This window comes from Microbispora siamensis, from assembly GCF_016863095.1.
GTDB lineage: Bacteria > Actinomycetota > Actinomycetes > Streptosporangiales > Streptosporangiaceae > Microbispora > Microbispora siamensis.
This window is the reverse complement of sequence record NZ_BOOF01000056.1, coordinates 1-55,428: the sequence shown is the minus strand read 5'-3', so window position 1 is coordinate 55,428 and position 55,428 is coordinate 1. Positions and strand designations below refer to the sequence as shown.

General features: G+C 70.5%; 58 protein-coding genes and 1 pseudogene (1 of these 59 only partly in view). 23 read left to right on the top strand and 36 right to left on the bottom strand.

The window, feature by feature from the left end:
- On the bottom strand, positions 1-720 hold the 5' portion of the coding sequence (locus Msi02_RS36905) for a helix-turn-helix domain-containing protein (protein WP_239109095.1). Its footprint begins 69 nt before the window's first position; the window shows 720 of its 789 coding nt (coding positions 1-720); it begins with the start codon at positions 718-720; its stop codon lies off the left edge, out of view.
- 98 nt (positions 721-818) lie between these two features.
- On the opposite strand from Msi02_RS36905, the gene Msi02_RS36900 reads away from it, so the two are divergent.
- Both Msi02_RS36900 and Msi02_RS36895 read left to right on the top strand, forming a co-directional pair.
- Positions 819-1,166, top strand: a complete 348-nt coding sequence (locus Msi02_RS36900) for a helix-turn-helix domain-containing protein (protein ID WP_204052433.1) — start codon at positions 819-821, stop codon at positions 1,164-1,166.
- Positions 1,167-1,362: 196 nt separating this feature from the next.
- The gene (locus tag Msi02_RS36895) at positions 1,363-1,749 is read left to right on the top strand and encodes a site-specific integrase (protein WP_204052432.1); all 387 of its coding nucleotides are present in this window, start codon (positions 1,363-1,365) and stop codon (positions 1,747-1,749) included.
- 36 nt (positions 1,750-1,785) lie between these two features.
- Here the strand turns inward: Msi02_RS36895 and Msi02_RS36890 are convergent, their stop codons facing one another.
- Positions 1,786-2,874, bottom strand: a complete 1,089-nt coding sequence (locus Msi02_RS36890) for an SMI1/KNR4 family protein (RefSeq protein WP_204052431.1) — start codon at positions 2,872-2,874, stop codon at positions 1,786-1,788.
- A 543-nt stretch (positions 2,875-3,417) separates the two neighbouring features.
- Between Msi02_RS36890 and Msi02_RS36885 the strand changes: the two genes are divergently transcribed.
- Both Msi02_RS36885 and Msi02_RS36880 read left to right on the top strand, forming a co-directional pair.
- Positions 3,418-4,569, top strand: a complete 1,152-nt coding sequence (locus Msi02_RS36885) for an ISAs1 family transposase (RefSeq protein ID WP_204052430.1) — start codon at positions 3,418-3,420, stop codon at positions 4,567-4,569.
- A 45-nt stretch (positions 4,570-4,614) separates the two neighbouring features.
- Positions 4,615-5,475 (top strand): alpha/beta fold hydrolase, encoded by an 861-nt coding sequence (locus Msi02_RS36880; RefSeq protein ID WP_204052429.1) that lies wholly within the window; start codon positions 4,615-4,617, stop codon positions 5,473-5,475.
- Positions 5,476-5,510: 35 nt separating this feature from the next.
- Here Msi02_RS36880 and Msi02_RS43640 read toward each other — a convergent pair whose 3' ends face one another.
- From Msi02_RS43640 to Msi02_RS36870, 3 genes and pseudogenes are all read right to left on the bottom strand, one after another.
- The gene (locus Msi02_RS43640; RefSeq protein ID WP_373308338.1) at positions 5,511-5,789 is read right to left on the bottom strand and encodes a hypothetical protein; all 279 of its coding nucleotides are present in this window, start codon (positions 5,787-5,789) and stop codon (positions 5,511-5,513) included.
- Positions 5,790-5,832: 43 nt separating this feature from the next.
- Positions 5,833-6,240 (bottom strand): annotated as a pseudogene (locus tag Msi02_RS44660) (MFS transporter); the annotation flags it as partial.
- 219 nt (positions 6,241-6,459) lie between these two features.
- Positions 6,460-7,377 carry an NADP-dependent oxidoreductase gene (locus Msi02_RS36870; RefSeq protein WP_204052427.1) on the bottom strand — a complete coding sequence of 306 codons (918 nt, stop codon included), beginning with the start codon at positions 7,375-7,377 and terminating at the stop codon, positions 6,460-6,462.
- Between the two features lie 148 nt (positions 7,378-7,525).
- Between Msi02_RS36870 and Msi02_RS36865 the strand changes: the two genes are divergently transcribed.
- Positions 7,526-8,395: a helix-turn-helix transcriptional regulator gene (locus Msi02_RS36865; RefSeq protein ID WP_239109093.1), complete on the top strand. Its 870-nt coding sequence runs from the start codon at positions 7,526-7,528 to the stop codon at positions 8,393-8,395.
- A gap of 45 nt (positions 8,396-8,440) precedes the next feature.
- On the opposite strand, the gene Msi02_RS36860 is transcribed toward Msi02_RS36865, so the two are convergent.
- Positions 8,441-9,655, bottom strand: a complete 1,215-nt coding sequence (locus Msi02_RS36860; protein ID WP_204052426.1) for an MFS transporter — start codon at positions 9,653-9,655, stop codon at positions 8,441-8,443.
- 72 nt (positions 9,656-9,727) lie between these two features.
- Here Msi02_RS36860 and Msi02_RS36855 point away from each other — a divergent pair, with 72 nt between their 5' ends.
- Entirely contained in the window at positions 9,728-10,699 is a 972-nt protein-coding gene (locus tag Msi02_RS36855) for a GlxA family transcriptional regulator (protein WP_204052425.1), read from the top strand.
- A gap of 17 nt (positions 10,700-10,716) precedes the next feature.
- On the opposite strand, the gene Msi02_RS36850 is transcribed toward Msi02_RS36855, so the two are convergent.
- The 8 genes from Msi02_RS36850 to Msi02_RS36815 form a co-directional block, all read right to left on the bottom strand.
- Positions 10,717-11,571: a hypothetical protein gene (locus tag Msi02_RS36850; protein ID WP_204052424.1), complete on the bottom strand. Its 855-nt coding sequence runs from the start codon at positions 11,569-11,571 to the stop codon at positions 10,717-10,719.
- Between the two features lie 96 nt (positions 11,572-11,667).
- On the bottom strand, positions 11,668-12,249 hold the full coding sequence (gene ybiA / locus Msi02_RS36845) for a riboflavin biosynthesis intermediates N-glycosidase (RefSeq protein WP_204052423.1): 582 nt from the start codon (positions 12,247-12,249) through the stop codon (positions 11,668-11,670).
- Positions 12,250-12,631: 382 nt separating this feature from the next.
- The gene (locus Msi02_RS36840; RefSeq protein WP_204052422.1) at positions 12,632-14,857 is read right to left on the bottom strand and encodes a rhamnogalacturonan lyase family protein; all 2,226 of its coding nucleotides are present in this window, start codon (positions 14,855-14,857) and stop codon (positions 12,632-12,634) included.
- Positions 14,858-15,071: 214 nt separating this feature from the next.
- On the bottom strand, positions 15,072-16,115 hold the full coding sequence (locus Msi02_RS36835) for a LacI family DNA-binding transcriptional regulator (protein ID WP_204052421.1): 1,044 nt from the start codon (positions 16,113-16,115) through the stop codon (positions 15,072-15,074).
- A 198-nt stretch (positions 16,116-16,313) separates the two neighbouring features.
- Positions 16,314-17,645 (bottom strand): family 43 glycosylhydrolase, encoded by a 1,332-nt coding sequence (locus Msi02_RS36830; RefSeq protein ID WP_204052420.1) that lies wholly within the window; start codon positions 17,643-17,645, stop codon positions 16,314-16,316.
- Positions 17,646-18,380: 735 nt separating this feature from the next.
- Positions 18,381-19,040: a response regulator gene (locus Msi02_RS36825; RefSeq protein WP_204052419.1), complete on the bottom strand. Its 660-nt coding sequence runs from the start codon at positions 19,038-19,040 to the stop codon at positions 18,381-18,383.
- Positions 19,037-20,197 carry a sensor histidine kinase gene (locus Msi02_RS36820; RefSeq protein WP_204052418.1) on the bottom strand — a complete coding sequence of 387 codons (1,161 nt, stop codon included), beginning with the start codon at positions 20,195-20,197 and terminating at the stop codon, positions 19,037-19,039. Before Msi02_RS36820 ends, Msi02_RS36825 begins: the two co-directional genes overlap by 4 nt.
- Positions 20,197-21,027: a CPBP family intramembrane glutamic endopeptidase gene (locus tag Msi02_RS36815; protein WP_204052417.1), complete on the bottom strand. Its 831-nt coding sequence runs from the start codon at positions 21,025-21,027 to the stop codon at positions 20,197-20,199. Before Msi02_RS36815 ends, Msi02_RS36820 begins: the two co-directional genes overlap by 1 nt.
- Positions 21,028-21,340: 313 nt before the next feature.
- Between Msi02_RS36815 and Msi02_RS36810 the strand changes: the two genes are divergently transcribed.
- Positions 21,341-21,481 carry a hypothetical protein gene (locus tag Msi02_RS36810; RefSeq protein WP_204052416.1) on the top strand — a complete coding sequence of 47 codons (141 nt, stop codon included), beginning with the start codon at positions 21,341-21,343 and terminating at the stop codon, positions 21,479-21,481.
- A gap of 5 nt (positions 21,482-21,486) precedes the next feature.
- Here Msi02_RS36810 and Msi02_RS36805 read toward each other — a convergent pair whose 3' ends face one another.
- A complete protein-coding gene (locus tag Msi02_RS36805) occupies positions 21,487-21,876 on the bottom strand; it encodes a winged helix-turn-helix transcriptional regulator (RefSeq protein ID WP_204052415.1) in 390 nt (129 codons plus the stop codon).
- 318 nt (positions 21,877-22,194) lie between these two features.
- Entirely contained in the window at positions 22,195-22,749 is a 555-nt protein-coding gene (locus tag Msi02_RS36800) for an NADPH-dependent FMN reductase (protein ID WP_204052414.1), read from the bottom strand.
- 361 nt (positions 22,750-23,110) lie between these two features.
- Between Msi02_RS36800 and Msi02_RS36795 the strand changes: the two genes are divergently transcribed.
- The 5 genes from Msi02_RS36795 to Msi02_RS44140 all read left to right on the top strand — a co-directional run bounded on the left by Msi02_RS36795 (position 23,111) and on the right by Msi02_RS44140 (position 26,978).
- A complete protein-coding gene (locus tag Msi02_RS36795) occupies positions 23,111-23,704 on the top strand; it encodes a TetR/AcrR family transcriptional regulator (RefSeq protein ID WP_204052441.1) in 594 nt (197 codons plus the stop codon).
- Positions 23,701-24,561: an alpha/beta fold hydrolase gene (locus tag Msi02_RS36790; protein ID WP_204052413.1), complete on the top strand. Its 861-nt coding sequence runs from the start codon at positions 23,701-23,703 to the stop codon at positions 24,559-24,561. The genes Msi02_RS36795 and Msi02_RS36790 overlap by 4 nt, the downstream gene beginning before the upstream one ends.
- Before the next feature lie 140 nt (positions 24,562-24,701).
- Positions 24,702-25,040, top strand: a complete 339-nt coding sequence (locus Msi02_RS36785) for a YciI family protein (protein ID WP_239109091.1) — start codon at positions 24,702-24,704, stop codon at positions 25,038-25,040.
- On the top strand, positions 25,037-26,266 hold the full coding sequence (locus tag Msi02_RS36780) for an RNA polymerase sigma factor (RefSeq protein WP_204052412.1): 1,230 nt from the start codon (positions 25,037-25,039) through the stop codon (positions 26,264-26,266). Before Msi02_RS36785 ends, Msi02_RS36780 begins: the two co-directional genes overlap by 4 nt.
- A gap of 577 nt (positions 26,267-26,843) precedes the next feature.
- Positions 26,844-26,978, top strand: a complete 135-nt coding sequence (locus Msi02_RS44140) for a hypothetical protein (protein WP_275414209.1) — start codon at positions 26,844-26,846, stop codon at positions 26,976-26,978.
- Positions 26,979-27,028: 50 nt separating this feature from the next.
- Here Msi02_RS44140 and Msi02_RS36775 read toward each other — a convergent pair whose 3' ends face one another.
- The gene (locus tag Msi02_RS36775) at positions 27,029-28,042 is read right to left on the bottom strand and encodes an AF_0692 family protein (protein ID WP_204052411.1); all 1,014 of its coding nucleotides are present in this window, start codon (positions 28,040-28,042) and stop codon (positions 27,029-27,031) included.
- Positions 28,043-28,174: 132 nt separating this feature from the next.
- On the opposite strand from Msi02_RS36775, the gene Msi02_RS36770 reads away from it, so the two are divergent.
- Together Msi02_RS36770 and Msi02_RS36765 are read left to right on the top strand one after the other, a co-directional pair.
- Entirely contained in the window at positions 28,175-29,299 is a 1,125-nt protein-coding gene (locus Msi02_RS36770) for a sensor histidine kinase (RefSeq protein WP_204052410.1), read from the top strand.
- On the top strand, positions 29,287-29,949 hold the full coding sequence (locus Msi02_RS36765) for a response regulator transcription factor (protein ID WP_204052409.1): 663 nt from the start codon (positions 29,287-29,289) through the stop codon (positions 29,947-29,949). Before Msi02_RS36770 ends, Msi02_RS36765 begins: the two co-directional genes overlap by 13 nt.
- Before the next feature lie 45 nt (positions 29,950-29,994).
- On the opposite strand, the gene Msi02_RS36760 is transcribed toward Msi02_RS36765, so the two are convergent.
- Genes Msi02_RS36760 through Msi02_RS36750 form a run of 3 tightly spaced genes read right to left on the bottom strand, consistent with a single transcriptional unit; the run spans position 29,995 to position 33,198 of the window.
- The gene (locus Msi02_RS36760) at positions 29,995-31,017 is read right to left on the bottom strand and encodes a TolB family protein (RefSeq protein ID WP_204052408.1); all 1,023 of its coding nucleotides are present in this window, start codon (positions 31,015-31,017) and stop codon (positions 29,995-29,997) included.
- Between the two features lie 23 nt (positions 31,018-31,040).
- The gene (locus Msi02_RS36755) at positions 31,041-32,333 is read right to left on the bottom strand and encodes an MFS transporter (protein WP_204052407.1); all 1,293 of its coding nucleotides are present in this window, start codon (positions 32,331-32,333) and stop codon (positions 31,041-31,043) included.
- A gap of 4 nt (positions 32,334-32,337) precedes the next feature.
- Positions 32,338-33,198: an alkaline phosphatase family protein gene (locus Msi02_RS36750; RefSeq protein WP_204052406.1), complete on the bottom strand. Its 861-nt coding sequence runs from the start codon at positions 33,196-33,198 to the stop codon at positions 32,338-32,340.
- Positions 33,199-33,493: 295 nt separating this feature from the next.
- Between Msi02_RS36750 and Msi02_RS36745 the strand changes: the two genes are divergently transcribed.
- A complete protein-coding gene (locus Msi02_RS36745) occupies positions 33,494-34,102 on the top strand; it encodes a hypothetical protein (RefSeq protein ID WP_204052405.1) in 609 nt (202 codons plus the stop codon).
- A gap of 165 nt (positions 34,103-34,267) precedes the next feature.
- Here the strand turns inward: Msi02_RS36745 and Msi02_RS36740 are convergent, their stop codons facing one another.
- Positions 34,268-34,717 (bottom strand): MarR family winged helix-turn-helix transcriptional regulator, encoded by a 450-nt coding sequence (locus Msi02_RS36740; protein ID WP_239109097.1) that lies wholly within the window; start codon positions 34,715-34,717, stop codon positions 34,268-34,270.
- A gap of 177 nt (positions 34,718-34,894) precedes the next feature.
- Here Msi02_RS36740 and Msi02_RS36735 point away from each other — a divergent pair, with 177 nt between their 5' ends.
- Complete coding sequence (locus tag Msi02_RS36735) at positions 34,895-35,671, top strand: alpha/beta fold hydrolase (protein WP_204052403.1); 777 nt, start codon at positions 34,895-34,897, stop codon at positions 35,669-35,671.
- A gap of 123 nt (positions 35,672-35,794) precedes the next feature.
- Here Msi02_RS36735 and Msi02_RS36730 read toward each other — a convergent pair whose 3' ends face one another.
- From Msi02_RS36730 to Msi02_RS36715, 4 genes are all read right to left on the bottom strand, one after another.
- Positions 35,795-36,703, bottom strand: coding sequence for an NmrA family NAD(P)-binding protein (locus Msi02_RS36730; RefSeq protein WP_204052402.1), 909 nt, complete (start codon positions 36,701-36,703; stop codon positions 35,795-35,797).
- 87 nt (positions 36,704-36,790) lie between these two features.
- Entirely contained in the window at positions 36,791-37,714 is a 924-nt protein-coding gene (locus tag Msi02_RS36725; protein ID WP_239109090.1) for a zinc-binding dehydrogenase, read from the bottom strand.
- Positions 37,715-37,824: 110 nt separating this feature from the next.
- The gene (locus Msi02_RS36720; protein ID WP_079318035.1) at positions 37,825-38,301 is read right to left on the bottom strand and encodes a MarR family winged helix-turn-helix transcriptional regulator; all 477 of its coding nucleotides are present in this window, start codon (positions 38,299-38,301) and stop codon (positions 37,825-37,827) included.
- 183 nt (positions 38,302-38,484) lie between these two features.
- On the bottom strand, positions 38,485-40,092 hold the full coding sequence (locus Msi02_RS36715; RefSeq protein ID WP_204052400.1) for a serine/threonine-protein kinase: 1,608 nt from the start codon (positions 40,090-40,092) through the stop codon (positions 38,485-38,487).
- 119 nt (positions 40,093-40,211) lie between these two features.
- On the opposite strand from Msi02_RS36715, the gene ligA reads away from it, so the two are divergent.
- Positions 40,212-42,311 (top strand): NAD-dependent DNA ligase LigA, encoded by a 2,100-nt coding sequence (gene ligA, locus Msi02_RS36710; RefSeq protein WP_204052399.1) that lies wholly within the window; start codon positions 40,212-40,214, stop codon positions 42,309-42,311.
- 21 nt (positions 42,312-42,332) lie between these two features.
- Here the strand turns inward: ligA and Msi02_RS36705 are convergent, their stop codons facing one another.
- The gene (locus tag Msi02_RS36705) at positions 42,333-42,797 is read right to left on the bottom strand and encodes a hypothetical protein (RefSeq protein ID WP_204052398.1); all 465 of its coding nucleotides are present in this window, start codon (positions 42,795-42,797) and stop codon (positions 42,333-42,335) included.
- Between the two features lie 102 nt (positions 42,798-42,899).
- On the opposite strand from Msi02_RS36705, the gene Msi02_RS36700 reads away from it, so the two are divergent.
- Positions 42,900-43,211, top strand: coding sequence for a MarR family winged helix-turn-helix transcriptional regulator (locus Msi02_RS36700; RefSeq protein WP_204052397.1), 312 nt, complete (start codon positions 42,900-42,902; stop codon positions 43,209-43,211).
- A gap of 54 nt (positions 43,212-43,265) precedes the next feature.
- On the opposite strand, the gene Msi02_RS36695 is transcribed toward Msi02_RS36700, so the two are convergent.
- From Msi02_RS36695 to Msi02_RS36650, 10 genes are all read right to left on the bottom strand, one after another.
- Positions 43,266-44,579: a vanadium-dependent haloperoxidase gene (locus Msi02_RS36695; RefSeq protein ID WP_204052396.1), complete on the bottom strand. Its 1,314-nt coding sequence runs from the start codon at positions 44,577-44,579 to the stop codon at positions 43,266-43,268.
- Between the two features lie 144 nt (positions 44,580-44,723).
- Positions 44,724-46,382 (bottom strand): TIGR03767 family metallophosphoesterase, encoded by a 1,659-nt coding sequence (locus tag Msi02_RS36690; RefSeq protein WP_204052395.1) that lies wholly within the window; start codon positions 46,380-46,382, stop codon positions 44,724-44,726.
- A 231-nt stretch (positions 46,383-46,613) separates the two neighbouring features.
- On the bottom strand, positions 46,614-46,946 hold the full coding sequence (locus tag Msi02_RS36685; RefSeq protein ID WP_204052394.1) for a YnfA family protein: 333 nt from the start codon (positions 46,944-46,946) through the stop codon (positions 46,614-46,616).
- Positions 46,943-47,653, bottom strand: coding sequence for a cation efflux transmembrane domain-containing protein (locus Msi02_RS36680; RefSeq protein ID WP_204052393.1), 711 nt, complete (start codon positions 47,651-47,653; stop codon positions 46,943-46,945). The genes Msi02_RS36685 and Msi02_RS36680 overlap by 4 nt, the downstream gene beginning before the upstream one ends.
- On the bottom strand, positions 47,650-47,988 hold the full coding sequence (locus Msi02_RS36675) for an ArsR/SmtB family transcription factor (RefSeq protein WP_275414208.1): 339 nt from the start codon (positions 47,986-47,988) through the stop codon (positions 47,650-47,652). The genes Msi02_RS36680 and Msi02_RS36675 overlap by 4 nt, the downstream gene beginning before the upstream one ends.
- 122 nt (positions 47,989-48,110) lie before the next feature.
- Positions 48,111-49,484, bottom strand: a complete 1,374-nt coding sequence (locus tag Msi02_RS36670) for a hypothetical protein (RefSeq protein ID WP_204052392.1) — start codon at positions 49,482-49,484, stop codon at positions 48,111-48,113.
- An 88-nt stretch (positions 49,485-49,572) separates the two neighbouring features.
- Complete coding sequence (locus Msi02_RS36665) at positions 49,573-50,268, bottom strand: DivIVA domain-containing protein (protein WP_204052391.1); 696 nt, start codon at positions 50,266-50,268, stop codon at positions 49,573-49,575.
- A gap of 21 nt (positions 50,269-50,289) precedes the next feature.
- The gene (locus tag Msi02_RS36660) at positions 50,290-50,436 is read right to left on the bottom strand and encodes a hypothetical protein (RefSeq protein WP_204052390.1); all 147 of its coding nucleotides are present in this window, start codon (positions 50,434-50,436) and stop codon (positions 50,290-50,292) included.
- A 204-nt stretch (positions 50,437-50,640) separates the two neighbouring features.
- A complete protein-coding gene (locus Msi02_RS36655) occupies positions 50,641-51,252 on the bottom strand; it encodes a DUF305 domain-containing protein (protein WP_204052389.1) in 612 nt (203 codons plus the stop codon).
- A gap of 77 nt (positions 51,253-51,329) precedes the next feature.
- Positions 51,330-51,743, bottom strand: a complete 414-nt coding sequence (locus Msi02_RS36650; RefSeq protein ID WP_204052388.1) for a DUF6153 family protein — start codon at positions 51,741-51,743, stop codon at positions 51,330-51,332.
- A 282-nt stretch (positions 51,744-52,025) separates the two neighbouring features.
- Here Msi02_RS36650 and Msi02_RS36645 point away from each other — a divergent pair, with 282 nt between their 5' ends.
- The 5 genes from Msi02_RS36645 (at position 52,026) to Msi02_RS36625 (ending at position 55,387) form a co-directional block, all read left to right on the top strand.
- Complete coding sequence (locus Msi02_RS36645) at positions 52,026-52,259, top strand: heavy-metal-associated domain-containing protein (protein ID WP_239109088.1); 234 nt, start codon at positions 52,026-52,028, stop codon at positions 52,257-52,259.
- Between the two features lie 141 nt (positions 52,260-52,400).
- On the top strand, positions 52,401-53,828 hold the full coding sequence (locus Msi02_RS36640) for an MFS transporter (RefSeq protein WP_204052386.1): 1,428 nt from the start codon (positions 52,401-52,403) through the stop codon (positions 53,826-53,828).
- A 102-nt stretch (positions 53,829-53,930) separates the two neighbouring features.
- Complete coding sequence (locus Msi02_RS36635; protein ID WP_079318080.1) at positions 53,931-54,212, top strand: metal-sensitive transcriptional regulator; 282 nt, start codon at positions 53,931-53,933, stop codon at positions 54,210-54,212.
- Positions 54,213-54,236: 24 nt separating this feature from the next.
- A complete protein-coding gene (locus Msi02_RS36630; protein ID WP_079318082.1) occupies positions 54,237-54,449 on the top strand; it encodes a heavy-metal-associated domain-containing protein in 213 nt (70 codons plus the stop codon).
- Positions 54,446-55,387 carry a DUF8832 domain-containing protein gene (locus Msi02_RS36625; RefSeq protein WP_204052385.1) on the top strand — a complete coding sequence of 314 codons (942 nt, stop codon included), beginning with the start codon at positions 54,446-54,448 and terminating at the stop codon, positions 55,385-55,387. Before Msi02_RS36630 ends, Msi02_RS36625 begins: the two co-directional genes overlap by 4 nt.
- Positions 55,388-55,428 lie beyond the last annotated feature (41 nt).

The window sequence follows — 55,428 nt, the reverse complement described above, 5'->3', positions numbered from 1 at the left end:
GGTGAAGTGCGCCTGGTCGGCGAATCCCGACGCCGCAGCTACTGCCGCCAGGCTGACCGTCCCGGCACGGGCGGCGGCCACGAGTGCGCCACGTGCGGCCTCGAACCGCAGGAGTCGCTGGTACTCCTTCGGCGTCACCCCCAGCTCCGCCCGGACGGTACCGCTCAGGCGACGCCGGGAGCATCCCAGAAGCCGAGCCGCCTCCTGCACCCGGGCGGTCCCGGACAGTGCCGCCAGTATGCCCCGCAGTTCCTGGCCGCCGGTGCTCTCCCAGTGCCGGGTCCGTCCGGCGATCAGGGCGCCTTCGACAAGGGCCCGGCGTTGCGGCCAGGACCGGCAGGCTGCCAGCTGCTCCGGCAGGTGCGCCATCGCCGGGGCCACGTCGGCCAGATCGGCGACCTGCCCGGACAGCGCCGACGCCGGGACCCCCAGTAGCGCGCCGGCGCCCTGCGGGCTGAGTTTCAGCCACACGCCGCGCGTGCCGCCCTCCTGCCTCAGCTCGGCTGTGTCCAGGTGAAGCCCTGCGACGACAGCGCGGAACCGGCCTGAGCCGGGCCGCCCGAGCCACGCGATCTCCAACGAGTCCGCCTCCGGGATCGTGATCGACACCGTGGACGAGGGCAGCCCGCGATGAACGCCGACCGAGCCCGGGCCGAGCTCGTAGGCGCTCAGTGTCACCACGAACGGCGCCAGAGCCGCGGACCTCTGATGAGCAGGCACGATGGTCACCCTTTCACCCTATGGCGGCCCGGCGATGCGACCGACGTCTCCGCCCCGCTACGGTCGCACGCCCGCCTGGTGCGGCTTCCCACGCCCTCATGTCCGAGCGCACCATGGACGGTCTGGCCGCCGCCCGCGCCCGCGGCCGCACCGGCGGGCAGAAACCCAAACTCGGCCCCCGCCAAGTCGCCCTCGCCCGGGAGATGTACGACTCCGGCGACTACACCGTCCAGCAGATCGCAGACGAATTCGGCGTCACCCGCCCCACCATCTACCGCCACCTCGACAAGGAGGGAAGCCACTTCAGCACCGGGAAGGCTGGCGGGCGAGAAACCGATTCGCCGCATCAGTGCCTCGGGCCTGGTCGCAGTCGAGCAGCGCCAGGTGGCTCACATCGCTACTCGTCCGTTCCCGCCTTCCCCGCCGCCTTGATCGCCTCAGCCTGAACCGGCGCCGCCTCTGCTTGGCCCCTTCGATGTGGACGGAGCTGGTCCGATACCAATCTCATCCTGGTGGTCGGCTGGTGGATGATGGCCCGCCGCTCCGAGCTCGTCGCGCTCAACGACGTCGACCTGCGCTTCGTCAAGGAAGGGATCGAGGTCTACGTCGCCAGCTCGAAGACCGACCAGGAGGCGCGGCACGGTGTGCCCGCTGCCGTACGGGCAGTGGGCCGACACCTGCCCCGTCCGCGTCACCCAGCAATGGCTCGACGTCCTCACCTCGCGCGGCGCCCGGGCGGCGGTCCTTCGCGGCGTCGACCGCAACGGCCACTTCCGTGACCGGCTCACCGCCCAGTCCATCGACCTGCGTGTCAAGGCGGCCGCCGAGGCCGCCGGCCTGGACAACCCGGACAGCTACTCCGCCCACTCGCTTCGCGCCGGCGGCACGTCGGCCGCGGCCGACGCCGGACGCTCCATGCTGGCCATCGCCCGGCACGGCCGCTGGGTCGAGACCTCACCCGTCGTCCACGGCTACGTCCGGGCAGCCGACATGTGGCGCGACAACCCTATGCGCGGGCTCGGGGTGTGATTTCTGACGGCTGCACTTTCGGCGTGCCAGCCATCACTACATCACGTAGCTTGAAGTCGCCCTGCCCGTTCGTCTCTCCGCCAGAGCACGAAGATTGGAAGGCCTGAAGTCTTCTGCGAAGGATCCTTTCAACCATTCGGTCAGCCATTCGGCTAGGGTCATGTTCTGCGGCGTCAACGCAGAACGGTCTACTCTGATCCCCTCTTCTGGACCGAGTCGATCTGGCCGTAGGTAGGGACCCATGGGATCCCATATCCACATCGGGCCTGCAGGATCACGACAATCCACGAGCGACCAGATCGCGGTCCCCCAATTGTGTAGCCAAACCAAGCCGGGAGGGACATAAGGATCCGGGCGAGCATTCCATATTTCATGGTAAAGGGTAATCACTCTGCTGCGATAGGCACCTCCCATGGGAACGCCCAAGATGCCGCAGCCCGGGCCAAATCCACCATTGGCCACCTCTAGGTACAGTCGGCGGAGCAATGGGGGCAGAGGAGAGCCTATTGTTCGTTCCGCCTCGATGACCGCCGATGCAGATGCGGGTGGCGGCAAGTCAGGCAGCTCCGAAATCGCCGCGATGATTTCATCATCCGCCAGACACTCCGGCGGACAGTATTCCAGCTCATCGGGGCATGCGTCGAATGAGGCTCGGCGTCTGGAAATGGCAATAAGATTCGAGGTTTGGAAAGCCTTCTCCAGGTTGCCGCTGAGTGACTCTGCGAGCCATTCGGCCAGGGTCATGTTCTGAGGAGTCAGTGGCGACTCATCTTCGCCGATATTGGGATCCCATATCCACATCGGGCCGGCCGGATCCCGTAGATCCAAAACCGACCAGATCCCGCAACCCCAGTCGAACAGCCACAACATGCCGGGCCAATCCTCATCATAGGAGTCGAGAATGTCGGCCACTTCGAAATGGTGTTCGTACTCGCTCCCAGCCACTCCCAGCACTCCGTCGCGTGGTCCGAAGCCTCCATTAGCGGCCTCGATATACAGGCGACGAAGCAACGGAGGAAGTGAGTACCCGATAACCCTCTCCACCTCATTGATCACGTCCGGCGATACGGGAGGGAGGAGACCAGGGATCGCGCGGATCGCCTCGATAAGTTCATCCTCAGTCATACGGGGTATTCTTGAGCATCCCACACGTCGACCGCTACTCCGCGCACGGCCTGCGCGGCGGCGGGGGCCACGGACGCCGGCGCGACCATGTCGGAACACACTCACGCCCTGGCCGCCCGGACAAAATGGGAGAACGCCGAAGCCCTGATTATCCAGACCGCTACGGGGAATCGCTGCATCTCGCCGGCCAGCGTTTCACCCTCGCTAATCCAGCGGTGTAGCTCTTTTCTCAAACACGTACTCAGAACGTGTTTGAGAAGGGCTACTTTGCTGGATGAGCAAGGGTGAAACGCTGCTGGCGGGCTGCGGCGCTTCCTCGGGTGAGGCGGCGTGCCATGCCACTTATCGCGGCCCAGCGGATCATGGCCTCGGCGGTGGAGGCAGGGCTCGAGCGTTCTCGGCTGGTGAGACGGGGGCACCCCTGGGACGGGCGGGTGGTTGAGGGCGCCCCGGTGCGGAGATGACAAACGCGACCCCTCATGATCGTCGGTGTCGTCGATCAAGAACAGAGGCCGCGTTCGCGTGCCATCATCCCCGATCGACGTGCTCTTTCGCCACTTGGAGCACGTCACCGTCTCCGATCCGCTGTCCGACCTGCCCGCCCTGGCCGAGGTGCTGGATGCAGTACCGGACCCTCGCAGCCGCCGCGGGCGCCGCTACCGACTGGGCCCGCTACTCGCATTAGCCCTGCTCGCCGTACTCGGCGGAGCGACTTCCCTGGCGAAGATCACCCGGTTCATCGCCGGATACGATCCCCGGCTGCGCGCCCGGATCGGTCTGCCGGCCACCGTACGGCTGGCCGCCTCCACCCTGGGACGGCTGCTGGCCCGACTGGACGGCGACGACTTCGACGCCGCGACCTGCGCCTACCTGTCCAGGCTGGCCGCCGCACCACCAGCGACCGGCACGACCGGCACAACGGCGCTACTCGGCCTGGCCGTGGACGGCAAAACCCTGCGCGGCAGCCGCACCGGCAACGGCACCACCCACCTACTGGCCGCCACCCGCCACGACACCCAGACGGTGATAGCTCAAACCCAGGTCGCAGCCAAAAGCAACGAAATCCCCGCGTTCACGCCCCTGCTGTCCGGGCTCGACCTCACCAGCGTGGTCATCACCGCCGACGCCCTGCACACCCAACACGAGCACGCCCGCCAGATCATCGCGGCCGGAGGGCACTTCGTGTTCATCGTCAAGGGCAACCAGCCCACGCTGCTGCGCCAGCTCAAGGCTCTGCCGTGGCGCGAGGCCATCCTCAACGACCGCACCGACGAGACCGGGCACGGACGCCGTGAGATCCGCCGCATGAAGATCTGCACCGTCCGCCCGGGCCTGCCCTTCCCTCACGCCGCCCAGGCCATCCAGGTCAAACGACGCCGCACCAACAACGCCACCGGGAAGACCACCATCGTCACCATCACCAGCCTGCACCCCGGCCAGATCACCCATGCCCACCTCGCCGGACTGATCCGCGGCCACTGGAGCATCGAAGCCCTGCACCACATTCGCGACGTCACCTACCGCGAAGACGCCTGCAAGATGAGGACCGGTGCCGCACCCCGGATCATGGCAAGCCTCCGCAATCTCGCCATCGGCCTGGCCCGCCTGGTCGGCTGGACCAACATCGCCGCCGCCACCGACCACTACCGCAGCCACCCCACGGATGCACTTCAGCTACTCGGCCTCACAAACTGAGAACGCTTCAGCCCTGGGCTCTTCAGTCCGGCAGTATCAGTCGGTATGCGCCGCTTTTACTCTTGGGACGGAACCGAGCTCAGCTATCGGATGGTCGGCTCCGGCCCCCCGCTGGTGTGCATCCCCGGCGGTCCCGGACAGGCCGCAGAGTACCTGGGGGAGCTGGGCGGCCTCAGCTCGTACCGCACGCTGATCCTGCTGGATAATCGGGGCACGGGCGCCTCCGATGCGCCAGCCGATCCGGCCACTTATCGCGTCGACCGGTTGGTGGAGGACGTCGAGGCGCTCCGCGTGCACCTCGGGCTGGAGCGCATAGACCTGTTCGGGCACTCGGCGAGCGGCGGAGTGTGCCTGCTGTACGCCGACCGGTACCCGCAACGGCTGGAGCGCCTGGTGCTGATCGCACCGTCACTGCGGGTGGTCGGCCTCAGATCGGATCTCGGCGTCGAGGAGGTGCTAGCGAGGCGCTCATACGAGCCGTGGTACGCCGAGGCAGTGGCGGCGCTGCGAGCCGAGGCGCGCACGCCGCAGGAATTGGAGCGGTATCGGTGGCTGTCGGCGCCGCTGCTATACAGGCGGTGGAATGCCGCCGCCCAGGCGCAGGCGTCGGCTGAGCCGGCGCAGTTCGCGCGACCGGCGACCGAAGGGTTCTACAACGGCTTCGAGCCTGACCCCGACCTCACCGGGCGGCTGGCCGAACTGCGGGCCCCGATACTGCTCGTGGTGGGCGAGTACGACATCTGGCCAACCAGCGCCGCCATGCGCGAGCTGGCCTCGCTGCTCGGTGACGTCGAGCTGTTGGTGCAGCCCGCGGTGGGGCATTTCCCCTGGGTGGACGACCCACAGGCGTTCGCGGCCTCGGTGGAACGGTTCCTCACCCGTGAGCGCGAGACGCCCTACATGTAAAGACACCCACGATCACCAGGGGTCGCGCTTGTCGTTCATAAGGCGAAATCAGCGCCTGGGACCTCGCCACGCCGCCCTGCCATCTCATGACCTGAGAACGCAACGGCCCTGGCGGTGGAGGGATGGCGTTCGTAGTCGCGCGCCAGGCGGCGATGGTTGGTCAGCCAGGCCAGCGACCGTTCGACGACCCAGCGCCGTTCGATCACCGCGAACCCGATCTGTCCCGGCGCTTTGCGGACGATGTGCAGCACGGTACGCAGGACCCGTTGAGTCCAGTCCACCAGCATCCCGGCGAAGCCGGCGTCGGCGAACACGTACCGGACCGCGTGACCAGGTACATGGCCGGCTCGTGGGCCCGGCCGTGGCCGATACGGCGCCGAGCGCCAGCCGCGACAGCAGGAGCCACTGGTACGAATCCGCCAGGCCGCCGGCCAGCATCGCCAGCACCCACAGCACGACGCTGGCGGCCAGGAGCCTGACCCGTCGTACCCGATCGGTCAGCATACCCACGGGGATGACGGCCAAGGCGGCCGAGGCCGACGACACCGCGGTCAGGGAACCGAGTTCGGTATTGGTGATGCCCAGACTCTCCTTGAGTTCCACCGCCACCGCTCCCACGGTTCCCTTGTCCGCCGCGTCGAGCGCCAGCACGCAGGCGAGGACGGCGATGATCTGGAAGCGCGCCGGGCCTCCCACGGCAGCGGTCACCCACCGCACGGCCCAGTCGACCGCCGCACGCACCAAACCCCCTGGTTTCGCGGACATGCTGCTCCATCACCGGGTCGCGGGAACGCGGACAGGCGCAGGCGGGTCAATCGGAGTGAGACAGGAGCTGACAGGATCACCTCGCCTCTCTTCGTCCACTCCCGGCCTGGACGAGGCGTCGCACCAGTGCGGGAGACTCCGGTCGCAACCTTTGCCGACGTTTGGAGCGACATCGAGGAAGTCGGGTACACGGAGTTCACCGCGCCCTGCCCTCCCCGGTCAGGGACGGAGCACGATCTTGCCGTGCGTGTGCCCGCGTTCCAGCTCGCGGAACGCGTCCCGCACCCGCTCCAGTGGGTAGACGCGGGCGATCGGCACCTCGAGTTCCCCGCGCGCGGCGAGCCGGGCCAGCTCGCCGAGCACGACCGCGCACGCCGCCGTGCCTTCCCCGTAGGTCCGGGCGCCGACCTTGGCCGCGGTCTGCCAGTCGCGGATCGTGTTGATCCGCTCGGGCCGTACGCCCAGCTCCACCGCCAGGTCCACGTAGCCGTCGCCGAAGGTGTCGATGAAGGCGTCGACGTTCCCGCCGGAGGCCTGCCGGATCCGCTCGGCCACCCCCTCCCCGTACTCGACCGGGACGACACCGCGATCCTTCAACCAGGCGTGGTTCGGCTCGCTCGCCAGCCCGATGACCGTGGCCCCGCGCCGCCGTGCGAGCTGTACGGCAAGGGACCCGACGCCGCCCGCCGCACCGGACACGACGACCGTGTCGGCCGGTCCGGGGTCGACCGCGAACACGGTGGCGTAAGCGGTCGTGCCGGCCACGTACAACGACCCGGCCACGTCCCAGGACAGCCCCTCCGGACGCGGGGTCAGCTGCACGTCGTCCACCACGACATACTCCGCGTGGCTCGCCCTGTTGTGGGTGAAGCCGAGGACCTCGTCGCCCACCGCGACGCCACGCACCTGCGGACCGGCCTCCACCACGACGCCGGCCAGATCGCTGCCCTGCCCGGAGGGGAACGTCGCCGGCCAGCGGTCGTGCCGTGCGCCCTCCCGGATCATCACCTCGCCGGGCTGGATTCCGGCCGCGCGGATCTCGACCAGCACCTGCCCGGGGCCGGGCACCGGGCGCTCCACCTCCTCCACCCGCAGCACATCGATCCCGCCGTACTCGTGGAACCGCACGGCCTTCATGCGTGATCACCGCTCTTCCTCGTTCGGATCGGCCTTGGACGGCCACACGGCGACTATGCCTCCGCCGTCGACGGCTCAGGAACGGAGCGGTGTCCCTAGGATCGACGGTCCCAGGATGTGGTTGACGAACGGTGATATCACTGCCGATATGGGGATGCACCGCGACGACCTCGCCGATTTCCTGCGCCGGTCACGAGAACGGCTGACTCCACGGGACGTCGGCCTGGTCGAGGGGCCGAGGCGGCGTACGCCGGGACTGCGCCGCGAGGAGGTCGCGGCGCTCGCCGGGATGTCGGCCGACTATTACATGCGGCTGGAGCAGGCCAGGAGCCCGCAGCCCTCGGTTCAGGTGCTGGCCGCGCTGACGCGCGCGCTGCGGCTGACCATGGACGAGCGGGACCACCTGTACCTGCTCGCCGGGCACCGCCCGCCGGAGGGGGCGCGGGCCGGGGAGTACCTGCGGCCGAGCATGCTGTACCTCCTCGACCGGCTGGACAGCGTCCCGGTCCAGGTCCTGAGCGATCTGGGCGACCTGCTGGCGCAGAACGACATGGCGCAGGCGCTGTTCGGGTGCGTGTGCACGGTGGCCCGGGAGGACCGCAACATCGTGCTGCGCTGGTTCACCGAGCCGGACGTCCGCGGCCGCTTCGCGGCCGAGGAGCACGAGGAGCACGCCCGGCAGTTGGTCGCCGACCTGCGTGCCGCGGTGGCCCGCCGGGGGGACGACGCGGCATCCCGCACACTCGTCACGCGGCTCCGCGGGGCCAGCCCCGAGTTCGCGGCGCTGTGGGACCGGCACGAGGTCGCGGTGCGCAGGTCACACCCGTACCGGCTCGTGCATCCCGAGCTCGGCAGGATCGAGTTCGACTGCGAGGTGCTGGCGACGCCCGCGGCGGACCAGCGACTGCGGGTCTTCACCCCGCCGCCCGGCGGCACCGACGCGCTGGACATGCTGCGCGTGCTCGGCCCGCAGCACCGGCACGACACCGCCGCGACGGGCGCCTCGCCGAGATCATGATCGGCGCTCCGGCCGGGCGACCGGAGTTCGCGGAACGGGCGACCTTCACACCGGCTGAGAGAGCGTGGCCGGCCGAGACCGAGACGACCGGCCTCCGGCCTTCTGCGGTTCCCGGCCCAGCCGCCTGACCGGCCTGATCGACAGCAGCGCCGCCACCACGCCGGCCGTCACCAGGGCCGATCCCAGCATGAAGGCGCGCGGTTCGACCAGCACGGTGACCGGACCGGCCAGCGCCTGCCCGACCGCCATGCCCGCGACCGACCCGGCCACCTGGTAGGCGTTGACCCGGTTCACCACGTCCGGCGCGATCTGCGTCTGCACGCTGGTCGACCACATCACCGACCAGAACGCCAGCGCGCATCCTCCGAGCAGGTGCCCGGCCATCAGCTGCGGCAGCGGCAGTCCGAGCGCGACCGTCAGCGGCACCGCCACGTACCCGCTCAGCGCCACCGCCCCGGCCGCCAGCGGCCTGCGCGGCCTGAGCCTGATCGCCACCAGGCCGCCCAGCACGGTGCCGAGGCCGAGCGCCGCCATCACCCAGCCGTAGTCGGTCCCGATGACCTGCGACGACAGCGGCACGTACGGCCCGACCACCAGAACGCCCCAGAACACCCAGACGAGGATGACCGACCACATCCAGCTCCTGGCCGTGAACTCCTCCCAGCCCCTGCGCAGGTCGCTCAGCACGTCGGAGGGCTCCGGCCTGGGTACGGTGACCCGGACCAGCAGCAGGCACACCCCACTGACCAGGAACGTCGCGGCGTCCACCGTGTAGACGAAGACCGGCCCGGCGACGACGATGAGGACTCCGGCCAGTGCGGGACCCGCCAGCTGGGTGAGCGCCTCGGCGATCTTCAGCGTCGCGTTGGCCCGCTGCGGATCTGCGGCGACCAGGGGGACCATGCCGTTGACGCCCGGTTCGAACATCCCGGCGGCCGTGCCCGACAGGAAGGCCATCACCAGCAGCAGGGCGTACGGCGGAGCACCACCCAGGAAGGCGACGGCCACGACCCCCTGGGTGACGACCCTGACCACGTCCGCGCCGATCATCAAGCGCCGGGCGCCGATCCGGTCGGCGACGACCCCGCCGAACACCATGACCAGCACGGCCGACGCGGTCCAGAGCGCGAGCACGTAGCCGACGCCCGCGATTCCATAGACTTTACCGATCGCCAGCGCCGAGGCGACGGGCATCATGGCGTCACCGGACAGCGAGATCGTGCGGGCCCCGAAGTAGAGGGTGAAGTTCCTCGTCCACATGAGCCCCAATTCTGGAATTTTGCAGATCAGAGCACCGGTGTCCCGAATGACATCATTAGGTACATTTGCGCCATGCCCCTGGATTGCCCGGAAACGCCTCCGACGCCCCTCAACCCGCATCGCGTGGTCGCCTTGGTGGCCCCGAACCAGGAGCTCTACCCGGTCACCTCCGCCTCGGCGGTCTTCGGCTACCACGGCCCCGACATCCCCCAGCACTACAGCTTCAGCCTGTGCGCCGAACACCCCGGCTCCCTCCCCACCACACTCGGCGTCCCCATCCAGGTGGACAGTGGTCTCGAAGCCCTCGACGACGCCGACACCGTGGTCATCGCGAGCTGGACCCTCACCCCCTCACCCGCCGTACTCCACGCGGTGGCCCACGCCCATGCCCGGGGCGCCCGCATCGTCGCCGTCTGCGCCGGAATCTTCATCCCCGCCGCCCTGGGCCTCCTGGACGGCCGCCGCGCCTCCGTCCACTGGGAACTGTCCGGCGAACTCGCCGCCCGCCACCCGCGCGTCATCCCCGACGACACGGTCATCTACGTCGATCACGGCGACGTCGCCACCGCCGGAGCCTCGGCCGCCACCCTCGACCTCTGCCTTCACCAGGTCCTTCAGGAGTACGGCGCGGCCCACGCCATGCGCATCGGCCGTCAGCTCGCCGCCGGTCCGCACCGCGAGGGCTGCCAGCGCCAGTACCCTCCGCTTCCCACCGCCGGCCCGATGCCGGACTCCCTGGCCCCCCTGCTCGAATGGCTCCTCTCGCGCCTGTCCGAGCAGGTGACCGTCAAGGACATGGCCGCCTACTCGGGCGTCTCCCCGCGCACCCTCACCCGCCAGTTCGCCGAGCAACTCGGCGTCCCACCCGCCCGCTGGCTGCTGGAACGCCGCCTGGCCGCCACCCGCGCCCTGCTGGAGGAGACCGACCTGCCCGTCGAGACCATCGCCACCCGCGTCGGCCTCTCCTCGGCGGTCAACCTCCGCCGCCGCTTCCACACCGCTCTGCGCACCACCCCGGCCGCCTACCGCCGTTCCTTCCGCTGAACTGAGCCGAGGGTCTGTCACGAGCCCACAGGCGTGAGTACGCCTGCGAGGACCACCAGGCCCTTCCCGTACTTCTCGTCGATCTCACGCTGTAACTCCGGTGTGGCGGCCCAGACCCCGATTTCGACATGGCCCGCCCGCTCGTCCACCGAGGCCGATTGAGCGCCCTTGATCTCCTTCATCGCCCGGTCCTGGAGTGCCCGAAGCTCCGCCTCCGCGCGCTCAGCGCGGCTCAGACACAGCGCGCCACCCCACACCTCGCGGATCAGGGGCTCGCGGGCGGCCGGGTCGCCGGTGAACATCAGGTTCAGCACGAGTCGCCTGGGATCGTTGGCGTACCGCTCGACGTATCGGCGGTCTTGGGGATCGTAGCCGTCGATCTCGTCCAGGTAGCTCTGGTCCAGCCAGCTGCCCGCGTACCCGGGGAGCTTGCGGGCCCTGACGAGCGCCGCCTCCATCGACCTCTCGGTGGCCTTCGCGGGGTCGACCGGGCGCCAGCCGCGCACGGGCTTCGGGCACGGTGTGGTGAAGCGGGATCGGTCGTCTGGCGCGTCGCCGGGCCGGGCAGGGCGCGGGGGCTCGGTGAGCGTCAGACTCTTCCCGTCCCAGGTGCCGACCACGTGGTACTCGCCCCAGCGCACACCGTTCCGGGTGGAGTGCTTCACCGCGTTCCAGTCCCACCCGATGATGTCGGGGCCGCCGCACTGAGGCGGCAGGGACTGAGCGACGAACGCACAGAGCTGGGGCCCGTGCTGCGGGTTGGACAGGACGGTCAGGTCGGCCTGGTACAGCGTCGGAGACGCGGTCGTGGCCGGGCCCGTCCCGCAGGCGGCGAGCGTCACCAGTACGGCGAGGAGCCAGATGCCTCTCATGCCCCTGAGACGGGCGGAAACGCTCAGTGGTTCACGGTGTTCCTGCCGGACGAGCGGCCCCTGCGGCACGTGGTTGACGGCTCCAGCTGGTGATCGTTACGACGACTCGGTCCGCAGGGCGTCGCGGGCCTCCATCAGGGCGAAGCCGAGCAGGTTGAGGCCCTGCCAGGTCGCGGGGGAGGCGGCGCGTTCGTCGTCGGCGGTCAGGCCGATGCCCCAGATCCGGTCGAGGGGGCTGGCCTCGACCAGGACCCGGCCGGCGGTCGCGAGCAGGTAGTGGCGCAGCTCGGGGTTCTGGCCGAACTTGGCGATGCTGCCGCGGACCACAATGCCGAACCGGTGGGCGTTCCAGAGCTGCTCGTCGAAGCCGCGTACGGCCCGGCCGAGCTTCTTGGCCTCGCCGGGGTGACCGGCGGCGAGGATCTGCTCGGCGGCCCGGGTGTCGCCGAACAGCCAGGCCTTGTGCGCCATCATGTAGTGCTCGGCGGAGGCGAAGGTGTGGCCGTCCTCCGTGAAGGTGACCGGCCACCACTGCGACAGGCAGCCGGGACCGACGCCGCCGTCCCGGGCGGGCCGGTGGCCCCAGAAGTACAGGTAGCGAAGAGCGCGGCCGGCCTGCTCCGCGGCGACCGCCTCGTCCACGCTGCGTGGCAGCACGATTTGCTCGGACACGCCCACACCGTGCCACAGGCGCTCTCACCCACGCATCCGGTTATGCCGTCGTCCTCGACGATGGCGCGTGCGGCCAGGATCTGGTCCCGCTCCGACACCCTGCGCTCGCCCACGCGTACGGGGAAGCCGGCCCGGCAGCTGCGCACCGCCGGCTGCAGGCCTCGCGGGTGCTGGTCGCCGCCGGTGTCCGGGCCACCTCGACAGGCGGTGGCGCATGGTCGAAGGCGCCGTGCGCCTCTTCGGCCCGGCCGCGACATCCAGCGCAACCTGGTCGCGCGGTCCCTGGGGCTGCCTCGGTGAGCACGTGTCGCCCCGGTGACCACGTGCCGCGTCCGACGGATGAGCCGGTCCCCGGCATCGTGGCGAGGCCGGGGACCGATGACAGCGGTCAGCGCAGGTAGACCTTGGGCTGGGGCGGGGTGGACATACCGTCGCCGATGAAGAAGCTCGGGTGCAGCGGCTGGTTGTAGGCGGTGTTCTGCCAGGCCAGGGCGACCCGATACTGCGGGTCGTGCAACAGGGTGTGGATCTTGACGGTGGTGACGTCGGGCGTGGAGTAGATCCGCAGGGCCCGGTTGTCGGTGGTGGGCCAGACGACCTCCTCGCGCCAGTCGCCGAGGATGTCGCCCGACAGTGAGGGGGTGGACTTGGTGCCGTTGTTGGAGTGCACGTTCGAGCCGGTCAGCAGGCGGGTGTCGGAGCCGGTGCCGTACTTGTCGATGTGGGTGCCGTCGAGCAGTTCGCGGACCGGGTCGGCGTCCCACCAGGCGAGGAAGTTCATCGAGCCGGGCTTTCGGCCCAGGGTGGCGCCGCTGGGGCTGCGCAGCGAGCCGTCCCTGGCCGACCAGGACTCGGCGCCGGGGCTGCCTGCCCAGATGTCGGCCGACACGCCGCGGCCGTTGTCGCCGCCGGAGGCGGTGGACCACAGCACCTGACCGGTGCGGGCGTCGGCGAACCAGGAGCCGGGCTTGCTGCTGTCCTCGTCGACCTTGAACTCCTCCAGCCCGGGACGGGAGGGATCGAGGTCGCCGACGTGCATGGCGTCGCCGTGGCCGTTGCGGGTGTTCCACAGCGCGGAGCCGTTGTCGTTGATCGCCATCGCGCCGAAGACGATCTCGTCCTTGCCGTCGGCGTCCACGTCGGCCACGGCGAGGTTGTGGTTGCCCTGGCCGGCGTACTGGCTGCCGGCGGAGTTGGAGTCGAACTTCCACCGCTCGACCAGGGAGCCGTTGCGGAAGTCCCAGGCGGCGATGACCGTACGGGTGTAGTAGCCGCGGGACATGATCAGGCTGGGTCGCTGGCCGTCGAGGTAGGCGGTGGCGGCGAGGAACCGGTCGACGCGGTTGCCGTAGCTGTCGCCCCAGGAGGAGACCGTCCCGCGCGGCGGGTCGTAGTTGACCGTGGACATGGCCGCGCCGGTACGGCCGTTGAAAATGGTGAGGTATTCGGGGCCGGACAGGATGTAGCCGTCGGAGTTGCGGTAGTCCGCGGAGGCGTTGCCGATGGTCCTGCCGGTGCCGTCGACCGTGCCGTCGGCGGTCTTCATCGCCACCTCGGCCCTTCCGTCGCCGTCGTAGTCGTACACCTGGAACTGGGTGTAGTGGGCGCCCGCGCGGATGTTGCGGCCCAGGTTGATGCGCCACAGCCGGGTGCCGTCCAGTTTGATGCCGTCGATGTAGACGGGGTCGGTGACCCCGGATTGGGAGTTGTCCTTGGCGTTGGAGGGGTCCCATTTGAGCACCAGGTCGAGTCGGCCGTCGCCGTCCAGGTCGCCGACGGATGCGTCGTTGGCGCTGTAGGAGCCGTCCGGCGGGCTGATCGGCACGTCCAGGTAGCCGTTGGCGAAGCGCAGCGAGGTTTCCGAGGCCGGTCCCTCGGTGCCGCCGTTGACCGGGCGCACGGTGTAGGAGGCGTCGGCCGGGGCGCCGGAGTCCAGGTAGTTGGTGGAGTTGATGATGGTTGCGACGCGGGTGCCACCGCGGTAGAGGTTGAAGGAGGTGTCGCGGGACTCGGTGCCCAGCAGCCGCCAGGACACCAGGTTGCCGCTGCCGGAGCGCACGCTGATCAGACCGCGGTCCAGGTTCTCCATCTGTTTCGCCCCGGCGGGGACGCTCGTCGGACTCGCGCTGGGGCTCGCCGACGCGCTGGGCGACGCGCTGGGACTCGCCGACGCGCTGGGCGAGGGCGAGGAGTGGGTGCCGTCGCACACCGTCCCGTTGAGGGAGAAGGACGTGGGGATCGGGTTGGAGCCGTTCCAGGAGCCGTTGAACCCGAAGGCGGTGCTGCCTCCGGAGCCGATGGCGGCGTTGTAGCCGGCGTCGGTGACGGTGACGTTCGCGCCGCTCTGGCTGACGGTGCCGCCCCAGAGCTGGGTGATCTGCTGGCCGGCGCCGAAGGCCCAGGTCAGCCGCCAGCCGTTGACGGCGTCACCCAGGTTCTCGATCGTCACGTTGGCGCCGAAGCCGCCCTGCCACTGGTTGGTGATCTCGTAGCTCACGCGGCAGGCGACGGCGGCGGAGGCGGGTGTCTGTGTGACGATCGCCCCTGCGATCGCCACACAGACGGTGCCGGCGGCCGCCGCGAAGCGGACCGACGGCCGGATTAGACGTTTCATGAATCGTCCAATCTGGTGGGGGGTTGCGGTCGGTGGTGAATGTCACGAGACGCTAGGAACGCGGACGTGAAGGCGTCAAACATGCTTCGGCGTCCCGCCGAAGTGACGGCGAAGGGGGACTTGTTTCGTTTCAGGTCAGCCCGGGGAAGGGCCGCAGCGGAGCAGGTCCCCCGCTTTGAAACTTTCGGAATCCGAGGGGGTCGCCGGCAGGGGGTTATCGGCAGGGCGCTGCCGTGGAGGCGCGGACGATCAGCCGCGGCCGGTAGACGAGGCTCTGGTGCCGGTGGCCGGGGCGGGACTCGTCCATCAGCATCGCGGCGGCGGTCCGCCCCAGCTCCCGCTTGGGCTGCCACACGGTGGTGAGCGGCGGAGCGAGTTGCGGGGCGAAGACCACGTCGTCGTAACCGACCACCGACATCTGCTGCGGTACGGCGATTCCCCGGTCCCGCAGGCCGCTGATCACCCCCAGCGCCGCGAGGTCGTTGACGCAGACGATCGCGGTCGGCCGGTCGGGCAGTCGCAGGATGTGCTCCAGCGCGGCCTCGGCGGTCGCGGCCACGTCAGGGGGAGGCACCCGCACCTCCAGCACCGCACGGTCGGGATCCAGACCCGCCTCCCGGAACGCCTTGCGCACCCCCGTGTACCGGTCGGTGGTCTGCTGCACCTCCACCGAGCCGGTGAGCATGACGACCCGCCGGTGCCCCAGGGAGATCAGGTGGGCGGCGGCCTGCTCACCGCCCGAGACGTTGTCGACGGATACCGAGCACAACCGCCCGTCGCCCCGGTGATCGAGCAGCACCACCGGGACGCCGCGCCCGGACAGGGCGACCAGAGGATCGAGGCCGGTCGCGACCGGCGTGATCAGCACGCCGCGCACTCCCTGCTTCTCCAGCTCTCCCAGGTAGTGCTGCTCGCGGCCCGGCTGCACGTCGGTGCTGCAGGTCGTCAGCATGCACCCGTCCTGCAGCAGCCGGTCCTCCACCCCCCGGCACACCTCGGTGTAGAACGAGTTGGCCAGGTCGAGCACCACCGCGCCGACCAGCGGGCTCGGCACCCCGCGCAGCCGCCTGGCCACGTTGTTGGGCACGTACCCGACCTGCTCCATCGCCGCCAGGACGCGCCGGCGGGTCTCCTCGGCGACCAGCTCCGGATTGTTCAGAACGTTGCTCACGGTCGACGGCGAGACGCCGGCCATCTCCGCGACATGGCGCATGCCGCGGCGGCGCGGCGCGGAGACCTCCGAGGTTTCCCCATCCACAGCAGCACCATATCCACTCCAGCCGGGTAAAAGATCGCGTTATACGGCCAAGTGGACCGATCCGGTCCCGGCCGATGCCGCCGTCCCCGGCGTCCGGGCACCGGGGACGGCGGCGGCTGTGGCGGCGGTGGTCAGTTCCTCGGTTCGCTGGTCCCGAATGTCCAGGTCAGCCGCCAGCCGTTGAAGCTCTCCTGATCGTCAGTAGACGAACGGCCAGCCGGCCGAGTCGTAGCCGATCTTGTTGATGCCCAGCAGGGACGCGCCGTTGTCGGCGTAGTAGTGATAGAAGAGCACGTCACCGTCGCTGTCGTTGATGACCGCCTGGTGACCGGGGCCGTGGATGCCGCCGTGGCCGGCGAGCACCTGCGTGCCCCCGCCGGATGTCATCGCCACGCCGTTGCGGTCCACGTACGGGCCGGTCACGCTTGTCGAGCGGCCGACCATGATCCGGTAGGTGCTGGAAGCGCCCTGGCAACACCTGTCGAAGGAGGCCCACAGGTAGTAGTAGCCGCCGTGCCTGAAGATGAAGGGCGCTTCGATCGCCGTGCTGCCCGGACGCTGCGCGATGCTCCGGACGGTGGTGTCGAGCCGCTTGCCGGTGGCCGGGTCGAGCTGGATGAGCTTGATGCCGCTCCAGAACGAGCCGAAGGTCAGCCACCATCTGCCCTGGTCGTCGATGACGAGGTTGGGGTCGATCGCGTTGTAGCCGCTGGAGGAGTTGGTCGAGATGATCATTCCCTCGTTCGTCCACGAGCCGGAGGCTCCGCTGGTGCTGGTCGCCAGGAAGATCGCAGAGTTGCTCGACCCGAAGGACGAGGCCGAGTAGTACAGGTAGTACCTGCCGTTGTGGTAGGAGATGTCCGGCGCCCACAGGCTCCTGCTGCCACCGGTGTAGGAGGTGGTCCATGGAGCGCCGCCGGGGAAGACCGCTCCGGCGTTACGCCAGGCCGTCCGGTCGGCGGACGTCTTGAGGACGATGTTGTCGCCGGTGTGGGCCAGGAGGTAACCCCCGTCGGGGCGCTTCACCACGCTGGGGTCGTGGACCCCGATGTCGCCGGTCACGCGGCCGGGGTTGGGATAGGACCCCGGAGGGGTCGTGGGCCCGCCCGACGGCGCCGAGGGACTGGGCGACACGGACGGTGACGGTGGGAGCGACGGACTGGGACTCGCGCTCGGTGAGCCGGGAGTGCCGGTGCAGGCGACGCCGTTCAGGGAGAAGGACGCGGGGTTCGGGTTGGCGCCGTTCCAGGAGCCGTTGAACCCGAAGGAGGTGTTTCCGCCGGTGGGGATCTGGGCGTTGTATCCCGCGTCGGCGGCGGTGACGTTGCCGCCGGTCTGGGTGACGGTGGCGTTCCATGCCTGGGTCACGGTCTGGCCGGCGCCGAAGGACCAGGTCAGCCGCCAGCCGTTGACCGCGTCGCCGAGGTTGTGGATCGTCACGCCGGCGCCGAAGCCGCCCTGCCACTGGTTGGTCACCGTGTAGTCGACCCGGCAGGACACCGCCGCCATGGCCGGCGCTGGTGCGGTCATCGCCCCGGCGACCACCGGCAGAAGAACGCCGGAAAGGGCCGCGACCCGTGCCGCCCATCTGGTTGAACCTTGCATTGCCAACCCCATTCGAGTCGGTGGATGAAGGGGGTTCAGACGGTAAGAAGCAGCGGCTCGCGTCGTCAATGAAACGAAGACGATGGGCAATGTTATGGCTAACATCTCGGCGTGATGCCACAGCTCAAAACGTGTTGATCTTTATCGAATCGCAGTGAAAGTTTCAGGAGTACGCGCCACCCGGCAAGTCGGCCTAAACTTTTCAAAGCATAATCGAAATTTTCTTACCTCTCGGGTTGTGTGGCCTCAGACGTAGACGGCCGGGCGGACCTGTGGAACCTTGACGCGACGTCCCCGCCGGGTTCATAGTGATGGCTGTCGAAATCCTCAAGCGGTAGCGGTGCAGCTATGGAGGTCCATGGCATCTCCTCGCGCTCGACTCTGTTAGCGTTAACAACAGTGTGAAATTTTGCTTTCACGTCCCATGGTCGATGCTCGGCATAATTCATTTGATATTGACTCCGCGCGGGCGTGCGGGATCGGCAATATCCGCCGCGGCCAATGTCGCGAGGACGGCGGCGAGTTGAATGCGAGGCATGGCTTGGGGAATGCGCGGTAAAGGTGGTGGCCCCCATGCGGGGGCCGAGAAAGAGCCGGGCCGCGATTTCGCCGCAGGGCGCGGTCAAGAGACCGGCCTCCCACACACCGCACTTGCCGGTTTCAGGTCACCAGGCCCCTGCGGTAGGCGTAGACCACCGCCTGCACGCGGTCACGCAGGCCGAGCTTGGTGAGGATGCGCGACACGTACGTCTTGACGGTCTCCTGGCTGATCACCAACGTCGCGGCGATCTCGCTGTTGGACAGGCCGTCGGCGATGAGCCGCAGCACCTCCAGCTCGCGCGGGGTCAGCGCGGCGTCGTCCGGGGTGCCCTCGGCGGGACGGATCCGCGCCGCGTACCTGCCGACGAGCTGCCGCGTCACCTCGGGGGCCAGCAGCGCGGCACCCGTCGCGACGGTTCGGATGCCGTGCAGCAGCTGCGCCGGTGGGGCGTCCTTGAGCAGGAACCCGCTCGCCCCCGCGCGCAGCGCCTCGTACACGTACTCGTCCAGGTTGAACGTCGTCACCACGAGCACCTTGACGGGATCCTTCACCCCGGCACCGGCCAGCAGGCGGGTCGCCTCGATGCCGTCGAGCACCGGCATGCGGACGTCCATCACCACGATGTCCGGGTTCAGCCGGCGGGCGAGGTCGACCGCGGCGCGACCGTCCCCGCACTCGCCCACCACTTCGAGGTCGGGCTGGGCATCGATGATCGTCGCGAACCCGGTGCGGATCAGCGCCTGGTCGTCGCAGACCAGGACCCGGACCGGCGCGTTCACGATGGGCTCCCCGCGGGGATGCGGGCCCGCACGATGAAGCCGCCGCCCGCCCGCCGACCGGCGTTGAACTCGCCGCCCAGGGTCTCGACCCGCTCGCGGAGCCCGGCGAGGCCACGCCCGCTCCCGCCGGGCGAGCCCGCCGGCGAGCCGGAACCGTCGGTGCCGACCTCCACGATGATCTCCTTCTCGCCGTAGCGCACGCGGACCTCGGTCTGGCTGCCATGGGCGTATTTGAGGGCGTTCGTCAGGGACTCCTGCACGACCCTATAGGCGACGAACTCGGCGCTACCCGCCGATTCCGCCGGGCTGCCCTCTTCTGCGAACTCCACCGGCTGCCCGGCCAGGCGCGTCTGCTCCACGAGCGTGCGAAGTTCGCCGACGGACGGCATCCTGACCTCGGAGTGGTCGGAGTGGTCGGGGTTGAGCAGATCGAGCAGGTGCCGCAGGTCGGCGATGGCCCGCCGGCCGGTGTCGGTGACCGCGCTCAAGGCCGCATCGAGGCGGTCGGGTGCGGCGGTCAGGTAGCGGGCCGCCTCGGCCTGCACGACCATCGCCGTCACGTGGTGGGTCACGACGTCGTGGAGTTCGCGGGCGATGCGGGTGCGTTCGGCGGCGCGGGTGGCCTCCGCGACGCGGCGACGGCGTTCGGCCTCGGCGGCCCGGGTGGAGCGCAGCCAGGCCCCTATACCCCACGCGAGGACCAGCAGCAAGTAGAAGACCACGAATCCTTCCGGCCCCTCGGTCGAGCCGAGCCGGCCGAGGGCGACCGCCAGCGGCACGTACGCCGCGGAGAGGAGGACCACGGTGACGCGCCGGTGACGTTCCAGATGAGCGCCCGCGCTGATGAGCGCGATGGGCAGTGCGGTGCCCGCGAACGCGTGGTAGGTGCGGATCTGGTCGAGGGCGAAGCCGAGCGACACCAGGGCGAGACAGAGGGCCGGCCACCGTCGGCGCACGGCGAGCGGGAGGCCCTCCAGAGCGATCACCACGAGCGCCAGCGCGTCGAAGGGGCGGGCCGGCAGGTCGCCGACCTGCGTCCCCTTGCCGTGGAACGCCGGCAGGAGCGAGATGACGGCCATCAGCAGTGCGAACGGAAAATCCCGGACCGTGACGTCGCACCGTCTCCACAGGTCCGGGACCCGGCGGAGATCGATCACTAGGAGAGCGTAGCGGTCGCGCCGGCCCGGGCGCTGCGCCGGCGGGGGACCAGGTTGCCGCGGCGGCGGGCCAGCCACATGAAGGCGATCGTCAGCAGCGCGCCGAACACGACCGCGTACGCGCTCGCCTCCGGCCCGAACTCGCCGCCGGTGAGCACGGCCGGACCCGACGTCACGCCCTTCAGCAGCCCCTGCGTCGCGCCGTTGCCGGAGACCTCGGTGCCGAAGACGCCGCCCTCGACGAAGTTCCAGGCGAAGTGCAGGCCGATCGGCAGCCACAGGGTGCGGGTCGCGGCGTAGGCGGCGGCGAGCATGCCGCCGGCCTCGATCGCGATGGCGATCGCGCCCCACAGATTGGCGTTCTGGTTGCCCAGGTGCATCAGGCCGAACACCAGGCCGGTCAGCCCCAGCGCGATCCACGTGCCGGTCCATTTCTCGACGATCCGGAACAGGATGCCGCGGAACAGCAGCTCCTCCGTCACCGCGGCGGCGGCCATGAAGCCGAGCAGCCCGATCGCGCCCGTCACCGAGCCGAGGCCCTCGATCCGGTAACCGCCCACGAGAGCGATGTTCACGATGACGGCCGTGAACGCCCCGGCACCGATCAGCATCCCCCGGCCGACGGCGGAGGCGGCGCCCTTCCCGGCCACCTCCACCGGCGCGCGGCGCTCGGACCACCGCACCACCCACGCGTACACGAGCACCGCGAGCACGGCTGTCGCGACACCGAGGACCAGGGTGAGAAACGCGTTCCCCTGTACCGCGCTCACGCCCAGGTTGCCGACGAAGGCGACCGCCGCGACGGGCACCAGCTGCTTCAACAGTCGCATGACGACTCCTTTGCGAGATCCCGCGGCCGGAGCGCCGCGGCTACCCCCGGAACGTTAGGGATTCGCCGACCTGGAATCGTCACCGCACGGTGGACACTCGCGGGTAGCTCGCACGGGGGACAAGCACGTCGTGATCACGCAGGTCCTCCGCCACCCGTGCGGCGACCCCTCGCGTCCTCGGCGGCCGCTCATCCGTCCGTGCTCGGCGGACGGCACGTCCCGTGGGAGGTCGACGGCGCGATCACCTGCGGGGGCGCCGCTGTCCGGTGACGCGGGGTGCCGACAGCGCCGTCGCGGCGGCCGCGACCAGGTGGTGGGACGTGTCCCGATCGCATCGGCAGAGGACGTCGACGCCGCGGTCCGGGCCGTCGCCGTGACGGTCGGAGCGGACGGCTTTTCCTACACCCGCCTGGGCGACGTCGAGCACGGCTTCAAGCTCGGCGAACAGCTGTGAGCCTGCTACCGGCGGGTGCCGGCGTTCCTGTCGTAGGCCGCCCGCGAGGCTGTGATCTTCTCGTGGTTGTTCTCCGCCCACTCCGACAGCGCGCGCGTGGACGTGAACAGTTCCCTGGCCACAGAGGTGGCCGTGTACTCGACCTGCGGAGGCACGGTGGGATACACGGTGCGGACGAGCAGCCCGTCGCGCTCCAGGGTGCGTAGCGTGAGGGTCAGCATGCGGCGGCTGATGCCGGGAATCGTCCGGTGCAGCTCGGCGAACCGGATGGGCCCGCTGCTCGCGGCCGCGATAATCGCCATTCCCCATTTGCTCCCGACCCGGTCGAGGGCATCGCGGAACGCCGCGCACACGTCGGGCTCCACGTCGCCGGGCAGTCGAGATCCTTCTGACATCGCGCTTCCCTCCCCGCTGAGAACGTCAGCCTCGCACGCGACCGGCGCGTGAACAAGCCGCAGCCTCCCCGCCCGGTTCAGCCGGGTGAGCCGGGCAGCGCGGTACGCGGAATCGGCGGCGCCATCGAGGCGTACGGGAAACGGGGGGACAGGAGGGCGTTCCGGGGAATTCGCCGGCCGTTCCGTCTTGTCGTTCCGGTATGGCTGACGAAATCGACGAGAAGACGCGGTCATTTATCCGCGGGAATATTTTTCGGACCTGGCAGGATGTGAAAGGCGCGGGCACCGGACCGGTGCCCGCGCCTTTCACGCCGGGGGTCAGCGGACGGCGGCCAGCGCCTTCGTCCAGGACTCCAACTGGTCCAGCACGCGTGTCAGCTCGGACTCGCGGTGCTCCAGCGGCGTGAACTCGGGGTAGGCCGGGAAATCCGCCGGGACCAGCAGTCCCACCTGCGCGGAGACCGGCGCGATGCTCAGCTCGACCGCCACCAGCTTCAGGTGCTCGACGGCGCGCGCGCCTCCCGCGGCGCCGTAACCGACGAAGCCGATGGCCTTGTTGTGCCATTCGGCGTACACCAGGTCGAACGCGTTCTTCAGCGCCGCCGGCGGAGCGTGGTTGTACTCGGGCGTCACCACAAGGTAGCCGTCGTACCGGCGGACGACCTCGGCCCACCGCTTGGTGTGCTCCTGGGCGTACTGGCCGACGGCGGCGGGGATCGCCTCGTCGTAGAGCGGCAGGTTCTCGTCGGCGAGGTCGACGAGCTCATATTCGGCCTCGGTGCGCTTCGAGGCGATCCGGTGAACCCAGTCCGCCACATCCCGGCCGATTCTGCCCGGCCGTGTGCTGCCGATGACAATGGCGATTCTTGTCATTCTTCAGTCCTTTTCCTTCTGCCTGCTTCGGGATCCTGCACCCGTTCGCCGGCACGCGGAAGAAGGCACATTTCCTTCCCGTGGTCACACGAATGTTCCTTCTGGTGAGAAGCCGCGCCGGCCGGAAGAACTCGCCGAGGAGAAAGGGGCCGGATGATGACGGCAGGAGACCGAGGCGAGGACCGGGCGCCCCCGCTGTGCGCCGACCCGGTGGGCCTGGACACGTACGGCGCCCCTGGGCGCACCGGCAGCGCGATCGTCCGCCTCCTGAAGGGCTTAGAGGAAGCCTTGGGGTCCAAGAAATAGTCTAGTATCACTAGGCAGATCCAAATGGCTCTAGGTGGAGAAGGGCGGCATGCACATGGTGCGGGCCGGGTTGACGGCGGATCGGGTGACGCTCGCCGGTGCCGAGCTGGCGGACGAGGTCGGGCTCGAGCACGTGACCATGTCGGCGGTGGCACGACGACTCGGGGTGAAGGACGCCAGCCTCTACGCGCACGTCCGCAGCCTCGAGGACCTGCGCGGGCGGATCGCGCTGCTGGCGGCGGACGAGAAGACCATCCGCATCGCCGAGGCGACCGCCGGGCGGGCCGGCAAGGACGCACTGGTCGCGTACGCGAACGCATGGCGGCAGTACGCCCACGATCACCCGGGCCGATACACGGCGACGCAGATCCCGATACAGATCGATCCCGAGCTGGTGGCCCGGGCAGCCGGGCCGCGACGCGCCATCGAGCTGACCTACAGCATGCTGCGCGGCTACGCACTGAAGGAACCCGACCTGACCGACGCGGTCCGGCTGATGCGCAGCACGCTCCACGGCTTCACCAGCCTTGAGGCAGCGGGCGGGTTCGCACACGCGCGTCCGGCGGAAGACACCTGGGTCCGCTGCCTCGATGCCCTGCACACCCTCCTGGAGCACTGGCCCACGCACGATGAAGGAGACCAAACGTGACCAGCCCGGCCATCGGCCGCCTACGCGTGGACGGCGCCACTCTGCACTACGAGGTGCGCGGGAAGGGCCCGCTCCTGCTGCTGATCCCCGGCGGCACGGGCGGCGCGGCTTCCTATGACGGCGTCGCCGACGACCTGGCCGCCGACTACACGGTCGCGTCCTACGACCCGCGCGGCATGTCCCGCAGCCCGCTGGACGACCCGGAAGCCCGGCAGCGGGTCGAGCAGCACGCCGACGACGCGTTCCGGCTGCTGGAACTGCTGTCTCCAGGAGTGCCCGCCCGCGTGGTCGGCTGCAGTTCGGGGGCGATCGTCGCGCTGCACCTGCTCACCACTCATCCCGGGCGGATCGAACGCGTCGTGGCGCACGAGCCACCGCTGGTGGAGGTGCTGCCGGACGTCGCCGAGCATCGCGCGCTGCTCGCCCGCGTGCAGGACACGCTCCGCCGGGAGGGGCCGATGCCCGCGGCGGCCGTGTTCGCGGCCGGCATGAGGCGGCCCGGCGCCGATCCCGTCGACGCCAAGGCGGCCACCGAACTGCCCCCGCAGGCGGCGGCCCGAGTGGCGCGGACGATGGCGAACATGCCCTACTTCCTCGGGCGTATCGTGCCGAGCTTCATGGCCTATACGCCGGACGTGGATCGTCTGAAGGCTCTGTCGGACCGGCTCGTGCTCGCCGGGGGAGCGGACTCACGCGGTGAACTGCCCTACCGCCCCGCCGCATTCCTCGCCGAGCGGTTCGGCACGTCGTTCGTCCACTTCCCCGGCGGGCACACGGGCCTCAGCACGCACCCCGCCGAGTTCGGCGAGCTGCTCCGCAAGGTGCTGGAGATCGCCAACGTGCAGGCCGCCTCATGACCGGCAAGTCCCTCCCGTGAGGGCGGCGTGGTAGAAGTCTTGCCGCCGAGTGTCGTATGAGGCGGTCGCCCGTTCGTCTTCCTGTCGAAGGCCGAGCATCGGGGCTCTGCCGGATCGGCAGCGAAGGAAGAGGGGCACCCATGAAGTACGTGCTGATGTTCGTCGAGACCGAGGAGTTCGGCAAGCGACTGGAGGAGATGAGCGATCTGGAGCGCGAGGCCGCCTACGAGGCGGTGGGCCGCTGGTTCGCCGAGAACTCCGACAAGATCACGCATCACATGCATCTGGCGCCCGCGCACACCGCGACCACCGTACGTCTCGGCGACGGCGAGCCCGTCGTCACCGACGGGCCGTTCGTCGAGGGCAAGGAGGTCGTCAGCGGCTACGCCGAGGTGGAGGTGGCCGATCTGGACGAGGCGCTGAAGATGGTCAGGTCCTGGCCGGCCTGCCCGCTGGTGGAGATCCGCCCGGCCTCGTGAGCGGACCGGACGACGGCCGGGGGAGCCGCGAGGCGCTGGCCCGCGTCGTGCGCGAGCACGCGGGCCGCCTCGCGGCGTGCCTGGTGTCGCTGCTGGGCGACTTCTCCGCGGCGGAGGACCTGGTGCAGGACGCCGTGGAGACCGCGCTGCGCCGCTGGCCGGTCGAGGGCGTGCCGGACCGGCCGGACGCCTGGCTGTTCACCGTTGCCCGCCGCCGCGGCCTCGACGTGCTGCGGCGGGAGACGAACTACCGCGCCAAGCTGGCCCAGCTACGGTGGCCCGAGCCGGGAAAGGGCGACGACCGGCTACGGCTGATCTTCACGTGCTGCCATCCGGCGCTGGCGCCGGCGGCCCGGATCGCGCTGACCCTGCGGGTGGTGTGCGGGCTGAGCACCGCGCAGATCGCCGCGGCCTTCGTCGTGCCGGAGACGACGGTGGCCCAGCGGCTCACCCGCGCCAAACGAAAGATCGCCGAAGCGGGCATCCCCTACCGGATTCCGGCCGCAGAGGAGCTGCCCGAGCGGCTTGACGCCGTGCTCGCGGTCGTCTACCTGCTGTTCAACGAGGGCTATCTGTCCAGCACGGGCGAGCGGGCCGAGGCGCGCGACCTGGCCGACGACGCCGAGTGGCTGGCCGCGCTCCTGGCCGGCCTCATGCCGGGCGAGCCGGAGGTGGCCGGGCTGCTCGCGCTCATCCGGCTGCACCGGGCGCGCGGCGCGGCCCGGTTCGACTCCCATGGGCGTCTGGTGCCGCTCGCCGAGCAGGACCGCGACCTATGGGACCGCGCCGCGATCGCCGAGGCGACCGCGTTGCTGACGCGCACCGCCAGGGCTCATCGCCGGCCGGGGCCCTACCAGTTGCAGGCCGCGATCGTGGCCTGTCACGCCGAGGCCGCCGGCTTCGAGCAGACCGACTGGGCGCAGATCCTCGTGTTGTACGACATGCTCCTGGCCGTGGCCCCCTCGCCGGTCACCCGGCTGCACCGGGCCATCGCCCTGCGCTACGTCAAGGGACCCGCGGCCGCGCTGGCGGAGCTGGCCGGTCTGGAGGAGGCCCTGTCCCGCTACCCGCTCCTGCACGCCACCCGAGCCGAACTGCTGCGCGCGCTGGGAGAGACGAGTCAGGCGCGGCTCTGCGACGAGCGGGCGCTGGGCCTGACCGCCAACCCTGCCCAGCAGGCCCTGCTCCACCAGCGGCTGGACCTGACACATGGAGAGTGGCTGTAGCGACCGGCCGGCTGAGCATCACAGCATCGCAGGGGGACCGTTCACTCAACGTGCCGCTGCGGTGGCTGCTGATCGATGAGGGCAGCAGTGGCGTGGACGGCTCCGACGTCCCCATGGCGCTGTGTGCCGAGGTCGACGGGTTGTTCGTCGATCCGGAACCGCCCGCGGCTCCCGAGCACTACACCCTGATCGGCTGCGAACCGGTCGGCTCGCTGCTTGAGGCACTACGACATGCCGGCACCGACCGGGCGTGGCTGGCCCGCGTTGTGCTGGACCCGGTGCACGATCCCCAGGACCGCCCGGGCGGCTGCCAGTCCTACAGCATCGGTTGCTCGTGCATCGGCCCGGCGCCGCTACCTGCGGGCAATGATCCACGCCGTCGACCGCAGCGGGCGCGATGTAGACACGGGCCAGATGGTGTCGGCCACCGTGATCGGATCACGCCCCTCCTCGCTGGGCACCGGCCTCGTCGACGTCATCCTCGACGAAGGGCTCTACGAATCCCTGCCCAGCGGTGCCCGGGAGATCTGGGGTCTCTGGCATGGCGGTCGGCCGACCCGCGCCAACCTGTGGGCCGGTGGCCCGCCGGCACCTCGTGCCGGGCTACGACCGCCCGTCCTACAGCCAACGGAGCTGGAGGCCGGCGATCACCCTGCAGGACCTGCTCGACATCCTCGTCGCCGAATCCGGGATCGACGTCGACATGCGGTGAGCCTCGCCGCAGAGAACAGCTGGTATTCGTGATCTACTTTGTAAAGGCGCTCACAGGAACTGTTCGTCGTTGCTTTTGGAGCGAGGGAGGCCGGTGACCTTGCGGCCCAGTAGGGCCAGCAGGCACATCATGACCAGGCCGACGGCCGCCAGGCCGAGGCGGTCGGCCGCCGTGTCGGTGTTGGAGATCAGGCCGAAGGCGGTGTGGGCGATCAGGGCGCCGGAGGCCAGGGCGAGGCTGTGCCGGTCCGTCCACAGTCCGCCGGCCGTCCAGTGGCGCAGGAGCCACGCGGCGGTGACCGCCAGAACGGCGGCGGCCGACATGGGCACGATCACCCATCCCCCGTGGGTGAAGGCGGGCTGGGTCGCGCCGCCGAAGGGGAACAGCAACGCCAAGTATCCGAAGGCGGCCACGGCGCCGAACACCCCGGCCGCCACGGGCGCGGGCGGGCTGAGCGGGGGAATGCCCGGGCGAGGCTTCAGCCGCAGCCCCGCCGCCGTCAGCAGGACCACGGCAACCGCACAGCCCGCCAGGATCGCCGCCGGCGCCTCGTACCCGGGGTCGATGGACGTCACCACCGTCACCCGCAGCAGCAGCGCGCCGAGGACGAAGACCGTCCCGGCCACGCAGGTGCCGAGCCTGCCCAGGTAGGGCCGGTCGCGCAGGGACGGGACGATCAGGTCGGTCAGCAGGATCGGGATCGCGGCGCTGAAGACCGCGTGGTAGGGGATCTGCAGCTCGGCATAGGCGCTGTTCAGCCCCAGGATCCGGGGTGCCCACCCGGCGGCGCCGTAGATCGTGGGGCTGCTCAGCGCCTGCAGCGCCAAGCCCTCCTCGACGATGCCGTAGGCGGCGCCGAGCAGCAGCACCCCGGTCCAGCCCGTCCCTGCCCGTCGTACCAGCTCGCGCACCAGGACGACGCCCGCGCCGTATATCGGGATCCACAGCAGCAGGAGCCAGGCCATGCGCAGCGGCGGGTTGCCGAGGGTGAACTCGGCCACGAGCGGTGTGATCACCGCGAGGAGCAGTGCGGCCCGGCGGCCGCGCGTCTTGTTCGCCGTCATGCCGTCAGCGTGTTCCGCGCACACCACCCACGTCTGCCGCCCCGGGGCCTGCCCGTGGCAACCCGGGTGACAACCCGGCGCCGACTTTGGTTGCTGCCGTCGGCGGGCCCGTCGTCACTACGCTGGGCGTCCGTGACGGCAGACGTACGGCCGGGCCCCGCCAGGACCCGGCGGGACCGGGCGATCCGGGCGGGAGGGGTCGCCTGCGCGCTGGCCGCGGCGGCGGTCGTCGTGCGAGACGACCTCGGCGCGGCTTCCGGCTGGTACCTGGTCGCGGACGTGGCCGGCGGCGCGGCGGCGTGCGGGGCTCTGTGGCTGTCGCGCCGGTGGCCGGCCACCATGGCGCTCGTGGCCGTGGCGCTTGCGGTGCCCGCGGCCTCGGCGTCGGTCGCGGCCGGCATCGCCACGCTGATGACCGCCCTGTACCGGCGCTCGGTCGTCGCGATCGGCATGGGTGCGGCCTGGGTGGCCGCGACGCTGGCCCGGTTCTGGCTGCGGCCGCCGGGCCTGGCGCCGTACCCGGTGTGGGCGCTGGTCGCGGTGCTGTCCGGGGTGGCGCTGACCGGATGGGGGATGCTGGCGCGGGCCCGCCGTCAACTGGTGCTGTCGCTGGCGGAGCGGGTCCGCAGGGCAGAGGAGGAGCAGCGGCGGCGCGTCGAGCGGGCCCGCCACGACGAACGCCTGGCCATCGCCCGCGAGATGCACGACGTGCTGGCGCACCGGCTGTCGCTGCTGGCGCTGCACGCAGGGGCGCTCCAGTTCAACGCGCGGGCCGACCCCGCGGAGGTGGTCGAGGCGGCCGCGGTGGTACGGTCCAGCGCGCACCAGGCGCTGCAGGAGCTGCGCCAGGTCATCTCGGTGCTCCGTGAGGCGCCCGTCCTGGCCGAGCTGGACCTGCGCACGCTGGTCGAGGAGGTACGGCGGGCGGGTATGGAGGTCGAGGTGCACGACGGCGGCATGCGCCTGCCCGACCTGCCGGGCGCGACGGCGCGGGCGGCCTACCGGATCGTCCAGGAGGGACTCACCAACGCCAGGAAACACGCGCCGGGCAGGCCGGTGACCGTCCGCCTCGACGGCGGGCCGGACCGGGGGCTCGCCATCGAGGTACGCAATGCCGTGGCGCACGCTCCCCGGGGCGAGGGTGCCGGCCTCGCCGGGATGCGGGAGCGGGCCGAGCTGGCGGGCGGCCGGGTGGAGCAGGCCGGGGTGGAGAAAGGCGAGTTCCGCCTGGCGGTCTGGCTACCATGGCCGGTGTGAGCGCCATACGCGTGCTGGTCGTGGACGACGATCCGCTCGTCAGGGCAGGTCTGACGCTGATGCTCAAGGGCGCCGACGAGCTCGTCGTGGTGGGCGCCGTTGGCGACGGCGCCGACGTCGGAGCCGCGGTCGACGCGCATGCGCCCGATGTGGTGCTCATGGACATCCGGATGCCGGGCCTGGACGGGATCGACGCCACCCGGCTGCTGCGGCGGCGGCCCGACCCTCCCCACGTCATCATGCTGACCACGTTCGACGCCGACGAGCACGTCTTCGGCGCGCTGCGCGCCGGGGCCAGCGGGTTCCTGCTCAAGGACACCCCGCCGGAGGGCATCGTGGACGCGGTCCTCCGGGTCGCGGCGGGCGAGCCGATCCTGTCACCCGGCGTGACCCGGCGCCTGATCGCCCACCTGGCGCCGGAGGCGGAGGACCGCCGCCGCGACGACGCGCGCAGGCTGCTGTCCAGGCTCAGCGATCGCGAGCGCGAGGTCGCCGCCGCGGTCGGCCAGGGCAGGTCCAACGCGGACATCGCGGCCGAGCTCCACATGAGCGTCGGCACGGTCAAGAGCTACATCTCTCGCATCCTCGCGAAGACCAACCTGGACAATCGCGTCCAACTCGCCCTCATCGCCCACGACAGTCCGCTCTAGCCGGGCCCGTTTCCCGCACATCGATTTTGAGCGGGGCGGCGGAGTTCACTCGACGACGACGGGGGCGAGCGCCGCGGACAGCAGGCGGCGCGGGGCGCCCGAGCCGTCCGCCGGCGCCGTCCAGATGTCGGCGCCGAAGTCGCCCGGCAGCGCGTAGCCGAGCGTGCGGGCGTCGAGCCACACCGCCTGGTCGTCGACGCTGCGCCGCTCGGCGACCGGGGTCTCCCGCATGGTCCGAAGGTCGAGGACGTACAGCCGCCACGGCGCGTCCTCGGGCAGGCCGGGCACCCGCTTCTTGAACGCGATGCGGGTGCCGTCGGGGGAGAGCGACGGGCACTCCACGTTCTGCCGGACCGTGGTCAGGGTGCGGGCCGCGACGTCGCCGCGCGCCAGCCACGTTCGGCCCCCGGTCGCGAGGGTGACCCAGAAGTGGCCGTCGTCGGCGAAGGTCACTCCCCACAGGTTGACGTCGGCCGCGTGATAGGGACGGCCGTCCTTGAGCACCCGGTAGGTCTCCAGGTTGTCCTGCAGAGACCAGGTGCGCGTGTCCAGGATCGAGGTGCGGGTGGAGAAGTTCGTCCCCGCGTACGAGTCGCCGCTCACGAAGACGGTCCAGGCCGCCATGCGGCCGGACGGGGAGACCCTCGTGCGGGTGGGGATGCCGGCGAGGGGGAACGCCCGCCGTTCCCGCAGTCGCGCGTCGAGCACCACGGCTCGATAGGTGTCGCCCAGCGGGCCGTGCTCGGCCTGGAGGCAGGCGCCGGTGCCGGACGAGGCGTGGAAGCGCAGGCACCGCACGCCGGACGAGACGCGCGGGCCTCCCGGGTCGTCCGCGGGTACGGATACGACCTCGTCGCGGTGCGGACCCCACGCCATCGTCCGGAAGAGCATCCGGCGGCCCTGTCCCGTGGCGAGTGTGACCGCACCCGGACCGGCGGCGGGTTCCCCCGCCCGCGGCAGGCCCCGGCTCTCCGCGCGGGCTGCGGCGTGCACCACCGCCCAGGCGGACAGGCCCCCGAGGAGCAGCACCGCGGCCAGCAGGACCGCCAGGCGAGGTGGGACGGTCACCGGGCTCCTTTCTCGTCGCACGGTCAGCTCGTCCGATGCCGGGAGGGGCACGCGGAGGGACCCGCGGGGGAGCAGGCGGAGGGACGCAACGCGGCGATTGCGATGGGAGTGGAGACCGCCAGCCCCGCCGTTGCGAGGGCCAGCGCCGGGCCGTCGCCCCAGACCGTCCAGGCGGCGCCGAACCCGATCGAGCAGGCGAACCGGGCGAGGGCCTGGCCGGTGCCCACCAGGGCCAGGCCTCTTGCCCTCATCGCGTCCGGCACGACGCCGGCGACCGCGGCCGCCAGCACGCCGTCGGTCGCCGCGTAGAAGGCCCCGTGCAGCACGAGCACCGCCACCACCGCCGGCAGCGGCCCGCCGGGAACGGCCAGCACCAGCCCGTACGCGACGAGCAGCGCAAGGTGCCCGAGCAGGAACAGCCGCCGCCGCCCGATCAGGTCGGCGACGGCGCCGGCGGGTACGGCCAGCAGCAGGAAGGCGGCCGCGGTCCCGAGCGGGAGCAGGGGGAACCACTGCGCGGGCACCTCGAACCTGCGCTGCAGCAGTAGATAGACGAAGGAGTCGCTCACCGTCGTGAGCCCCAGCAGCACCGCGCACGCCGCCAGCCGTGGCAGGCCGGGCATCCGCAGGAGCGCGGGTGCCCGGAGCGGGCCGGAGGGTGTCGCACTCCCGGCGGCGCCCACGCCGCCGGAACGGCCGGGGACGAAGAGCACCAGCACCAGCACGCCCAGCGCGGCGACGCAGGCACTAACCGTGAAGACGGCGTCGTAGCCCTCCGCCGCCACCCCCAGCACCAGGAACGCGAGGACGGGCCCGCAGAGTGCTCCGGCGGTGTCCATCGCCCGGTGCACGCCGAACGCCTGCCCGCGGCGCTCGGGCGGGGTGGCCAGGGAGATGAGGGCGTCCCTGGGGGCGGTGCGCAGGCCCTTGCCCGTACGGTCGAGGGCCAGCACCGCGCCGATCAGCGGCAGGGTGTGGGCGACCAGCAGCAGCGGCTTGCACAGCGCCGACAGGCCGTAACCGGCCACGGCGACCGCCTTGTGCCGCCCGCCCCCACCGTCGGCGAGGTGACCTCCGGCCAGCCTCACCAGGGCGCCGACCCCGTTGTAGACGCCGTCCAGCAGGCCGAAGCCGAGCGGGGACAGCCCCAGCCCGGAGACGAGGTAGAGCGGCAGCACGGCGGTGACCATCTCCGCCGACACGTCCGTGATCAGGCTCACCGCGCCCAGGGCCAGCACGGTTCCCGGAACAGCGGCCCACCGCCGGCCCCGCTGCGGGACGGCGGCGGGCGCGTCGCGACTGTCCGCGAGATACACGCGCTCAGTTCCAGACGCCGGAGATGGCCGACGCCGACGCCGCGTTGCCCGCGTGGCCGGTGCCGTACATGTCCTCGAGGGTGCGCAGCAGGTTGTAGTGGTTGTAGGTGGTGCCGGAGGACGACCCCGCCAGCACCGGCTGGCCGTACAGCACGGTGGCGATGCGGTTGCCGCTCAGCCGGTTGTCCTCGTCGAAGGTGACCACGAGAAGGCTGTTGTGGGTCTTGGCCCAGGTCGCGTACGCGCCGAGGTTGTTCTTCAACCACGTGTCACCGGTCGACACCGAGCAGTCGTGCATGTCGCTGCACAGGTTCGGGACGACGAACGACACCTTCGGCAGTTTGGTGAAGTCGGTGGGGAACTGGGCGAAGGTGTACGCGGTGGACGTCGGCACGTTGGAGAAGCCGAACCAGGGGTTGTGCTTGCGGGCGTACTTGCCGCTGCTGCACGTGGTCGAGCCCTGGCTGGGCAGCGACTCGTTGTAGCTGGCCCAGCTCTTGCCCACGGCGATCAGCTCCGACGCCAGGTTGGGCGCGGAGCTGAAGCCGGGGGTGTAGCAGGAGTCGTCGGTGATGCCCTGCGTCGACCCGGAGAACATGGCGAAGTAATTGGGCTGGCTGGGGTGGGTCTCGGCGTAGAAGGCGGTCAGGTTGGCCCCGCCGCTCTTCAGGGAGTTGATGTAAGGGGCGCTGGAGCTGCCGATGATCTGGGAGTAGGCGTGGTTCTCGAAGACCACGACCACCGTGTGGTCCGGCGTCGGCAACGTGGCCGCCTGGGCGCCGGCGCCTCCGGCGGCCCACAGGCCCAGGGAGGCCGCGGACAGCGTCAAGGCGGTGGCGAGAGCGGTGATCGGGCGGGACGGCATGGCTGTCCTCCACAGGGGGGTGGCTGCGACCAGCTCAGGCTAGGAACACCCCGTGACGCGGACCGCGCGCCCGATGTGAAGGTTGGCCGAACGCTGAGTGAAGCTCCCTGTCACCCGATTTCCGGTACGCCTCGCGGAGCAGATTTCGGAAGCGGTCGCTCGGTCTCGGCGAGCGCGAGGAGTGGACCGGGGAGCCGACGGCGCCGCTGCTCCCAGTCAGCCGCGGTGATCGCGTCATGGCCGGCCAGGTGGATTCCGCGACAGACGATCGAAGATCGTTCTAGGCTGAGGCGCCGTGCATATGCTCAGGGTGATCCTCGCGATGTTCGTCCTCTACGCCCTCACCTTGGGCCCCGCGTCCCCCGTGCCGGGCCGGTTGGTCGTGGAACGCGCGACGTCCGAGGCCGTCGAGGTGTTCACCATGGACTTGACCGATTTCCTCGACGAGCCCTACGACTCGCGAATCGAGCCGTTCAACCATGCCCTGGACGCGGCCATGCAACGCGTGGAGGCACACCCGAAGGACCTCGCCCCGCCGTACCTGCTGAAGCGGCCATACCGGCTGGTCGCTCCGTACATCACCGATCGTGGGCGGGCGCTGGCCGCCGCACCGCTCACCGGTGTCGCGTGGCCCGACCAGGTGCAGACTCCCTTCACGATCATCCCGGTCGTGCGGCAGGTGCGGCACAGCCGGGCGGAGCTCGAGGCCGTGTTGGACGCCGTGATGTCACCGCCCGACGATCCGAGGATCTTGAGCGGCCACATCGACGCCGAGCGGAACCGGGCCGTGATAGAGGTGGACGACGTCGACGTGCGGCTGCGTCGCCGGCTGGCCCGGGAGTACGGCTCCGACCTGATCGCCATCCAGTGGAGCCCGGGAGACGATCACTCGTACTCGTTTTGACGACGACGTCGCAAAGACTGCGATCGGCTTACTTCAGTAGATGCCGGTCACTCCTGCGGTACGCAGGTCCGCGATGCTCCGGCGCTCCCGTACGGGGGGTGTCGTGTCGTCCCGGAGCGGAACTCCGATGGCCGTCATCGTGAGGATGTGCCAACCGAGCCTCGTTCATGCCTGACACCAGTGGGCCGGGTCGTGTGCGCCGAGCAGCCGCGTCAAGGTCGCCATGAGATGGGTGATCTCCGCAGGGTCGAGTGGATCCAGGAGGCGCGCGGTGGCGGTGGCGAGGGCGTCGTCGGCGCGGGTGAGCAGCTCGCTGCCGAGCGCCGTCGGTTCGATGACGCGGCGCCTCCTGTCCTTCTTGTCCGGCGTCCGGCTTATCGCCTCGAGGGCTTCGAGCTTGTCCAGGTACGTGACCAGGTCGCCGGGGTCGAGCGCGAGCCGTTCCGCGACATCGCGCTGCATGAGGGGGCCGCATTCACGGAGGCAGGCAAGAATCCCGTGCTCGGCCTGCGTAAGGCCGACCTCTGCCAATGCCTCGCTGCACGCCCGGCGGGCCATCGTGGCCGCGCGCGCGAGGAGGAACGTGGGCTGTCGGCGAAGGGACTCAGGGTGCATCGACACGACGCCACAGTAGCAAATGATTGGATGAGCCTATAGTTGGTTACTCCTAGCATCCTTGCTGTGCATGCGCGAGAGGACTCGGAGAAGGAGTTGGCGATGACGTCGAGCCGAACGGTGGCAGTGTCTTGCGGGGAGTTGACGTACACCGAGGCTGGGGACCTTGGCGCCCCGGTGCTCGTTCTGCTGCACGGCTGGCCTCAGTCCCGGCGATGCTGGGACCGGCTCATTCCTCTCGCGGCGGACACGCATCGGGTGATCGCCTTCGACCTGCCCGGTATCGGAGACTCCGCCGGCGTTCGTACGGACGGGACCAAGCACCGGATCGCCGCCGTTCTCCACCAGGCACTCGCCAACCTCGGCGTGACAGACGCGGTGCTCGTGGGGCATGACATCGGCGGCATGATCGCTTACGACTACGTCCATCACTACGACGACGCTTCTCGCGCGGTCATCCTGGACGCGGTCATCCCCGGCGTCGACCCATGGAACCGGATCCTGGCGAACCTACGCTTGTGGCACTTCGCGTTCCATGCCACGCCTGATCTCCCCGAGAGCCTCGTCAGCGGTCGAGAGCACGCCTACTTCCGGCACTTCTTCGACCCGCTCACCCATCCCGGCCATCCAATCCCCGCCGAACAGCAACGCGTCTACGCCAAGGCCTACGCCACCCCGGCCGCCCTCACGTCAGGCTTCGACATGTACCGCGCGTTCGCCGCGGACAGCGACCACAACCGTTCACTCGACGCCTGCGCGACGCCGTTGCTCTACCTGCGTGGCGAACACGGCATGCGCATGACCACGACCTCTCTCGACGCCTACCGAGAGGGACTCTCAGCCGCGGGGAACGAAGATCTCACTGTCGGGCTCGTCCCCGACGCCGTCCACTACCTCCCGGAAGAGAACCCGGACGGCACATGGCAAGCGATCACCCGCTTTCTCGGCGCCTGAACCCACCCGCCCGGCGGCCGAGAAGATCAGGGCCGGTAGCCGCTGGGCCGGAACAGAGCGGTTCCGGCCCAGCTTCCTGTCATGTGTCGCACCGGGTCCTGCCCGGCCTGGAACTGCTGCGAATCAGGCCGTGCGTGCGGTCGCGCGGACGAAGTCGGTCACCGAAGCCGGCGTGATCTGTGGGTACCTGTCGTTGTCGAGGACGTCGAATTTGGCCTTTCCGGTCACCATGCACCACTGGTATTGGAGAGCGACATAGTCGAACGGGTTCTGGGTTCGGGCGGCTCGGCGTTCGATCTCCGCGCGCAGCTCGTCGGCGGTGCCGAGGTGCCGCAGCTCCAGGGTGCGGCCCGAGCCGCGCTGGACGGCCTCGTGGAACTGCCGCATCGACAGCACTTCACCGGCGAAACGCAGCGTGCCGGTGGCCTTCGGGTCCAGGGCGACGGCGGCGGTGTAGGCGGCGGTATCGCGCACCGAGGTCAGGTCGAGCGGCTGATCGGGGTCGCCCCAGTGGGACAGGGTGCCCCGATCCCAGTCGACCAGGCCCATGAAACCGACCATCACTTCGTAGAACGCGCCGTTGAGCACGGAGATGACGTCAACACCGGCGTGGGCGTACTCGGCGGCGGCCCGGCGACGCCAGTCGATCATGACGTTGTCGCCGTCCTCCAGCTTGGTCACGTCGATGGCGAAGTCGGAAGGGACGAACCGGCGGGCACCGGCCTTCGCGGCGGCGCGCGCCAGGTTGGCTTGGCCGTCCACGATCACCTCGGGGCCACCCTGCACGGCCGAGATGACGGTGGCGGCGTCGCCGACGGCCTCGGCCAGCGCCTCGGCAGGGTCGGTGATGTCGCCTTCGACCACCTCCAGGCCGCGCGACCGCAGCGCTGTGAGCGCGGTCTTCTTGTCCGTGCCGACGCCTGGCCGCACCAGGGCCCGGACGGGCGCGCCCCGGTCGAGAAGGGCGCTGATGATCTGGCTGCCGAGCAGTCCCGTGGCACCGGCCACGAAGACCTTGGGGAAATTGGACACGTTTACCGGCTCCTTGTTCGGAAACAAATCGGTACTTCACCCAGGCCGGTTACGGCTCTTGGGCGTCTTTGGGGGTCCGCACAGGACTCAGGGAATGAGCAGGGTCTTGCCGAGCGTGTCGCGCGCCTCGACGGCGGCGTGCGCGTCGGCCGCTTTCTCCAGGGGGAACCGCTGGCCGATCACCGGCGTGAGCCGACCGGCGGCGGCCAGGTCGAGCACCTCGGTCACCAACTCGCGGGCGAAGGCGGGCCGACTCCAGATGAGGCCCGCGCTGAATCCGCTGACGGTCAGGCCCCGGCCCATCAGCTGCATGGGCGCGGCCTCCAGCGGCGCGCCGCTGGAGAAGCCGAAAACGACCTGCCGGCCGGAGCCCGGGGTGAGCAGCCCGAGCGCCTCCTGTCCGAGTGTCCCGCCGATGTGGTCGAACACCACCTCCACCGAACCGCCCACCGCCTCACGGACCCGATCGGTCCAGCCGGGCAGCGAGTAGTCGACGACATGGCCGACACCAAGCCTGGTGACGAGGTCGAGCTTGTGTTCACCACGCGCCGCGCCGACGACCGTCGCGCCCGCTCGCGTGAGCAACTGCACCAAAACCGTGCCGACGGCGCCGGCGGCGGCCAGAACCAGCACACGATCACCAGGGGCCACCCGGGCCGCACGAATCAGGCCCTGGGCTGTGGCCCCGTACCGGTAGAGCGCGACGGCGTCGTGCAGGCCGAGCCCCGCCGGAATCGGGATGAGCGAGTCGGCGGGTACGGCGGCCATTTCGGCGTACCCGCCCGTCCCCGAGGTGCTGGCAAGGACCTGAGTGCCGACGAGGGCGGGATCACATCCGGCGCCGACCTCCGCGACCTCTCCAACGATCTCCTTGCCGAGGACGACCGGCAGGTCCTTGCCGCCCAGCGCGCCGCGCATCACTCCCGAGCGCACCTGGGTCTCCAGAAACTGGACGCCGACGGCGGCCACCCGTACGGTGACCTGCCCCGCCCCCGGCCGAGGTTCGGGCACTTCTTCGAGGGTCAAACGGGCTGGTGGCCCGAATTCACGCAGCACAACAGCACGCATGGTGCTCACTCCGTTCAATCGGCGATGCACGGTCCCGTGGACCGGCGGTGAAGTCATGCGCCTTTCTTGATCGCCTCGGCGAAGGCGGCGAGACCGTCGGCGAGATGCTCGATGTCGGACGGTTCCCAGCCCTCCATCAGGGCGGCGACGGCGGCCGTCCGGGCCTTCCAGAGCCGGCGGATGGCGAGCTTGCCCTCCCGCGTGACACTCACCAGCTTCGCCCGGGCGTCGGCTGGGTCAGGCTGCCGCTCGATGAACCCGCGCGACTCCAGGCGCTTCGCGGGGGGCGAGAGCGTGGACTTGTCCACCTCCATCTGCTCGGCCAGCACGGACAACCGCACCGGCGCGTGCAGGGAGATCTGCGCGAGCAGCGTGTAGTCCCCCAGCGACAGCTCCAGCCCGGAGGCCGCCATGATCCGTCGCCGCGTCGCCGGGGCGAACATCCAGTTGCCCACCGTGGCCAGCGCCGCCGCCACACGATCGGTGGCCTCCCGCAGCCGGTCGTCCCCGTTCCCCGGCGTACCTTCCATCCCGCACCCTTACCTTATTGGTTGGTTGGCTCAAACCAACTATATAGCAAGGCGCGAGGGTCCATGCAGCAGATGGTCACGGCCCTTCTCGCGGAGGGCCGTCATCCGCCTGCAGAACATGGTCACCATGTCGCCGCGGACCCCGGTCGCAGCCGCCCGAAGCGGGATCTCCGTGCGGAGTGGTCAGTCCCTGATCAGGAGGCCCTGGAAGGTGACGTCGCCTTCGTCGCCGTCCCATCGGTAGGCGAGCCCTTCGCCGGTGCGGATCAGGGTGATCCTGCCTGCGGCGCACTTGTCCAGCCGGAAGACGAGTGCGGTGCCGGAGCTGCGCGTCAGCGTCAGGCTTCCCCGGCATGAGCTGTTGGTGTCCTTCCAGCTTCCGGTCCGCCTGCCCGGCTCCAGCACGATCTGGACGTCGGTCTCGCTGGTTCCCACGAACTGGTCGGGCACGAGATGGCCTCCCCAGGTGCCGGCGAACGCGGCCGGAACCGTCCCGCCCGGCGTGGTCGACGGCACGGGAGTCGCCTTAGGAGTCGCTGTGGCGTCCCCCGCGGCGTCGTCCGTCGTGACGCTGTCGTCCTGCCCCGCGTCGGCGTCGTCCTGGGTCGCACCGGTGTCGTCCTGGCTCGCGCCGCCGTCGTCCGCGGCGGCTTCCCCAGGCGTGGCGTCGGCGGGCGGCGCCGGTGAGCCGGCGGTCTGCGAGACGGTCGTCGTCGTGGCGGCGCGCGGCGAGGTGGCGGTCGTGCCGTCGGACAGCAGGCGCGGCCCCAGCAGAGCGGCGGTGACCGACACCGCGGCCACGGCGGCCACCGCCCCGGCGACGATCCCGGCGCGGGAAGCCTGCCGACGGCCGCCCGCCCCGGTCGTCTCCGGGCCCGACGGGATCGTCCCGGCCGGACCGGGAGCCGGGAAGTCCGGGAGAACCGCGGTCGTCCCGCCCTGCCGTACACCTTCCGGCCTGGTGGTCGCCGCGGCCGCGCCCGCCTGCAGCGGGTCGGGGGCGGACCCGACGAGTTCCAGCAGCAGGTCGCGGGAGGCCGGCCGGCGCGCGGGATCCTTGGCGAGGCATCGTTCGACCACTCCGCGCAGCGACCGGGGCAGTGCCGAGGCGTCGGGCTCGGCGGTCAGGATCCGGTGCATGACGGCGGGGACGCTGGCGGCGCCGAAGGCCGGGCGGCCCGTGGCGGCGAAGACGATCGTGGCTCCCCAGGCGAACACGTCGGAGGCGGGCGTGGCCGGGTCCCCCGCGATCTGCTCGGGCGCCAGATAGGCCGGGGTGCCGACAGGGCCCGCCGTGATCGTGTCGCTCGCGCTGTGCCTGGCGATGCCGAAGTCCACCACCCGGGGGCCGTCCGGCCCCAGCAGCACGTTGGCCGGCTTGAAGTCCCGGTGCACGATCCCGGCCCCGTGAACGGCCGCAAGCGCCGTGGCCGTGCCGACCGCGAGGCGCTCCAACTCGCCGCCCCGCAGCGGGCCGCCGGAATCGACCCGCTGCTGCAGGGACGGCCCGTCGATGAACTCGCTCACCACGTACGGCATGCGCCCATCGACCACCGCGGTCAGCACCCGGGCGGTGCAGAAGGGCGCGACTCCGCGCATCGCGTCGAGCTCGCGGACCAGCCGCTCCTTCACGGACGAGTCGAGCCCCGACTTGAGCACCTTGACCGCGACCGGTTCACCGTGGGGCGACCGGCCGAGGAACACCACCCCCTGCCCGCCCTCGCCGAGCCGTCCGTTCAGTGTGAACTCACCCAGTACGCGTGGGTCGTCGGGCTCCAGGGGGGTGACCATGGCACCGAACCCTAGCGTCGCGGTACGCCGCACAGGAGCCGGACGCCCGCCGGCCGTAGTCCGGGAAGTCGAGCACGACGGCGGACGCGTTTGTCGGACCCGACCGGCACGATGGCCGCATGACTGAAGCGCCCCCGATCGACGCGATCGCCGACGAGACCGCCTACGCCGAGGCGGTCCAGCTGGCGGCCGACGCGGCCGCGGCCTACTACGGCGACGGCACCTCCTCACTGGACGATGACGCCTACGACAGGCTCGTCCGTGGCATCGCCGCCTACGAGAAGGCCCACCCCGACCACGTGCTGGAGGCCTCGCCGACGGGCAAGGTCGCCGGAGTCGTGGGTGATGTCCCGCACACCGTGCCCATGCTCAGCTTGGACAACGTGTTCGGGCCTGAGGAGCTGGCCGGCTGGACCGCATCGCTGGAACGCAGGCTCGGCCGCCCGGTAACCGCATGGTCGGTGGAGCCGAAGCTGGACGGGCTGGCGATCGCCGCCCGCTACCGTGACGGCCGCCTCGTCCAGTTGGTCACCCGCGGCGACGGGAGCGCGGGCGAGGACGTCTCACACGCGATCGGCACGATCGTCGGCCTCCCCGGGCGGCTGGCCGACCCGGTCACCGTGGAGCTGCGTGGCGAGGTGATGATGACCGCCCGGCAGTTCGAGGAGGCGTGTGCGAAACGGCAGGCGCATGACGGGACCACGTTCGCGAACCCGCGCAGCGCCGCCGCGGGCACGCTGAGGGCGCAGGACCGGCCGTACGTGTGCGAGCTGACGTTCTTCGGGTACGGCGCGTTGCCGCTGCCCGATGACACCTCCGACCTCGCGACGCGGCTGCGGGAGTGGCCGCACAGCCGGGTGATGGACTGGGTTGCCGGGCAGGGTGTGCAGACCACGGCCGGGACCGCGGTCGCCGGGATCGTCGCGACGAGTGTGGAGCAGGTGCAGCAGCGGGTCGAGGAGATCGCGGCCGCGCGGCCGGAGCTGCCGTTCGGGATCGACGGCATCGTCATCAAGGCGGATGACGCGGCGGACCAGGCGCAGGCCGGGTTCGGCTCGCGGGCGCCGCGGTGGGCGATCGCGTACAAGCTGCCGGCCGTGCAGAAGATCACGAAGCTGCTCGGGGTGGAGTGGAACACCGGCCGGACCGGAGTCATCGCCCCGCGGGCGGTCCTGGAGCCGGTGGAGCTGGACGGCTCCGTCGTGACGTACGCGACGCTGCACAACCCCTCCGACATCAAGCGCCGTGGTCTGATGCTGGGGGACAGCGTCGTCGTCTACAAGGCCGGCGACGTGATCCCGCGGGTGGAGTCCCCGGTGGTGCACCTGCGCACCGGCGACGAGCAGCCCATCGTGTTCCCGGAGGTGTGCCCGACCTGCGGCGGTGAGATCGACGCGTCGCAGGAGCGGTGGAGGTGCGTGCGAGGCCGCACCTGCCGCGCGATCGCCTCGATCCGGTACGCGGTCGGCCGCGACCAGTTGGACGTGGAAGGACTGGCCGACAACCGCATCCAGCAGATGCTGGACGCCGGGTTGATCGCCGACTTCGGCGACCTGTTCTTCCTCACCCGCGAGCAGCTACTGGGCCTGGAGCGGATGGGGGAGGTGTCCACCGGCAACCTCCTGACCGCCATCGACAGGGCCAGGACCAGACCGCTGAGCCGGGTGTTCTGCGCGCTCGGGGTCAGGGGGACGGGACGCTCGATGAGCCGCCGCATCGCCCGGCACTTCGGCAGCATGGAGGCCATCCGTGCGGCCGACGCGGAGGAGTTCCAGAAGGTGGACGGCATCGGCCCGGAGAAGGCGCCCGTGATCGTCGCCGAGCTGGCCGAGCTGAGCGACCTCGTCGACAAGCTCGTCCGCGCCGGGGTGAACATGGTCGAGCCCGGCGTGGCGGCGGTGGCCGGTGACGAGGGCGGCACGACCACCGCGGCGCCGGGCGGAGACGAACCCGGTGCTCTGCCACTGACCGGGATGACGGTCGTGGTCACGGGCGCGATGAGCGGGCAGCTGGCGGCGTTGTCCCGCAACCAGATGAACGAGCTCGTCGAACAGGCCGGAGGCCGGGCGTCGTCCAGCGTTTCGGCGAAGACCTCGTTGGTCGTCGCGGGAGAGAACGCGGGGTCTAAGCGGGCGAAGGCCGAATCCCTCGGCGTGCGGATCGTCTCCCCGGAGGAGTTCGCCGAGATGGTCGCGCAGCTTCTGCCGGGCAGGCGGTGACCCGGCTCATTCGGGGCGCGGTCAGGTGGCCTCACCCAACTGTTCGGCCAGCCGCTCCAGGCCGCCCCTGATGAGCCGCCCGTACTCGTCGTCGCCGAGCGCGCCGATCGTGGCCCGCGCCTGCTGGAGGTGCTCACGGGCGCGGCCGAGATCGCCCAGCTTGCGATAGCACTCACTCAGGTTCAGGTGCAACGACGGATACAAGCCGGCCACTGAAAGCGGCACGCCGGCTTGGGCCACCCGCTCATCGGTGACGAGATCGGCGGCGGCAAGCGCCCGCAGATCCCAGATCAGCTCCTGGTGCACGTCGTCCTGCACGTCGGCCATCGAGTGGGCAAGGACGCAGACATGCAGCGGGTCGCCTTGCTCGCCGCCGATGTCGTCCCAGATCTGCGCGAACAAGTCGCGAGCGGCTTCACGCTGACCTCGGTGGTGATGCAACTCCACCCCTTGGCCGATCCGGGTCATCGTCGGGTCGGTGGTCATGAGCATCTCCTGCACCGTCGCGGGCGATGGCGGTCAGCCTACTTGCCTGACGGGTGGTCCAGGGATCGGTGAAGTACGGCTCGCTGGTGCCGGCTCGCCCAGGTGTTCGACCTTGTGGGGCCGCTGTACCGGCGTGCCTTCCGCAAGGTGGAGCAGGACACGGCGATCGAGGGGCTGTCGGTAGGGGTGCGGGCCGTGCTCACCATGCTCCGCGAGCACGGCCCGATGACCGTTCCTCAGATGGGACGGACCCAGGCGTTGAGCCGCCAGTTCGTCCAGCGCACGATCAACGACGCGGCCGCGCGGGGCCTGGTCGAGTTCGTCCCCAATCCGGCGCACAAGAGGTCCTCGCTAATCCGCCTGACCCAGGAGGGCCGGAGCGCCATCACAGCCGTGGCCGTCTGCGCATCCTGACCAGCGGGAAGGCCGGCTTTCCTGAGCACACCGGGCAACAGCGGCCGCACGGCTCTACCGGCTCCTCGGCCTCGGCTTGAAGTAGTGCGCGATCATGTAGGCGGTGACCTGCGCGCCGATCTTCGCGCCCTGCACGTCCGCGGTGCGGGTGTGGATACCACCCCAGATGCGGGCCTCGACGACCTCGGCGAGCGCCTGGGAGAAACCGCGGAAATACCTGGTGGTGCCCGAGTCGGCGCTGTAGCCGCTGAAGGGGATGTCGTCCCGGCCGAAGAAGTGCCGCAACGCCGACATGCTCGCCGCCGTGAAACAGGTGTGCCCGGACGTGTAGTCGGGGTGCGGCGGCGTGACGAGCAACGGTGTCCATTCGGGGTCGGCGGCCGTCGCCGGGTTGTCGTCCGTGTCGGCCAGCCGGATCGCGGTGACCGGCCGCCAGAAGTTCCATGCCGCCTTCTCATTGTAGCAGGCGATCGTGGCGTCGGCCTCGGCCAGGTCGACCATGGCGAACATCCGCGCCGTCTGAAGAGTGTTCAGGCGCTGCCGCGTCGCGAGCTGACGCTTGATCTCCCATTCGGCCAGATGCCGGTCGTGCCACCAGATCGCGGCCTGCGTCTGGTCGGCCGTCCTGACCGTGCTGGTCGCCGAGCCGACCGTCTTGACCTCGTTGAAGTCCCGGGCGTACTGGCGGCTGGTGAGCGCCGGCGGGCCGGACGTACGGAAGATGGACGCGCTGGGGATGAGGAACGGCTTGAGGTGACCGACCCATGCCCCGTCCGAGGCGAACGTGGGCGGCGTCGGCCGCCACTGACCAGGGCGGGTGCCCACGGGCCAGGTCTGGTCACCGAACGCCCCGTCGTTCCGCCGCGCTGCGATCATCGCATCGGCCGCCTGAGCGCCCACGGTGATTCCACGCTGTTTCGCCGTGCCGTCGGGTATCGCGCCCAGCGACTCGTCGTACTCGGTCTTCAACCTCGCCTGCTGGTCGGGGAACAGCGCTTGCAACACCAGGTAGCCCGCGGTCGCGACGGCCGCGTCCGTCGATTCGGTGCCGTCGGCGGCCGGTGCGGCCAGGTACGGCTGGTAGGGAGCGCCGGCGATCGCGTTCACCGCGTCGTAGACCGCTCCGTGCACCATCGCGAAGCTGCGTGCCTGGACCTGCGGCTGCTGACGGGCGATGTCCCAAATCGCGGTCTGGGCGTTACGGTCCCAGACGATGACGGCGTTGGCGGAGGAGCCCGAATCCCGCGCGTACGCGGGGGGCGACCCGAGCGTGATCGGCGACCCGGCGGCGATGACCCCGGCGACGGCCGCCCAGACGACCGCGGGTCGCAGAGTGGCCGGCCGACATGCAGCAAATAGGCTCAACATGAACGCAAACTACTATGCGGCTAAAAAACGTTACAGTGGCCGACCATTCTGGGGATATTCGCCATGCAGATTCGGCGATTTCCGGCACGGCCAATATGCCCGCTCTGCCACCTTCGCGGGCAGCCGGTGCCCGCAGACGCGCCGTCAGTGCTTCTTCAACAGAAGCTCGGTGTTGCGGTCACCGGGCAGGCCCGCCAGCCCGCTCCGCATTCCGGGGGAGTTGAACGAGAGCTCCCGGTAGAGCGCGGCCAGGCCATTTTGGGACAGATCGGTGAAGTCGGTGCGGTGTGGCGCGGCCGACTCCACCAGCGTGGTGAACAGGGACAGCGTCCCGTCGTGATTGTCGGCCAGTTCGACGACTCTTGCCAGCTGCGGGTAATCGACGTGGGAGGCGGTGGAGATCTCCCAGAAGCCGCCATGAGGGACGATCTTGTTGAGGTGGGAGTGGCCGTTGATCCACGCGGCCACGTTGCCGTGCTTCCTCAGCGCTGCCAGCAACTCCTGCCCGCCGTGGCGCTTCTCGTGCGGGCGGGCCGGATTGGGGGCGAGGTTGGTCATGGCCCAGCTCGGGTGATGACTGAAGATCAACGCGGTGTCGTCGGCGTGGGTCTTCAGGGTCCGCTCCAGCCAGGCCAGCTGCCGGGTGCCGACCGATCCGCGGTAGTCGCCGCCGCGGTCGGTGGTGTCCAGGCTGATGCCGACGACCCCGTCGGCGATCCGGAAGGAGTAGTCCAGCCGGCCGCTGTCGAGATTGTCCCGCGTGTAGCCGTGGCCGACGGGTCCCGAGCCGGTGTACGCCGGGTCGAGGTGAGCGGCGATGTAGGCGTGCGGGCTCAGCGGGGCGCGGCGCTCGTCGGCGGTGACCGTGCGGGCCTTGCCCCTGTAGCGCTTCCACGCGGCACGGAAGTGGGCGCCCGTGGGGTCTCCCCGGCGCAGTGCCCGGTAGACGGCGCCGGCCTCGGAGGCGGGCAGGGCGTACAGCTTGCGCGAGCCGGTGGCCAGGTCGGCGAAGAAACCCCCGGCCGCGGAATAGGCGCCGCCGAAGAGCTGGTCGTGATTGCCGATGGTGGAATACCACGGTATGGCCAGGCCGGGGCTGCTCACCTCGCGGATGGCCGCCTCCAGGAAGCCGTCCAGGCGGGGGAACCCTACCCGCTTGTCGATGTCGCGCATGCCGGAATCGGGCTGCCAGTAGAGGCCAAGGCCCGAGTTCTGCACGCCCTCGTACGCGCCGGGGTCACCGGTGTTGGGGGTGAAGCGGCCGCCGGTCATGGCGGTGAGGAACCACTCCAGTTCGATCCGGGAGTTGTTGTCGGTGTTGTCACCGGTGGTCATGACGAAGCCGATCGGCGCCCGGGTGGCCGGGCCGTACCGCAGGGCGTTGACCTGTTCGATCAATGAGACGGCGCCGACGGCGGTCAACGCCTCCTGCGGGCGCCAGGAGCCCATGTCTCCGGCGCGCAGGAACTCGTAACGCTGCGGGTTCTGCACGTCGGTGATGTGCAGGTCGGTGAACTGGACGAAGCAGGCCAGCGCTGTGCGTCGTTCGGCCCTGCCCTTCTTGGCCTCGGCCAGTTCGGTGCGTGTCACCCGCCGCCAGCCAGGGCCGTCGGACAGCCTGCGGTATCCGCCGGTGCCGTGCGGTCCGGCGACGGTGTGGACCGTCGTCATGGGCGTCGTGGTCGAGGGCGTCACGGCCGAGGAGGCGGCCGGGGTGGAGGAAAGCGCGATCTCCAGCGCGACGCCCGTCGTGGTCATTCCGGAGGCGAGCAGGAAGGCGCGGCGGCTGAGGGCGGGACCCATGATGCTCCCAGTGGTGGCGTCGAGGGATGCGTCCACTGGGAATGTTTGACAGCGGGAATGACTCCCGGCCTAACACGGCTGAAACGCTGTCCAGCCATATATGGCCTAGAAATAGCCGTAGGTGATATGGACACCTGGGGGCAGCGGGCCGGAAGCCTGTCGCTTTCCCCCCGTTCAAAAGAGCGCGGTCTCGAGTTCGCGAGCGGATTGATCCACCCTCACCGTGCTCGGTCAGCCACGTGGCGCGTACATGATGATCAGGACGCCGGCCAGGCAGACGAGCGCACCGACGACGTCCCAGCGGTCGGGCCGGAACCCGTCGACCAGCATGCCCCAGGCCAGGGATCCGGCGATGAAGACACCACCGTAGGCGGCCAGGATGCGGCCGAAGTTCGCGTCCGGCTGGAGCGTGGCGACCAGTCCGTACAGGCCGAGCGCGATCACGCCGCCGCCGATCCACAGCAGGCCACGCTGCTCTCGTACGCCTTGCCAGACCAGCCACGCTCCGCCGATCTCGGCGAGGGCGGCCAGGACGAAAAGCAGCAGGGAACGGATGACTGTCATGGCCGATGGTACGGGTCGTCCTGGGTGGGGGAGCAGCACGGGTCGGCGCACCCGTCGGACGAGGCGGACGAAGTGAGCGCGGGAGCGGCGCAGCAGGCGTCGCCGCGCCAGGCTTCGCGGCCTTCCTTGACCGCCACGGCGGCGATGACCAGGGCGGCGATCGGGTCGGCCCAGGACCAGCCGAAGGCACTGTTGAGGGCGAGCCCGGCGAGCAGCACCGCCGACAGGTAGGTGCACATCAGGGTCTGCTTGGAGTCGGCGACCGCCGAGGCGGAGCCGAGCTCGCGGCCGGCGCGGCGCTGGGCGTACGACAGCAACGGCATGATCACCAGTGAGAGGGCGGCCAGGATCAGGCCGGGAGTGGAGTGCTCGGCCTCACCGGCGCCGAGCAGGGCGCGTACGGCGTCGACGGTGACGTAGGCGGCCAGCGCGAAAAAGGAGATCGCGATGATCCTCAGCGCGGTCTTCTCCCGCGCCTGGTGGTCGGTCGCGGAGAACTGCCAGGCCACCGCGGTGGCGGAGGCGACCTCTACGACGGAGTCCAGGCCGAATCCGACCAGTGCGGCCGAGGAGGCGAGGGTGCCGGCGGTGACGGCGACGACGGCCTCGATGACGTTGTAGGTGATGGTCGCGGCCACCAGCAGCCGGATGCGCCGCCGGAGCATGTCGCGGCGGGCCGAGGCCGGGCCGAGCGAGATCGAGGTCATCGGCAACAGCCTTTCTCGTCCGCGTCCACGCACGTTCGGTCGGCGGCAACCGCGATCACCGCGGTGCGCAGGTCGTCCAGCGCGTGGCCGAGCCGCTCGTCGGCCAGCTCATAGCGGGTACGGCGGCCGACGGGCACGGCCACGACCAGGCCGCAGTCACGCAGGCAGGCCAGGTGGTTGCTCAGACGGGTGCGGGAGATCTCAAGCAGGTCGGCCAGGTCGGCCGGGTGGGCCGGAGCCTCACGAAGCGCGATCAGGATGCGGCAGCGGATCGGGTCGGCCAGGGCACGGCCGAACCGGGCGAGCATGTCGATGTCGGAGGCGATGGTGTCCACGCCTCGATAGTACAGAGCATCCTGAATTCAGGAACTCCTGAACCATAGGCTGCCGCCCTGTGCCGCGCGAGCCGCGGTGACGGGCCTTCGTGCGGGAGATGCGGGAGACGAGGCGGGTGGCGTCAGTCGCCGTCCGCGGTATGGGTGGACGCGACGAGTTCGGGCCGGTGGGTGAGGGCGGTCAGCAGGGTGCGGCGTTGCCGGTCGCTGAGGTCGGCGATGTGCTCTTTGGCGCCCACCCCGGTGGCGGTGATCAGGTCGCGCACGGTGGCGGGGGTGGCTCCGGGCAGGGCGCGCAGGATCCGCCGGATCGGGGTGTGCTGGGTGACCGGGTCGGTGCGCCGGAAGACCTCGGCCAGGCTGATCCGCCCTGAGCGGACCGCATGGCTGAGTTCGTTCCTGCTCAGCGGAGGCGGTGCCGCGCGCCGCTCCGCCGCCTGAGTCGCCGGGCCGTCTGCCGGTGGGGTCCGCTCGGCCGGGCGAGCGGAGGCCGGGGCTGCCGCCGCCGGGGGCGGGAACGATGGGCTCGGCGAGCGCCGGGGCGGTGCGGGGAGCGTGGTGAGGCGCTTGTCCTGCCCGGTCTGATGACCGCCATCGCGTGGGGTGGGGGCCGGTGGCGTGGCCATGCCGGCGGCGTCGCGAGGGGCGGTGAGCAGGCGCGGCGGCTCTTCCTCTTCACCGAGAGTGTGGGCGGTGGCCAGCAGGAGCCCGGCTCCGGCGGCCGTGGTGGCGGCGATGGCGATGTGCCGCCGCGACAGCCGTCCGCCTTGCTGTCTGCTCGCGGCGAGTTTCATCCCGACGACGGCGGTCCTGCACAGCACGCCCATCACCATGGCCAGCAGGATCGGCACCAGGTGGTCGGGCAGGGGGCTGAAGGTCGCGATCGCCACGCCGACGGCCGGGCTGAGGCAGGCCACGACCAGCCAGGGCAGCAGGCGCTGCTTGGCGATGTCGAGCAGCGCCGCCAGCGCGAGGCCCTCGCTGGCCGAGTGCACGACCAGCGCGATGATGACCACGACGGAGGCGGTCAGGGCCAGGGCGGCGCCTTCCACGGCGCGGTGCAAGGTGAGTGCGGCGGCGGCGCCCATGCCGCCGAACACCGCTGCGTCGATTCCTTGTTTGACCCGGCGGTGCAGCCCGGGAGCGTGCAGGGCGGCGCGGGGTGGTTCGTCGTCCGGGCACGCGCAGCCGCGGCGGGTGAAGTAGGTGATGACCGCGAAGCCGAAGCCGGCGGACAACGCGAGCACCCAGGCGGGGACGCCGGCCTCGTGGGCCTCTTCCCACGCGTCCGGTGCCAGGTCGACCAGCGCCGTGACCAGCATCATCGCCGAGGCGATGACCAGCCAAAGACTCATCCGCGCGGAGTTGCGGCGGGCCAGGAACGCGCCGATCAGGGTGGAGGCGCACACCAGCAGCACCGCCCCCATCACCTCCTGCCGGGGCGGTGCGAGGTCCAGCACCGGCCGTGCGGCCCACACCAGCGCCAATGGCGGCATGCGCGACTACCTCCTGAACGGGAGAGGGAACCAACGGATGACCGGGTCGGGGGAGGGGTGCGGTGTGTCGGGTGGTCGGTGGCGCGGCTCAGCCGGGAGCGGCCTCGCCCGCCGACCGCCGGTCTGCGGCGCTGCCGCCGGGGTCGCACAGCTCGTCGAGCAGCGTGTGGAGCCGCTCCAACTGCGCGTCGACCGTGTCCTTGAGGCCGCTGCCGAAGGTGGCGATGAAGGTGTGCAGGCTGTGAACCTGACTTTCCAAGGCCTGACGCGAGACGGCCTGGTCATGCGGGGCGGCCGCGGTGCTTTCCAGCTGCTCGGCTCTGATGCGGGCCTGGGCCACCAGGGCGTCTGCTTCCCGGCGTGCCGCGGCCAGTGTCTGGTCGGCGGCCTGACCGGCCGCCTCGACGATGCGGGCCAGACTGTCGCCGACGGCGGCCGGCACGTGCCGCGAGTCATCGCCGGGGCCGTCCGCGAGGCCGGCGATGCGGGCCCGCAGAGCCTCGTTGTCCCGCAGCACGCTGATCAGGGTCGCTTCCACCAGCCCGAGGAACCGGTCGACCTCGGCCAGGTCGTAGCCCTCCCGTAGCCGCACCACGGTGAACACCTGGTTGCGGATGTCGGCGGGCGTCAGCAGACCCGCCGCCCCGCGTGGGTCCAGGTGCCCCGGCCTCGGCGATTGGGGGTCCAGGATCACCACGCCGTGGCCCTGCCCGTTCACCTGCCTGTGCTCGTGGCCGTCATGCCCGTGCCCATGGTCGTGCCCGTGCTCGTGTCCGGCGCCCATGCTCGCCTCGCCCCCCTCGGCCTAGGCGTGGTGAGAGGAGTGGCAGGAGCCGCCTTCGCGCGTGTGATCGTGCCGGCCGGGGTGCTGCTCGGCGTCCGGGCCGGGGCGGCAGGCGTCGGTTCCGGCGCGGGAGGACACGGTGCGGTCGGGGGTGGGGGCGGATGCCATGAGCTACCTCCGGGATGAGTGCCGATCTACGATTCTTACTTTCAGTAGTTATCCAATTACCGCACGCTTACACATGTGAGCAACCAGGCAACTATCGATCGCCAATCCCGAGGCGATGCCGGCCAACCGCGTTCTGTACGCCACGAGCGCGCCGGGCCCAGCGTGGATGGGCGGCGAGGCGCACTCGCCGCCCATCCCCCGGACCTACCGCAGGAGCTGCTTCATCCTGGTGATCTCCGCCGACTGGCTGGAGACGATGGAGGCGGCCATCTGCTTGGCCGGCTCATAGACGCCGGCCGCCTGCTCCTGCTCGGCCATGGCGACGGCGCCTTCGTGGTGCTGGATCATCATGGTCAGGAACGCCTTGTCGAAGGCGGCGCCCTTGAGACCTTCCAGCTTCTTCATGTCCTTGGCGGACATCATCCCCGGCATGCCGTGGTCCATCGGCATGGTGCGCCCGCCGGGCACCTGTACGCCCCAGCTCGTGAGCCAGCCGCTCATCGTCCGGATCTCGGGATCCTGAGCCGCTTCGATCTTCTTGGCCAGCTCCTTGACCTGGCTGCCGGCGGCATGGTCTTCGGCCAGCTTCGCCATCTCCACCGCCTGGCGATGATGGGGGATCATCATCTGGGCGAACATGACGTCCTCGTCATTGTGGTCGGCTACCGGGCTCGTCGCCGGAGCCGGTGTCGCCGGCATGGCCGACGTGGCGGTCATGGCGGGCACGGTGTGGTCGCCGGTATCGGTGGAGCCGCAGGCGGTGCTCAGCAGGCCGGCCGCCGTGAGAACGGCCGCGGGAACGACGATGCGCTTCATGAACGAACACCCTCCGTGTTCATCGAGGTGAAAAGGAGCCGGCGCTCGACGGTCGGGCAGACCGCCGAGTGCGGCTTCTACACCCGGATCACGCAGAGTTGGGCGAGGGTCGGTCCTCGGGGGCGGGCGGTGGGCCCGCGCGGCAGCCTCCGGAGGAGGGGCCGCTTCGACATCGGCACGGCCCAGCCGAGCACCGTCACGACGGCGACGAGCGTGAGGCCCACTCCGGCCAGCAGGAAGGCGAGGCAGACCTGACCGCCCGAGTGGCCATCGTGGGAGGAGCCGTGCCCGTCCTGACGGTGGCTGTCGAGCGACATGGGCATGCCGGTGCCGGCGGCGTGCCCGAGCTCCATGGTGAGAACGCTCGGAACGGGTGCCGGTCCAGGTGAGGGCTGAATCCCGTGCATGGTGAGCAGCCCGCACATGACGGCGGCAACCAGCAGCAGCCCGCCCAAGGGGGCGAGCCTGCGAACCGCGTTGCCAGTCGTCACCGACGTCACACTATCGGCCGTCGCCGCCGGTCCCTGTGCCTGGTTCCCGTGTCTGTTCCCTGCGCCCGGCGATGTGGTCGTCGCGTGCATCGTGCGCGCACGGTGCGGAGACGATGTGCCCGCTCCGCGGTCTCACAACCATCCGGGTCCCCGGCCTGGAGCGGTTTACACCCCCTGGGGGTATGTTATCGTCACTGACGGCAGATACCCCATGGGGGTAAAGGCGTAAGGAGGACTGGCATGTGCACTGCATGTGCGTGCGGCACGGAATCGGCTCAGGCTGTGGCGGCCGCTGAGGCGGGCGCGGCGGACGGCAAGGTCTATTCGGTGAGCGGGATGACCTGCGGCCACTGCGTCTCCTCGGTGTCCGGGGAGATCGGCAAGGTCGGCGGCGTGACCGGGGTGGTCGTCGACCTGCCGGCGGGCGCGGTCACCGTCAGCGGCTCGGGATTCACCGACGAGGAGATCCGCGCCGCGGTGGAGCAAGCCGGCTACCAGCTGGCGAGCCGGTCCTAGCGGCGGATCGAGCCCCGAAGAAGGCGGTGGGCGTGCACTGGCATGCACGCCCACCTGCGGGGCCGGTCCGATTCGGCATCACACCCAACCCTCTACCGCATCCTCCCATCGCGGGGCGGATGCGAAGAACAGGAGTGCGGCATGAACGCCGTCAATCCGCGCAGGTGGCGGGCGCTGATCGTGCTCGCCGCGGCGCAGTTCATGGTCATCATGGACACCTCGATCATCGGGGTCGCCTTGCCCGACATGCAGCGCGACCTGGGATTCTCCCCGGACGCACTGCAGTGGGTCTTCAACGCCTACGTCATCGCCTTCGGCGGCCTGCTGCTGCTCGGCGGACGCCTGTCCGACCTGTTCGGCGCTCGCAGGATCTTCACCATCGGCTGGCTCATCCTGATCGCCGGGTCGGCCGTGGCCGCCGCGGCGAGCAGCCCGTGGATGGAGATCCTCGGCCGTGGTGTGCAGGGCGTCGGCGGCGCGCTCATCGCCCCGGCCTCGATGACCCTGCTCATGATGCTCTTCTCGCACGATTCGCGGGAGCTCGGCAGGGCCATGGCCCTGTACGGCGCCGCGGCCCCGGCCGGTGGCACCGCCGGGGTGTTCCTCGGCGGAGTCATCACCGAGTATCTGAGCTGGCCGTGGGTGTTCATCGTCTACATCCCCATCGGCATCGCCACCCTGCTGGCCGTGCCCCTGCTTCTGCCCGCGGTGGCCGGCAGGCGGGGCTCCGTGGACGTGCTCGGCGGCGTCGCCGTCACCGCCGGGATAGCCCTGGCCGTGTTCGCCATCGTGCGGGCGCCGGAACAGGGCTGGGGCTCCGCCGCCACGCTGCTGGAACTGGCAGGGGTGGTCGTGCTGCTCGCGCTGTTCCTGCTCGTGCAGCGCGTGATCCGGGAGCCGCTCATGCCGCTGGGGATCTGGCGCACCCCCGGGCTGGCCGTCGCCAACCTGGCGATGGCGCTGCTGGGCGCGGCCTGGATCCCGATGTGGTACTTCCTCAACCTCTACCTGCAGCAGGTCCTCGGCTACAGCGCCTTCCCCAGCGGAGCGGCCCTGCTTCCCATGACGATCGCGATCATGATCTTCATGATCGGGATCACCGCCCGGCTGCTCGGCAGGTTCGGCGCCAAGCCGCTGATCGTCATCGGGCTCGCCGTGCTGGCCGCGGGGGTGGCCGGGCTGTCCCTGGTCCGGCCGGACGGGACCTTCGTCGCCGACGTGCTGCCCGCCTCGCTGGTCGCGGCGGTGGGGATGTCCCTGGCCTACATCCCCGCGATGATGTCGGCGATGTCCGGCGCGCGACCCGAGGAGAGCGGGCTGGCCTCGGGCATCGTCAACACCACCTACCAGATCGGCTCGGCGCTCGGCCTGGCCGTGATGACCGCGCTCGCCACGAGCGGGGGAGCGGCCGCGGTGGACGGCCCGGCGGCGCTCACCGACGGCTTCCAGGCGGCCTTCGCCGGCGCGGCGGTCGTGGCAGCGGCCGGCGCCGTACTCACCCTGCTGCTCATGCGGAGGCCCGCATCGGCAGCACCCGCCGAGACGGACGCCCAGGCAGTGCGGGTGTAGCTCCCACCGAGCGGGCCCGCCCCTCCGTGGCGGTGGGCCCGAAATACCCTAGGGGGGTACGGTGTTCAATAGAGACAGCGAACCTCAGAGCAAGGCGGGGAGATGGCCGGATACACGGGGACCAAGGAAGACCACCTCAGGCGGCTGCGCCGGATCGAGGGGCAGGTCCGCGGACTGCAGCGGATGGTCGAGGAGGACAAGTACTGCATCGACATCCTCACCCAGGTCTCGGCCGCCAACAGGGCGCTCCAGGCGTTCGCCCTGGAACTGCTGGACGAGCACATGGCGCACTGTGTCGCCGAGGCCATCGCCAAGGGCGGCACCGAGGCCGACCTCAAGATCAAGGAAGCCTCCGACGCCGTCGCCCGTCTCGTCCGTTCCTGATCGATCTCACGAAGGAGAAGCGTCATGACCACAGCCACCTACACCGTCACCGGCATGACCTGCGGCCACTGCGTCAGCTCGGTCAAGGAGGAAGTCGGCGAGGTTCCCGGAGTCACCGGTGTCGAGGTCGATCTGGCCACCGGGCTGATGACGGTCGAAAGCGACAGCCCCCTCGACACGGCCCGGATCAGGGCCGCCGTCGAGGAGGCCGGATACGAAGTGGCGGACAAGCGATGAACACTCCGGCCCGGCTGGGCGCCTATGTCCTCGGCCTCGCCGTGGTCTTCGCGGGAGCGTTCGGCGTCGGCGGCGCGGTCGGCGCGACCGGACCGGCGCCCGCGAAGAACGGACACGGGGGCCACGCGACCCCCTCACCGGCCGCGCAGAAGACGGAACACGTACCGGGAGGACTCCAGGTGTCCCAGAATGGCTACACCCTCACCCCGCAGACCACGACCATCACCCCCGGGACGGAGACCGAGTTCCGGTTCACCGTGAACGGCCCCGACGGCCGGCCGGTGACCGCCTACGAGACCGAGCACGAGAAGAAGCTGCACTTCATCGTGGTCAGCCGGGATGCGACCGTCTTCCGGCACCTGCATCCCGAGCTGTCCGGCGAGGGGATCTGGTCGGTGCCGCTGACGCTGCCCGACGCCGGCGCCTACCGGGTCTTCGCCGACTTCGCCCCCCAGGGCGGGGAGGGGCTGACCCTCGGCGCCGACCTGTACGCCGCCGGCGACTACGCGCCCCGGCCGCTCCCGGCGCCCAGCCGTACGGTGACGGTCGACGGATACACGGTCCGGCTCGACGGCACCCTCACCCCGGGTGCCGCGAGCAGGCTCACCGCCGAGATCAGCAGGGACGGCAAGCCCGTCACCGACCTGCAGCCCTACCTCGGGGCCTACGGGCATCTGGTCGCGCTGCGCGTGGGCGACCTCGCCTACCTGCACGTCCACCCCGACGGCGCTCCGGGTGACGGCGTCACCCCCGCCGGCCCCGGCATCACCTTCTACGCCGAGGTTCCCAGCGGCGGCGACTACCGGCTCTTCCTCGACTTCCAGCACGACGGAACCGTGCACACCGCCGCGTTCACCGTACGGGCGGAGCAGCCGTCCGGGGCGGTTCCCACCGCCACGGCGGACCACGGTGCCGAGCACTCCCACTCCGGACACTGACATCGGGCATGACGCGGGAAGGAGAGACGATGGCCCCCATC

Excerpts from the sequence above, each read along its gene's own strand:
- Msi02_RS36900 (WP_204052433.1), top strand. The coding sequence starts at position 819 with ATGTCCGAGCGCACCATGGACGGTCTGGCCGCCGCCCGCGCCCGCGGC.
- Msi02_RS36890 (WP_204052431.1), bottom strand. The coding sequence starts at position 2,874 with ATGACTGAGGATGAACTTATCGAGGCGATCCGCGCGATCCCTGGTCTC.
- Msi02_RS36880 (WP_204052429.1), top strand. The coding sequence starts at position 4,615 with ATGCGCCGCTTTTACTCTTGGGACGGAACCGAGCTCAGCTATCGGATG.
- Msi02_RS36870 (WP_204052427.1), bottom strand. The coding sequence starts at position 7,377 with ATGAAGGCCGTGCGGTTCCACGAGTACGGCGGGATCGATGTGCTGCGG.
- Msi02_RS36865 (WP_239109093.1), top strand. The coding sequence starts at position 7,526 with ATGGGGATGCACCGCGACGACCTCGCCGATTTCCTGCGCCGGTCACGA.
- Msi02_RS36860 (WP_204052426.1), bottom strand. The coding sequence starts at position 9,655 with ATGTGGACGAGGAACTTCACCCTCTACTTCGGGGCCCGCACGATCTCG.
- Msi02_RS36855 (WP_204052425.1), top strand. The coding sequence starts at position 9,728 with ATGCCCCTGGATTGCCCGGAAACGCCTCCGACGCCCCTCAACCCGCAT.
- Msi02_RS36850 (WP_204052424.1), bottom strand. The coding sequence starts at position 11,571 with ATGAGAGGCATCTGGCTCCTCGCCGTACTGGTGACGCTCGCCGCCTGC.
- Msi02_RS36840 (WP_204052422.1), bottom strand. The coding sequence starts at position 14,857 with ATGAAACGTCTAATCCGGCCGTCGGTCCGCTTCGCGGCGGCCGCCGGC.
- Msi02_RS36830 (WP_204052420.1), bottom strand. The coding sequence starts at position 17,645 with ATGACCGCACCAGCGCCGGCCATGGCGGCGGTGTCCTGCCGGGTCGAC.
- Msi02_RS36815 (WP_204052417.1), bottom strand. The coding sequence starts at position 21,027 with ATGCGACTGTTGAAGCAGCTGGTGCCCGTCGCGGCGGTCGCCTTCGTC.
- Msi02_RS36805 (WP_204052415.1), bottom strand. The coding sequence starts at position 21,876 with ATGTCAGAAGGATCTCGACTGCCCGGCGACGTGGAGCCCGACGTGTGC.
- Msi02_RS36800 (WP_204052414.1), bottom strand. The coding sequence starts at position 22,749 with ATGACAAGAATCGCCATTGTCATCGGCAGCACACGGCCGGGCAGAATC.
- Msi02_RS36795 (WP_204052441.1), top strand. The coding sequence starts at position 23,111 with ATGGTGCGGGCCGGGTTGACGGCGGATCGGGTGACGCTCGCCGGTGCC.
- Msi02_RS36785 (WP_239109091.1), top strand. The coding sequence starts at position 24,702 with ATGAAGTACGTGCTGATGTTCGTCGAGACCGAGGAGTTCGGCAAGCGA.
- Msi02_RS36775 (WP_204052411.1), bottom strand. The coding sequence starts at position 28,042 with ATGACGGCGAACAAGACGCGCGGCCGCCGGGCCGCACTGCTCCTCGCG.
- Msi02_RS36765 (WP_204052409.1), top strand. The coding sequence starts at position 29,287 with ATGGCCGGTGTGAGCGCCATACGCGTGCTGGTCGTGGACGACGATCCG.
- Msi02_RS36750 (WP_204052406.1), bottom strand. The coding sequence starts at position 33,198 with ATGCCGTCCCGCCCGATCACCGCTCTCGCCACCGCCTTGACGCTGTCC.
- Msi02_RS36740 (WP_239109097.1), bottom strand. The coding sequence starts at position 34,717 with ATGCACCCTGAGTCCCTTCGCCGACAGCCCACGTTCCTCCTCGCGCGC.
- Msi02_RS36720 (WP_079318035.1), bottom strand. The coding sequence starts at position 38,301 with ATGGAAGGTACGCCGGGGAACGGGGACGACCGGCTGCGGGAGGCCACC.
- Msi02_RS36715 (WP_204052400.1), bottom strand. The coding sequence starts at position 40,092 with ATGGTCACCCCCCTGGAGCCCGACGACCCACGCGTACTGGGTGAGTTC.
- ligA (WP_204052399.1), top strand. The coding sequence starts at position 40,212 with ATGACTGAAGCGCCCCCGATCGACGCGATCGCCGACGAGACCGCCTAC.
- Msi02_RS36705 (WP_204052398.1), bottom strand. The coding sequence starts at position 42,797 with ATGACCACCGACCCGACGATGACCCGGATCGGCCAAGGGGTGGAGTTG.
- Msi02_RS36695 (WP_204052396.1), bottom strand. The coding sequence starts at position 44,579 with ATGTTGAGCCTATTTGCTGCATGTCGGCCGGCCACTCTGCGACCCGCG.
- Msi02_RS36690 (WP_204052395.1), bottom strand. The coding sequence starts at position 46,382 with ATGGGTCCCGCCCTCAGCCGCCGCGCCTTCCTGCTCGCCTCCGGAATG.
- Msi02_RS36685 (WP_204052394.1), bottom strand. The coding sequence starts at position 46,946 with ATGACAGTCATCCGTTCCCTGCTGCTTTTCGTCCTGGCCGCCCTCGCC.
- Msi02_RS36680 (WP_204052393.1), bottom strand. The coding sequence starts at position 47,653 with ATGACCTCGATCTCGCTCGGCCCGGCCTCGGCCCGCCGCGACATGCTC.
- Msi02_RS36670 (WP_204052392.1), bottom strand. The coding sequence starts at position 49,484 with ATGCCGCCATTGGCGCTGGTGTGGGCCGCACGGCCGGTGCTGGACCTC.
- Msi02_RS36665 (WP_204052391.1), bottom strand. The coding sequence starts at position 50,268 with ATGGGCGCCGGACACGAGCACGGGCACGACCATGGGCACGGGCATGAC.
- Msi02_RS36660 (WP_204052390.1), bottom strand. The coding sequence starts at position 50,436 with ATGGCATCCGCCCCCACCCCCGACCGCACCGTGTCCTCCCGCGCCGGA.
- Msi02_RS36655 (WP_204052389.1), bottom strand. The coding sequence starts at position 51,252 with ATGAAGCGCATCGTCGTTCCCGCGGCCGTTCTCACGGCGGCCGGCCTG.
- Msi02_RS36640 (WP_204052386.1), top strand. The coding sequence starts at position 52,401 with ATGAACGCCGTCAATCCGCGCAGGTGGCGGGCGCTGATCGTGCTCGCC.
- Msi02_RS36635 (WP_079318080.1), top strand. The coding sequence starts at position 53,931 with ATGGCCGGATACACGGGGACCAAGGAAGACCACCTCAGGCGGCTGCGC.
- Msi02_RS36630 (WP_079318082.1), top strand. The coding sequence starts at position 54,237 with ATGACCACAGCCACCTACACCGTCACCGGCATGACCTGCGGCCACTGC.
- Msi02_RS36625 (WP_204052385.1), top strand. The coding sequence starts at position 54,446 with ATGAACACTCCGGCCCGGCTGGGCGCCTATGTCCTCGGCCTCGCCGTG.